This is a genomic window from Pyxidicoccus xibeiensis, assembly GCF_024198175.1.
Lineage (GTDB): Bacteria > Myxococcota > Myxococcia > Myxococcales > Myxococcaceae > Myxococcus > Myxococcus xibeiensis.
Window position 1 is genome coordinate 1 of record NZ_JAJVKV010000027.1, and the last position, 57,671, is coordinate 57,671.

The 57,671-nt window shown below is 71.0% G+C and carries 44 protein-coding genes (1 of these 44 running past the window's edge); 19 read left to right on the top strand and 25 right to left on the bottom strand.

From position 1 onward, the window contains the following. From agmC to mraZ, 17 genes are all read right to left on the bottom strand, one after another. A partial coding sequence (gene agmC, locus LXT23_RS47685; RefSeq protein WP_253987214.1) for an adventurous gliding motility protein AgmC occupies window positions 1–2,461 on the bottom strand: 2,461 nt, incomplete at its 3' end. Between the two features lie 353 nt (window positions 2,462–2,814). Continuing rightward, window positions 2,815–4,047, bottom strand: coding sequence for a cell division protein FtsA (ftsA, locus tag LXT23_RS47690; protein ID WP_163995185.1), 1,233 nt, complete (start codon window positions 4,045–4,047; stop codon window positions 2,815–2,817). Window positions 4,048–4,091: 44 nt separating this feature from the next. Then, the gene (locus LXT23_RS47695) at window positions 4,092–4,946 is read right to left on the bottom strand and encodes a cell division protein FtsQ/DivIB (RefSeq protein ID WP_253987215.1); all 855 of its coding nucleotides are present in this window, start codon (window positions 4,944–4,946) and stop codon (window positions 4,092–4,094) included. A gap of 161 nt (window positions 4,947–5,107) precedes the next feature. Then, entirely contained in the window at window positions 5,108–6,064 is a 957-nt protein-coding gene (locus tag LXT23_RS47700; protein WP_253987216.1) for a D-alanine--D-alanine ligase, read from the bottom strand. After that, the gene (gene murB / locus LXT23_RS47705) at window positions 6,061–6,996 is read right to left on the bottom strand and encodes a UDP-N-acetylmuramate dehydrogenase (RefSeq protein ID WP_253987217.1); all 936 of its coding nucleotides are present in this window, start codon (window positions 6,994–6,996) and stop codon (window positions 6,061–6,063) included. The genes LXT23_RS47700 and murB overlap by 4 nt, the downstream gene beginning before the upstream one ends. Window positions 6,997–7,002: 6 nt before the next feature. Continuing rightward, window positions 7,003–8,421 (bottom strand): UDP-N-acetylmuramate--L-alanine ligase, encoded by a 1,419-nt coding sequence (gene murC, locus LXT23_RS47710; RefSeq protein WP_323379173.1) that lies wholly within the window; start codon window positions 8,419–8,421, stop codon window positions 7,003–7,005. Next, a complete protein-coding gene (gene murG / locus LXT23_RS47715) occupies window positions 8,418–9,563 on the bottom strand; it encodes an undecaprenyldiphospho-muramoylpentapeptide beta-N-acetylglucosaminyltransferase (protein WP_253987218.1) in 1,146 nt (381 codons plus the stop codon). The genes murC and murG overlap by 4 nt, the downstream gene beginning before the upstream one ends. Further along, a complete protein-coding gene (gene ftsW, locus LXT23_RS47720; RefSeq protein ID WP_253987219.1) occupies window positions 9,560–10,723 on the bottom strand; it encodes a putative lipid II flippase FtsW in 1,164 nt (387 codons plus the stop codon). The genes murG and ftsW overlap by 4 nt, the downstream gene beginning before the upstream one ends. 5 nt (window positions 10,724–10,728) lie before the next feature. Beyond that, entirely contained in the window at window positions 10,729–12,129 is a 1,401-nt protein-coding gene (gene murD, locus LXT23_RS47725) for a UDP-N-acetylmuramoyl-L-alanine--D-glutamate ligase (protein ID WP_253987220.1), read from the bottom strand. Window positions 12,130–12,154: 25 nt separating this feature from the next. Next, a complete protein-coding gene (gene mraY, locus LXT23_RS47730; RefSeq protein WP_253987221.1) occupies window positions 12,155–13,333 on the bottom strand; it encodes a phospho-N-acetylmuramoyl-pentapeptide-transferase in 1,179 nt (392 codons plus the stop codon). Then, window positions 13,333–14,733, bottom strand: a complete 1,401-nt coding sequence (locus tag LXT23_RS47735; protein WP_253987222.1) for a UDP-N-acetylmuramoyl-tripeptide--D-alanyl-D-alanine ligase — start codon at window positions 14,731–14,733, stop codon at window positions 13,333–13,335. The genes mraY and LXT23_RS47735 overlap by 1 nt, the downstream gene beginning before the upstream one ends. 36 nt (window positions 14,734–14,769) lie before the next feature. After that, the gene (locus LXT23_RS47740; protein ID WP_253987223.1) at window positions 14,770–16,311 is read right to left on the bottom strand and encodes a UDP-N-acetylmuramoyl-L-alanyl-D-glutamate--2,6-diaminopimelate ligase; all 1,542 of its coding nucleotides are present in this window, start codon (window positions 16,309–16,311) and stop codon (window positions 14,770–14,772) included. A gap of 50 nt (window positions 16,312–16,361) precedes the next feature. Further along, window positions 16,362–18,383 carry a penicillin-binding protein gene (locus LXT23_RS47745; RefSeq protein ID WP_253987224.1) on the bottom strand — a complete coding sequence of 674 codons (2,022 nt, stop codon included), beginning with the start codon at window positions 18,381–18,383 and terminating at the stop codon, window positions 16,362–16,364. Then, on the bottom strand, window positions 18,380–18,799 hold the full coding sequence (gene ftsL / locus LXT23_RS47750; protein WP_253987225.1) for a cell division protein FtsL: 420 nt from the start codon (window positions 18,797–18,799) through the stop codon (window positions 18,380–18,382). Before ftsL ends, LXT23_RS47745 begins: the two co-directional genes overlap by 4 nt. Next, entirely contained in the window at window positions 18,796–19,710 is a 915-nt protein-coding gene (gene rsmH, locus LXT23_RS47755) for a 16S rRNA (cytosine(1402)-N(4))-methyltransferase RsmH (RefSeq protein ID WP_253987226.1), read from the bottom strand. The genes ftsL and rsmH overlap by 4 nt, the downstream gene beginning before the upstream one ends. A gap of 5 nt (window positions 19,711–19,715) precedes the next feature. Then, window positions 19,716–20,102: an STAS domain-containing protein gene (locus tag LXT23_RS47760; RefSeq protein ID WP_253987227.1), complete on the bottom strand. Its 387-nt coding sequence runs from the start codon at window positions 20,100–20,102 to the stop codon at window positions 19,716–19,718. A 45-nt stretch (window positions 20,103–20,147) separates the two neighbouring features. Next, entirely contained in the window at window positions 20,148–20,600 is a 453-nt protein-coding gene (mraZ, locus tag LXT23_RS47765; RefSeq protein ID WP_253987228.1) for a division/cell wall cluster transcriptional repressor MraZ, read from the bottom strand. Window positions 20,601–20,872: 272 nt separating this feature from the next. Between mraZ and LXT23_RS47770 the strand changes: the two genes are divergently transcribed. Further along, window positions 20,873–21,580 carry a PilZ domain-containing protein gene (locus tag LXT23_RS47770; RefSeq protein ID WP_253987229.1) on the top strand — a complete coding sequence of 236 codons (708 nt, stop codon included), beginning with the start codon at window positions 20,873–20,875 and terminating at the stop codon, window positions 21,578–21,580. A 12-nt stretch (window positions 21,581–21,592) separates the two neighbouring features. Here the strand turns inward: LXT23_RS47770 and LXT23_RS47775 are convergent, their stop codons facing one another. The 3 genes from LXT23_RS47775 to LXT23_RS47785 all read right to left on the bottom strand — a co-directional run bounded on the left by LXT23_RS47775 (window position 21,593) and on the right by LXT23_RS47785 (window position 25,594). Further along, a complete protein-coding gene (locus LXT23_RS47775; protein ID WP_253987230.1) occupies window positions 21,593–23,398 on the bottom strand; it encodes an acyl-CoA dehydrogenase family protein in 1,806 nt (601 codons plus the stop codon). A gap of 235 nt (window positions 23,399–23,633) precedes the next feature. Then, the gene (locus LXT23_RS47780) at window positions 23,634–24,590 is read right to left on the bottom strand and encodes a hypothetical protein (RefSeq protein WP_323379174.1); all 957 of its coding nucleotides are present in this window, start codon (window positions 24,588–24,590) and stop codon (window positions 23,634–23,636) included. Beyond that, the gene (locus LXT23_RS47785) at window positions 24,587–25,594 is read right to left on the bottom strand and encodes a phosphatase domain-containing protein (RefSeq protein ID WP_253987231.1); all 1,008 of its coding nucleotides are present in this window, start codon (window positions 25,592–25,594) and stop codon (window positions 24,587–24,589) included. The genes LXT23_RS47780 and LXT23_RS47785 overlap by 4 nt, the downstream gene beginning before the upstream one ends. A 123-nt stretch (window positions 25,595–25,717) precedes the next feature. On the opposite strand from LXT23_RS47785, the gene LXT23_RS47790 reads away from it, so the two are divergent. The 6 genes from LXT23_RS47790 to LXT23_RS47815 all read left to right on the top strand — a co-directional run bounded on the left by LXT23_RS47790 (window position 25,718) and on the right by LXT23_RS47815 (window position 32,817). Beyond that, window positions 25,718–28,120 (top strand): protein kinase domain-containing protein, encoded by a 2,403-nt coding sequence (locus tag LXT23_RS47790; protein WP_253987232.1) that lies wholly within the window; start codon window positions 25,718–25,720, stop codon window positions 28,118–28,120. A 91-nt stretch (window positions 28,121–28,211) separates the two neighbouring features. Then, window positions 28,212–28,424 carry a hypothetical protein gene (locus LXT23_RS47795; protein WP_253987233.1) on the top strand — a complete coding sequence of 71 codons (213 nt, stop codon included), beginning with the start codon at window positions 28,212–28,214 and terminating at the stop codon, window positions 28,422–28,424. 73 nt (window positions 28,425–28,497) lie between these two features. Further along, window positions 28,498–29,460, top strand: a complete 963-nt coding sequence (locus LXT23_RS47800) for a CarD family transcriptional regulator (RefSeq protein ID WP_253987234.1) — start codon at window positions 28,498–28,500, stop codon at window positions 29,458–29,460. Window positions 29,461–29,523: 63 nt separating this feature from the next. Beyond that, on the top strand, window positions 29,524–30,036 hold the full coding sequence (locus tag LXT23_RS47805) for a hypothetical protein (protein ID WP_253987235.1): 513 nt from the start codon (window positions 29,524–29,526) through the stop codon (window positions 30,034–30,036). Then, complete coding sequence (locus tag LXT23_RS47810) at window positions 30,023–30,973, top strand: hypothetical protein (RefSeq protein ID WP_253987236.1); 951 nt, start codon at window positions 30,023–30,025, stop codon at window positions 30,971–30,973. The genes LXT23_RS47805 and LXT23_RS47810 overlap by 14 nt, the downstream gene beginning before the upstream one ends. Next, window positions 30,970–32,817, top strand: a complete 1,848-nt coding sequence (locus LXT23_RS47815; RefSeq protein WP_253987237.1) for an ArnT family glycosyltransferase — start codon at window positions 30,970–30,972, stop codon at window positions 32,815–32,817. The genes LXT23_RS47810 and LXT23_RS47815 overlap by 4 nt, the downstream gene beginning before the upstream one ends. A 372-nt stretch (window positions 32,818–33,189) precedes the next feature. Here the strand turns inward: LXT23_RS47815 and LXT23_RS47820 are convergent, their stop codons facing one another. Beyond that, window positions 33,190–33,837 carry a DUF2239 family protein gene (locus tag LXT23_RS47820; RefSeq protein ID WP_253987238.1) on the bottom strand — a complete coding sequence of 216 codons (648 nt, stop codon included), beginning with the start codon at window positions 33,835–33,837 and terminating at the stop codon, window positions 33,190–33,192. 228 nt (window positions 33,838–34,065) lie between these two features. Between LXT23_RS47820 and LXT23_RS47825 the strand changes: the two genes are divergently transcribed. The 6 genes from LXT23_RS47825 (at window position 34,066) to LXT23_RS47850 (ending at window position 47,818) form a co-directional block, all read left to right on the top strand. After that, a complete protein-coding gene (locus LXT23_RS47825) occupies window positions 34,066–35,367 on the top strand; it encodes a winged helix DNA-binding domain-containing protein (RefSeq protein WP_253987239.1) in 1,302 nt (433 codons plus the stop codon). Between the two features lie 260 nt (window positions 35,368–35,627). Then, window positions 35,628–44,720 (top strand): Ig-like domain-containing protein, encoded by a 9,093-nt coding sequence (locus tag LXT23_RS47830; RefSeq protein WP_253987240.1) that lies wholly within the window; start codon window positions 35,628–35,630, stop codon window positions 44,718–44,720. Between the two features lie 61 nt (window positions 44,721–44,781). Next, entirely contained in the window at window positions 44,782–45,693 is a 912-nt protein-coding gene (locus tag LXT23_RS47835; protein ID WP_253987241.1) for a glutaminase, read from the top strand. Window positions 45,694–45,747: 54 nt separating this feature from the next. Beyond that, complete coding sequence (locus tag LXT23_RS47840; RefSeq protein ID WP_253987242.1) at window positions 45,748–46,626, top strand: hypothetical protein; 879 nt, start codon at window positions 45,748–45,750, stop codon at window positions 46,624–46,626. A 117-nt stretch (window positions 46,627–46,743) separates the two neighbouring features. Continuing rightward, the gene (locus LXT23_RS47845) at window positions 46,744–47,151 is read left to right on the top strand and encodes a hypothetical protein (protein WP_253987243.1); all 408 of its coding nucleotides are present in this window, start codon (window positions 46,744–46,746) and stop codon (window positions 47,149–47,151) included. Between the two features lie 76 nt (window positions 47,152–47,227). Further along, window positions 47,228–47,818: a hypothetical protein gene (locus tag LXT23_RS47850; RefSeq protein WP_253987244.1), complete on the top strand. Its 591-nt coding sequence runs from the start codon at window positions 47,228–47,230 to the stop codon at window positions 47,816–47,818. Between the two features lie 55 nt (window positions 47,819–47,873). On the opposite strand, the gene LXT23_RS47855 is transcribed toward LXT23_RS47850, so the two are convergent. Then, on the bottom strand, window positions 47,874–49,058 hold the full coding sequence (locus LXT23_RS47855; protein ID WP_253987272.1) for an iron-containing alcohol dehydrogenase: 1,185 nt from the start codon (window positions 49,056–49,058) through the stop codon (window positions 47,874–47,876). 26 nt (window positions 49,059–49,084) lie between these two features. Continuing rightward, entirely contained in the window at window positions 49,085–50,542 is a 1,458-nt protein-coding gene (locus LXT23_RS47860) for a glutamine synthetase family protein (protein ID WP_253987245.1), read from the bottom strand. Window positions 50,543–50,719: 177 nt separating this feature from the next. On the opposite strand from LXT23_RS47860, the gene LXT23_RS47865 reads away from it, so the two are divergent. The 5 genes from LXT23_RS47865 (at window position 50,720) to LXT23_RS47885 (ending at window position 54,749) form a co-directional block, all read left to right on the top strand. Next, window positions 50,720–51,475, top strand: a complete 756-nt coding sequence (locus LXT23_RS47865; protein ID WP_253987246.1) for a glutamine amidotransferase-related protein — start codon at window positions 50,720–50,722, stop codon at window positions 51,473–51,475. 21 nt (window positions 51,476–51,496) lie between these two features. Next, a complete protein-coding gene (locus LXT23_RS47870; protein WP_253987247.1) occupies window positions 51,497–52,027 on the top strand; it encodes a hypothetical protein in 531 nt (176 codons plus the stop codon). Between the two features lie 109 nt (window positions 52,028–52,136). Beyond that, complete coding sequence (locus LXT23_RS47875) at window positions 52,137–52,934, top strand: alpha/beta fold hydrolase (RefSeq protein ID WP_253987248.1); 798 nt, start codon at window positions 52,137–52,139, stop codon at window positions 52,932–52,934. A gap of 15 nt (window positions 52,935–52,949) precedes the next feature. Next, the gene (locus tag LXT23_RS47880; RefSeq protein ID WP_253987249.1) at window positions 52,950–53,408 is read left to right on the top strand and encodes a hypothetical protein; all 459 of its coding nucleotides are present in this window, start codon (window positions 52,950–52,952) and stop codon (window positions 53,406–53,408) included. Window positions 53,409–53,531: 123 nt separating this feature from the next. Then, the gene (locus tag LXT23_RS47885) at window positions 53,532–54,749 is read left to right on the top strand and encodes an AI-2E family transporter (RefSeq protein ID WP_253987250.1); all 1,218 of its coding nucleotides are present in this window, start codon (window positions 53,532–53,534) and stop codon (window positions 54,747–54,749) included. Window position 54,750: 1 nt separating this feature from the next. Here LXT23_RS47885 and LXT23_RS47890 read toward each other — a convergent pair whose 3' ends face one another. Continuing rightward, window positions 54,751–55,068, bottom strand: coding sequence for a hypothetical protein (locus LXT23_RS47890; RefSeq protein ID WP_253987251.1), 318 nt, complete (start codon window positions 55,066–55,068; stop codon window positions 54,751–54,753). Between the two features lie 22 nt (window positions 55,069–55,090). Then, a complete protein-coding gene (rho, locus tag LXT23_RS47895; RefSeq protein WP_253987252.1) occupies window positions 55,091–56,725 on the bottom strand; it encodes a transcription termination factor Rho in 1,635 nt (544 codons plus the stop codon). Between the two features lie 680 nt (window positions 56,726–57,405). Here rho and ligA point away from each other — a divergent pair. Then, window positions 57,406–57,671 carry the beginning of an NAD-dependent DNA ligase LigA gene (gene ligA, locus LXT23_RS47900; RefSeq protein WP_253987253.1) on the top strand. Its footprint extends 1,759 nt past the window's final position, so only the first 266 of its 2,025 coding nucleotides appear in the window; its start codon is at window positions 57,406–57,408; its stop codon lies off the right edge, out of view.

Here is a 57,671-nt window from a genome sequence, read left to right on the forward strand (position 1 = left end):
CCGTCCAGGCGTAGGTCGCAGGGGTCGGGTCGACGTTGCCCGCGGTGTCCACCGCGCGCACGGCCAGGGTGTGGTTGCCGTTCGCCAGGCCGGTGAAGGTGCGCGGGTCGGTGCAGGCCACGAAGGCCGCGCCATCCAGCGAGCACTGGTAGGTGACGGGGCTCTCGTTGGAGCTGAAGTCGAAGGTCGCCGACGTGGACGCCGTCACGGCCGTCGGGCCGCTGACAATCGTCGTATCCGGAGGAGCGGTGTCCACCGTCCAGGCGTAGGTCGCAGGGGTCGGGTCGACGTTGCCCGCGGTGTCCACCGCGCGCACGGCCAGGGTGTGGTTGCCGTTCGCCAGGCCGGTGAAGGTGCGCGGGTCGGTGCAGGCCACGAAGGCAGCGCCGTCCAGGCTGCACTGGTAGGTGACGGGGCTCTCGTTGGAGCTGAAGTCGAACGTCGCGCTGGTGGAGTTCGTCACGGCAGCGGGGCCACTCACGATGGTGGTATCCGGCACGGTGGCGTCCACCGTCCAGGCGTAGGTCGCGGGCGTCGAGTCGACGTTGCCCGCGGTGTCCACCGCGCGCACGGCCAGGGTGTGGTTGCCGTTCGCCAGGCCGGTGAAGGTGCGCGGGTCGGTGCAGGCCACGAAGGCCGCGCCGTCCAGCGAGCACTGGTAGGTGACGGGACTCTCGTTGGAGCTGAAGTCGAACGTCGCGCTGGTGGAGTTCGTCACTGCGGCGGGGCCGCTGACAATCGTCGTGTCCGGCGGCGTGCTGTCCGTGACCACGGTGAAGGTGTTGGTGTTGCTGCGGGGACTGGCCACACCCTGCACCTCGGCCACCGCGCTCACGTTGTGCGCACCGACCGCCAGGTCCGTCGTCGGCGTGAAGGTAAAGTTGCCCGCCGCGTCGGCCGTCACACGGCCAATCTCGATGTTGTCGACGGTGATGACCACCGTCGAGCCCGCCGGCGCCGTACCGGTGATGGGAGGACGCACACCCGTCGTAGAGCCGTTGGCCGGCGTCACCACCACCGGAGCGGCGGGGGCCGCGGGGAACGCGCCCGCAAGCACGCTGACCACACCCGGGCTTCCGGCCACGGCGCCGTAGTTCACACCATCCTGAGCGCCAGCCGTCGGCTGGGTGCCCGCCGCGCCGCCCGTGACGACGGGCGAGCAGCCGACCGTCGCTCCCTGCACCAGGACATGCCCGCCGCCACCACCACCACCCGTTCCGTGAGGCGTCGCGAAGACGGAACTACCGCCGCTGCCACCACGAGCAGTGACGGTGTTCGCGCTGCAGGTCAGGTTGCCCGTGAAGCGCATGTAGATGGTGCCGCCCGCGCCACCACCACCCGCCGCGTCGTTGCCCCCGCCTTGCGCGTTCTGTCCCGCCACGCCATCCGCGCTCACCGCGCCAGCGCCCGCCAGCGATGCGGCGCGCATGAACACGACGCCACCACCGGCGTTGCCCATACCGCCGAGGTCGTCATTGCTGTGGCCAGCGCCGCCACCACCGCCGAAGAGCCCGCGGCTCACGGCGTCATAGTTCATCCGCACACCACCACGCCCGCCCACGTCCCGCGCAGGCGCTTCTTCGCCGTTCCAGGTGCGGCCACCCTTGCCACCCGCGCCCGCGCCACCGCCACCGCCACCGCCCGAGTTGTGGCAGATGCCGCCACCACCACCATTGGCGATGTTGCCGTAGCCCGTCGTGCCAGCCGGCGGAGGGAACGTGTCGAGCGTGGGGGCATAGGCGCCTGGAAACACGCCCTCGCCCTTCATGGCACCGTCCGGCCACACAGCGTCAAAACCGGTACACGCGTCCCCAGCGCCGTTCATGAAGATGCCACCACGGAACCCCGCGCCCGTGGCAGAGATGGAGCCTGCGTTGTTCACCGCTCCCGTCGCCAGGAAGGCCAGCACGCCGCCCGTGGTCCCATCCCAGGTCCGGGCGACGAGGCTGCCTCCAGCGTTGATGTTCACGGTGCTGTACTCGCGCACCAGCACCGCCTGGGTCCCGGTCGCCCCGAAGGCCACCGTGAGCGGCTGGGTGAAGCTGAGCCGGGTCGCGGTGAGGGACTGGACGCGCGCCAGCTGCCAGCGGCCCATCGTATTGCCGGACATGTCGAGGGGCGTCTGACTGCCCGACGTGGGCCTCGGGGAGAGGCCCGTGCTCTGGAGCACCATCACCAGGTCGCCGACAGCGAAGCCTGTCGTGGTGGCCACGGTGACGAAGCTCTGGCCCGCCGGAACGGCCGCCGTCACCCGCGTATAGACGTTGACGACGGTGTTGGCGGCGTTGACGGTCAGCGCGCCGTCCTGGGCATTGCCCAGCTGGAAGATGTCGGGCTCGGCGTGCGCGGCGGGAGCCACCAGCGCGACGCACAGGAGCGCCAGCAGGCCAGCAGCAGGCAGGCGAGCACGTACGCGCTTCGCCGATGCCAGCGGAAGAGGGGTGTGGGTGTTGTCGTTCATAGAGGCAGCGCCGCGCGAGGTGGGATGGGGTCCCGGCGGCAACGGCCGCACATAGCAATCCCGGAGCCATCCTCCGTCCACTTCCCAACCCTCACAGTTCCAGGGGGTTCCAAGACCCACCCCTCCCCTCTTCCGAGGGGAGATCCGAATCACGGATCCGGATTCTGGAAACCGGATTGCTTGGCCCCCCAACAGCGCCCCCCTCGTTGACGCGTCAAACCCGGACGCGGCACCGGCCTGACGCGTCCACGACCGACGCAGGGCCGCGGTGACGCACCAGGCCAGAACGCAAAAGGGGCCCTCCTTCCGGAGAGCCCCTTCGCACGGCGGCGGGCACTGAAGCCCGGCGCGGCCTAGAAGATTTCCTCGAGCCACTCGCGCATGCGGCCCTTCACCTTCTTGTACACGTTCTCCTCGCGGATGCGGAACATGCGCCGGTCCAGGTGCTTGGCACCGTAGACGACCAGGCCCACGCCCGTGGCGTACATGGGGCTCTTCACCACGTCCACCAGCCCGCCGATGCCGCGCGGCATGCCCCGGCGCACCGGCAGCCCGAGCACTTCCTCCGCCAGCTCCGGCATGCCCGCCAGCAGCGTGGAGCCACCCGTAATCACCACGCCCGAGGCCAGCAGGTCCTCGTAGCCGCACTTCTGGATTTCACGGTGCACGAGCTGGAAGATCTCCTCCACGCGCGGCTCCAGAATCTCGCAGAGAATCTGCCGCCCGAGCACGCGCGGCTGCCGGCCGCCCACGCTGGGCACCTCAATCGTGTCGTCCTTGTTGATGAGCGACGCGAGCGCGCAGCCGTACTTCTGCTTGATGCGCTCGGCCTCGTGCGCGGGCGTGCGCAGGCCGATGGCGATGTCGCTCGTCAGGTTGTTGCCACCCAGCGCAATCACCGCCGTGTGGACGATGGAGCCGCCGGAGAAGATGGCGATGTCCGTGGTGCCGCCGCCGATGTCGACGAGGCACACGCCCAGCTCCTTCTCGTCCTCGCCCAGCACCGCCTCCGCGCTGGCCAGCGGCTGCAGGACGATGTCGGAGACGTTGAGCCCCGTGCGGTTGGCGCACTTGACGATGTTCTGCGCGCTGGAGACGGCCCCGGTGACGATGTGCACCTTGGCCTCCAGGCGCACGCCCGCCATGCCCAGCGGCTCCTTGATGCCGCCCTGGTCGTCGATGATGAACTCTTGCGGCAGGACGTGGATGACCTCCCGGTCCAGGGGAATGGCCACCGCCTTCGCCGCGTCGATGACGCGCGCGATGTCCGCCTCGCGGACCTCCTTGTCCTTCACCGCGACGATGCCCTGGGAGTTGAAGCCCTTGATGTGGCCACCGGCGATGCCCGTGTAGACGTGGGAGATCTCCGCCCCCGCCATCAGCTCCGCCTCTTCGACGGCGCGGCGGATGGAGGAGACCGTGGCCTCGATGTTGACCACCACGCCCTTGCGCAGCCCCTTCGACGGGTGCGTACCGATGCCGATGATGTCGATGCCGCTGTCGGTCAGCTCCCCGACGATGGCGCAGATCTTCGTCGTGCCGATGTCGAGGCCGACGATGATCTCCCCCGACTTCTGCTTCGCCATGACAACCCTCCCAGGCCCCCCACTCTCGTGAAAGGGGCATCCGCTTACCGCGTCGAGACCCCGTTCCTCTCGGAGACAGGGCTCGAAAGCTTCACCGCCACCCAACCGGGTCGGGCACGGTTATCCAGGTGAATGATCTCCGCTGCAAGCCCCCTCGCACCCAGCTCTCGCCGGACACGGGCCAGCCGTTGCAGCTTGACCTCGGAATCTCCTTGTCCCAGGCGCACTTCCTGGCCGGACGCCGTCACCAGCGCCAGACCCTGCGCCTCCATGCGGACCTCGGACAGCCGCTCGTCCTTGCCGGGGGACAGTCGCGTGTACGCGCCCGCCACCTCCAGCGCCGCGCGCAGGCGCTCGCGCGCCACCGCCGGGTCCGTCACGTAGCCTTCCCTGTCCAACCCCGTGACGAGCGGCAAATCCAGCCCGTCCCCGGGCGTCACCCGCTTGAAGGGCTCACCGGCCTCGTCCAGGACGTACAGCTCGCTGAGCACCGCCAGGGCCACCGGCACGTGCTCGGACACCTCCACCGACACGCGGTTGGGGAAGCGCCGCGTCACCTCCACCGTCTTCACCCACGGGTGCTGGAGCATGGCGCGCTCCAGCGCGCCCACGTCCAGCGTCCACAGGTTCTGCCCCTTCGTCAGCGCGGCCAGCCGCAGCAGCTCCACCCGCGAGGCGCGCTGCAGTCCGGAGAAGGACACCGCCGCCAGGTCGAAGCGCGGCGACGTCAGCGCCCACCGGCGCAGTTCCACCCCGCCCCACACCAGCAGCGCGGTGGCCAGCGTCAGCCCCACCACCTTCAGCACGCCAGGGCCGTGCGAGCGCACGGCGCCCTTGACCGCCTCCTTCTGCTGGGCGGTGTCTTGACGGCGGCGATTTCGCGTTCTGCCAAAGGCCATGGGTCGGGACGGTCGCACGCATGCTGCGTGCGGATGGATCTCCACGCCAGTTTTTGGCTACAGGTACGTCGCTGTAGCGACCGGCGGCGGGGGTCGGGCCAGGAACTTCCGGAGGTTTTCGACGGGAGCGGACGCGAAGTTGCGTCGGCGCCCCCGCCGGCTCAGGCCTTGAGGGAGGCGCCCAAGAGGAGGCGCTCGCACAGGACCGGGAAGTCGATGCCGCGTCCGGCGGCAATCTTGGGCAGGAGGCTGGTGGCCGTCATGCCAGGCAGGGTGTTGATCTCCAGAAGAAACACTTCGCCTCCGTCGGTGACGATGACGTCCGAGCGCGAGCCCCCGCTACACCCCAGGGACTTGTGCGCGGCCAGGCTCACCTCGTTCACCCGGGCATACTGCTCAGGAGGCAGGGGCGCGGGGAAGAGGTACTGCGTCCCGGAGCCCGCCTTGTACTTGGCGTCGTAGTCGTAGAACTCGCGCGCGGCGCGAACCTCGATGACGCCGAGGGCCTCATCGTCCAGGACTCCCCCCTGCACTTCGCGGCCCTTGATGAACTGCTCCACCATGAGGGTGCCGGCGTACTTCGCGGCGTCCGTCACCGCGGCGTCGTAGTCCGCGCGCGTCTTGACGATGTGCACGCCCACGCTGCTGCCCTCGCGGCTGGGCTTCACCACCACGGGGAACGGGAAGGGCAGCGAGTCCGCCGCCGCCAGCGCGGACTGCGCATCCGTGAAGGCCCGGTACGGCGGCGTGGGGATGCCGTGCGCGAGGAAGATCTGCTTGGCGTACACCTTGTCCATGCCCACGGCGGAGGCCATCACCCCGCTGCCGGTGTAGGGGATGAACATGGACTCCAGCAGGCCCTGGAGGCACCCGTCCTCGCCGTAGCGGCCGTGTACCGCGAGCCACGCCACGTCCACCTTCTCCGCCAGCAGGCGCGCGGGCAGGTCCTTGCCCACGTCGATGTCCACCACGTCGTAGCCCAGCGAGCGCAGCGCCCCGGCCACCGCCGCGCCGGTGCGCAGGGACACCTCGCGCTCCGCGGACAGGCCGCCAAACAGCACGCCCACGCGCTTCGTCTTGAGCTCGTCCTTCGTGAAGGCACCGCGATTCGGGGTCATGGCAGGAACGCTCCCACGCGCTTGACTTCGGGTTTCATGTCGACGCCGGTCTCCTCGCGCACCCGCTGCTGCATGAGGGTGACGAGGCCCAGCACGTCGCGGGCGGACGCTCCGCCCAGGTTGACGATCCAGTTGGCGTGCAGGGTGGACACCTGCGCGCGGCCCAACGTATGGCCCTTGAGGCCCACGAGCTCAATCAGCCGCCCGGCATGGTCGCCCGGCGGGTTGGTGAAGACGCTGCCGAAGTTGGGCTGGCTCAAGGGCTGCGTGCGCTTGCGGTAGCCCAGGTCCGCGTCCATGGCCGCCTTGGACGCCGCCACGTCCCCCTTGCGCAAGAGGAAGCGCACCCGCGTGACGACGCCGCCCGCCGGCAGCTCCGAGTGGCGGTAGGCATGCGGCACCTGCGCCTTCGTCAGCCACCCCACCCCATCGGCCGTGGCCACCTCCACCGCCTCAATCGCGCGGAAGGCCTCCCCGTTCTTCGTGCCGGCGTTCATCGCCACCGCGCCGCCCAGCGTGCCGGGGATGCCGGCGAGGAACTCGGCGCCCACCAGCGCCTGCGCGCGCATGAGGTTGATGAGGCGGACGATGGCCGCGCCCGCGCCCAGCGTGAGGCGGCCCTCCTCGGGGCCCACGTCGGCGACCTCGGGGAAGAGGTCCCCGGGCAGCTTCACGGTGAAGCCCGCCACGCCGCCGTCGCCCACCAGGGTGTTGGCACCACCGCCGAGGATGCAGACGGGCACGCCCTCGTCCCGCGCCAGCTTCAGCAGGGCCACCAGCGCGTCCGGCGTGCGCGGGCGCACCAGGGCCTCGGCGGCGCCGCCCACCCGGACGCTGGTGAGCGGGGCCAGGGGCTCGCCCGCCTTCACCTCGCAGCCGGGCAGCCGCTCCACGCGGGCCGCCAGCGCCGTCTTCACGCCCGCTTCCACCATGGCGCCCTAGCCCTTCGACAGGCCGGAGGTGCCCAGCAGGCCGAGCAGGTCCGGCCCCACCTGGGTGATGTCGCCCGCGCCCAGCGTCAGCACCAGGTCGCCCTCGCGCAGCCGGGGCAGCAGCGCCGCCGGCAGGTCCGTGCGCTTCTCCACGAAGGTGACGTCGCGGTGGCCGTGCGCGCGGATGGCGTCCGCCAGCGCGTCGCCGGTGGCGCCCGGAATCTTCTCCTCGCCCGCCGCGTAGACGCTGGTGACGAAGAGGACGTCCGAGTCGTTGAACGCGGTGGTGAACTCCTTCATCAGGTCGTGCGTGCGCGTGTAGCGGTGCGGCTGGAAGGCCACCACCAGGCGCCGGCCGAAGGCGCGCCGCGCGCCCGCCAGCGTCGCGACGACTTCCGTGGGGTGGTGCCCGTAGTCGTCCACCACGGTGACGCCCTGCGACTCGCCCCGCACGGTGAAGCGCCGCTGCACGCCGCCGAACTCGGCCAGCGCGCCGCGCACCGTCTCCAGGGGGATGTCCATCTCCTCGGCCACGGCGATGACGGCCAGCGCGTTGAAGGCGTTGTGCGCGCCCACCATGCGCACGCGGAACTCGCCCAGCGGCTCGTCCCGGCGGAAGGCCTGGAACGTCGTGGTGAAGCCGTCCAGCTGGATGTTCTCCAGCCGGTAGTCCGCCATGTGCGAGCTGCCGTAGGTGACGAAGCGCTTTTCAATCCGCGGCAGGAGCGCCTGGACGTTGGGGTTGTCCAGGCAGAGGACGTTGAGGCCGTAGAAGGGCACCCGGTTGCAGAACTCCACGAAGGCCGTCTGGAGGTTGTCCAGCGTGCCGTAGTGGTCCATGTGCTCCGGGTCGATGTTGGTGACGATGGAGATGGACGGGTGCAGCTTGAGGAAGCTGCCGTCGCTCTCGTCCGCCTCCACCACCATCAGCTCGCTCTTGCCCAGCTTGGCGTTGGAGTCGAGCACGTTCACCTTGCCGCCCACCACCGCCGTGGGGTCCAGCCCCGCGGCGCTCAGCACGGTGGCCACCATGGACGTCGTCGTCGTCTTGCCGTGGCTGCCCGCCACCGCGACGGCGTACTTCAGGCGCATCAGCTCCGCGAGCATCTCCGCGCGGGGGATGACGGGAATCTTCCGCTGGCGCGCGGTGACGACCTCCGGGTTGTCCTTGCGCACCGCGGAGGAGATGACCACCACGTCCGCCTGCACCAGGTTCTGCGCGCGGTGGCCCTCGAAGAAGGTGGCGCCCATGCGCGTCAGCCGCCGGGTGATGTCGCTCTCCTTCAAGTCGGAGCCGGACACGCGGTAGCCCAGGTTGAGCAGCACCTCGGCGATGCCGCTCATGCCGATGCCGCCGATGCCCACGAAGTGCACCTGCGCGGCATGGCGCGTCTTGAAGAGGCTGGCCGGCTTGTTCTTCGTCACGAGTGGCTCCTGGGCGCCTTCTTCGGCTCGCTGGGGGCGCGCTCCCTACCATTGGGGCCCCACGTCTGCACCATCAGGTCGACGCAAACGTCCGCCAGCTCCTTCGCGGCCTCCGGACGGCCCAGCAGGCCCGCCTTCTTCTCCATGTTCTTGAGCTTCGCGGGGTCGCTCTTCAGGGTGCGGAGGGTCTCCGCCAGCTTCGCCCCGGTGAGCTCCGCCTCGCGGAACATCAGCGCCGCGCCCGCGTCCACCAGCGCCTTCGCATTCACGGCCTGGTGGTCATCCGTGGCGTGCGGAAAGGGGATGAGGATGCTGGCCTTCTTGCAGACCGTCAGCTCCGCGAGCGTGGTGGCGCCGGCGCGACAGACGACGAGGTCCGCCTTCGCGTACGCGCTCGACATGTCGTCGATGAACTCCACCACGTCCGCCTGGAAGCCCTTGTCGGCGTAGCCCTTGCGCACCTGCTCCAGGTCGTTCTTCCCCGTCTGGTGGACGAAGTGCAGCCCGTCCTTCAGGTCGCCCAGGGAGTCCAGCGCCTCGAGCATCCGCTGGTTGATGCCGCGCGCGCCCAGGCTGCCGCCGAAGACGAGCAGCGAGAAGCGCTCGTGCGCCACGTGGCTGCGCAGGTAGTTGTCCATCAGCTTGCGGCGGATGGGGTTGCCGATGAGCTGCACCTTCTTCTCGGGGAAGAACTGGCGCGCGCCCTCGAAGGCCGTGAAGACCACGCGCACCACCTTGCCCAGCAGCTTGTTGGTGAGGCCGGGCAGCGCGTTCTGCTCCTGGATGGCGGTGGGGATGCCCATCAGCCACGCCGCCAGCACCACCGGCCCGCTGGCATAGCCGCCCACGCCCACCACCACGTCCGGCTTCTGGCGGGCGAGGATGCGGAAGGACTCGATGAAGGCCAGCGGCAGCGCGATGAGCGCCTTGAGGAAGGCGAGGAGGCTCTTGCCCTTGAGGCCCTGCACCTTCACCAGCTCCAGCGGGTAGCCCTCCTTGGGCACCACGCGGGCTTCCAGGCCGCGCTCGGTGCCCACGAAGACCACCTCGTTGCCGTGGTGGCGCGTCGTCACCTCCTCCGCCAGGGCGATGCCCGGGAAGAGGTGGCCGCCGGTGCCGCCGCCCGCGATGAGGACCTTCACGCCGTCACCTCCCGCATGTCCGTGCCCGCCCGGGCGGTGCGCGGCGCCCCCTGGGTATTCGCGCTCAGGGACAGCAGCACCCCGGCCGCCCCCATCAGCACCACCAGCGACGTGCCGCCGTAGGAGACGAACGGCAGCGTCAGCCCCTTCGTCGGCAGCAGGCCCATGGCCACGCACATGTTCACCGTGGCCTGGAAGGCGATGATGGAGGTGATGCCCAGCCCCAGGTAGGTGCCGAACGTCTCCCCCGCCGCCAGGCTGGCCTTCACGCCGCGCCAGAGGACGATTCCGTACAGCGTCACCAGCAGCCCCACGCCCACCAGGCCCGTCTCCTCTCCGAGGATGGAGAAGATGAAGTCGGTGTGGGCCTCCGGCAGGAAGAAGAGCTTCTGCCGCCCGTCTCCCAGCCCGAGCCCCGACACGCCGCCCGAGCCGATGGACATCAGGGACTCCGCCACCTGGTAGCCCACGTCGTGCCGGTGCGCCCACGGGTCCAGGAAGGCGAGGATGCGCTTCATGCGGTACGGGCTGGAGGCGATGGCCACGTACGCCAGCGGCAGCGCCAGCAGCACCATGCCCACCAGGTAGCTCAGCTTCGCGCCAGCCGCGAAGAGCAGCACGAAGAGCATGAACACCAGCAGCACGCTGCTGCCGAAGTCCGGCTGCAGCATGCACAGCATCACCAGCAGGCCGCACAGGGCCAGGTGGGGCAGGAAGCCCACGGAGAACGTCGCCACCTTCTCGCGCTTCTTCGCCAGCGAGTAGGACAGGTAGACGACCCACGCGAACTTGGCGATTTCGGCGGGCTGCAGGCCGAAGCCCGGCAGGCGAATCCACCGGCGCGCGCCGCCCGCCGTGGAGCCGATGCCGGGAATGGCCACCAGCACCAGCAGGACGATGGCCACCAGCAGCAGCGGGTACGCCCAGCGCGCCAGCTTCCGCCAGCCCACCTTCATGGCCACGGCCATGGCGACGAGCCCCATGCCGGCCGCGGTGAGCTGCCGCTTGAGGAAGTACAGGCTGTCGCCCTGCTTGTCCTGCGCCAGCACCGCGCTGGCGGAGTACACCATCACCAGTCCGAGCGTGACGAGGGCCAGCACCGCGCCCAGCAGCAACGGGTCGAACCGCACGGGGGCCGCCGTGGGAGGAGAGGTCTTCATGGCTGTCAGAGCGCCTTGACCAGGCGCTTGAACGTATCGCCCCGGTCCTCGAAGTTCTTGAACTGGTCGTACGACGCACACGCGGGAGACAGCAGCACCGTGTCCCCCGCCCTCGCCAGTTCGCGCGCCTTCGCCACCGCGGCGTCCAGCGTGCCGCACGCGTGCACCGGCGCCTGGCCCGCATACGCCCTGGCGAGCGCGTCCGCGTCATTGCCGATGGTGAGCACGCCCTTCACCTTGCCCCGCCCCTCGTCGACCATGGGCGCGTAGGGCGCGCCTTTGCCCTTGCCTCCGGCAATCAGCCAGAGGTCGCCCTTGAAGGCGCGCAGCGCCACCAGCACGGAGTCCACGTTGGTGGCCTTGGAGTCGTTCACCCACTCCACCCCGTCCAGCACCCGCACGCTCTCCAGCCGGTGCGGCAGGCCCGGGTAGCTGTCCAGGCCCGCCTGCACGCCGTCGGAGGCCACGCCGCCCAGCCGCGCCAGCAGCGCCGCCGCCATCGCGTTCTGCGCGTTGTGCGCCCCGCGCAGCGCGCGGTTGGCCAGCCGGTAGCGCTCGCCCAGGAAGTCCAGCCGGAAGCCGCCCTCCTCCGCCACCGCGAGCCCCGCCAGCCCCGGCGCGTCCACCACCGGCCTGCCCGCGACGGTGAAGCCGTACACCGGCACCTTCGCCGCGCGCGCCAGGCCCATGACGTCCGCGTCGTCCGCGTTCACCACCGCGAAGTCGGTGCCCCGCGGGTTCTGCCCCAGCGGGTTCTGGCCCGCCAGCTGGTTCTGGAATATCCGCGCCTTGGCCGCGCCGTAGTCCGCGTGGGTTGCGTAGCGGTCCAGGTGGTCCGGCGTGAGGTTGAGGATGGCCGCGCCGCGCGGGCGCAGGGTGCGGATGCCCTCGAGCTGGAAGCTGGACAGCTCCACCACCAGCGCGTCCCAGTCGCCGGGCGCCATGGCGGCCTCGGAGAAGGGCCGCCCCAGGTTGCCGCCCACGAAGGTGCGCTTGCCGCCGCGCAGAAACAGCTCGCCGGTGAGCGCCGTGGTGGTGCTCTTCCCGTTGGTGCCGGTGATGCCGAACAGCGGCACGTCGGTGAGGAAGCGCGAGGCCAGCTCCACCTCGCCCCACACCGCCACGCCCGCCGCGCGCGCGGCCTCGATTTCCGGCAGCGCCAGCGGCACGCCGGGGCTCACCACCACCAGGTCCTGCGAGGCCAGCAGCCCCGGAGGCGTGGGCCCGGTGACGAGCGTTGCGCCCAGGGCCTTCACCTCGCGGCCCACCTCGCCCAGCGCGTCGTCGGCGCGCGCGTCCAGCGCCGTCACCTGCGCGCCGTGCTGGCGGAGGAGGCGCAGCGCCGCCACACCGCTCTTCGCGAGCCCGTACACCAGCACCTTCTGCCCGGACAGCGACAACGTCATGGCCGTGCGCCCCCTTCCTGCGGCTTCAGCGGAGCTTGAGCGACAGGAGCGCCACGCCACCACAGAGGATGGAGACGATCCAGAAACGGACGATGATCTTCGGCTCGGCCAGTCCCTTGAGCTCGAAGTGGTGGTGGACCGGCGCCATCTTGAAGACGCGCTTGCCCGTCATCTTGAAGGAGGCCACCTGAATCATCACGCTCAGCGCCTCCGCGAAGAAGATGCCGTGGATGATGGCGGACACCACCTCGTTCTTGGACAGCACCGACAGCCCGCCCAGCGCGCCACCCAGCGCCAGCGAGCCGATGTCGCCCATGAAGACGGAGGCCGGATACGTGTTGAACCAGAGGAACGAGATGCCCGCGCCCACAATCGCCGCGCAGAACACGGCCAGCTCCGCGCCGCCCGGCACCTGGAGGATGCCCAGGTACTGGTAGACGGGCGTGGCCACCAGCTTGGACACGCCGCCCACCGTCTCCGCCTCCGCGATGCTCAGCGTGGTGCCCGCCACGTAGCAGAGCACGGCGAACGTAATCGCGGAGACGATGGTGGGAACGATGGCCAGGCCGTCCAGGCCGTCCGTGAGATTCACCGCGTTGGACGTGCCGACGATGACGATCCACGCGAAGAAGACGTAGAACCAGCCCAGGTCCGGGTTGAACCAGCGCGTGGGGATGAAGGGCAGCGTCAGCTTCGTGTTGATGAGCAGCGTGGGCCCGAAGGAGCCGTCCGGCTGCGTCCAGGTCGTCAGCAGGCCGAACACGGCCACCAGGTAGAAGACGGTCTGCAGCACCATCTTGTACCGGCCGGGCAGGCCCTTCGAGTTGCGCTTGGACAGCTTGAGCCAGTCGTCCAGGAAGCCGATGAAGCCGTAGCCGAACGTCAAGAGCAGCATCACCCACACCACGCGGTGCTTCAGGTCCGCGAACAGCAGGGTGCCGGCGGCGATGCAGATGAGGATGAGCGCGCCACCCATGGTGGGCGTGCCCTTCTTCTTCTGGTGCGTGTCCGGCGTGTCCTCGCGCACGTTGCTCTGCCCGTGCTGCTTCAGCCGCAGGCGGGCGATGAGCCGGGGGCCGATGAGCATGCCGAGCACGAGCGCGAAGACGCCCGCGGCGATGATGCGGAAGGTCGGGTAGCGCAGGAAGTTGAGGACGCGCCCGGCCTCCGAGTTCTGGATGAGCTCGTAGAGGAGGTACAGCACTAGTGGTTTCCTCCGGGGACCGGGGCGCCCGTCAGGGCCGCCACCACCCGTTCCAGCCGCATGCCGCGGCTGGCCTTCACCAGCACCACGTCACCCGGGCGCAGCCGCGACGACAGCCACGCCACCAGCGGCTCCACCTCGGTGAAGTGGGCGGCGGAATCACCCATGGATGCGGTCTCCCACCCCTTGACGGAGCGGGGACCGAAGAAGGCCGCCAGCCGCGCGTGGCCGGGGACGCGCCCGCCCAGGCGCGCGTGCTCCTCCAGCTCGCCGGGGCCCAATTCCAGCATGTCTCCCAGCACCACCACGGCCCGGCCGCCGACGGGCACCAGCGTGCCCAGCGTCTCCAGCGCCGCGTCCATGGAGGCGGGGTTGGCGTTGTAGCAGTCGTCGATGACCGTCACGCCGTTCTTCCCGTCCACCACGTTGAGGCGCCGCGCGTACGGCCGCGCCGCCTCCAGGCCCTTCACGCACTCGTCCGGCGTGTAGCCCAGCGCCAGCGCCAGCGCGAAGGCCGCCGTGGCGTTCTGCGCGTTGTGCGGCCCGATGAAGTGCAGCCGCACCGGCCAGTCACGGCCCGAGTAGCGCACCGTGGCCACCATGCCCTCGCGGCCCCGCGTCTCCACGCTCGCGAGCCGCACGTCCGCGCCCTCGGCCCGGCCGAAGGTCAGCCGCTTCGCCTTGCTGCGCGCGGCCTGCGCCGGGATGAGCGCGTCGTCCACGTTGACGACCACCGTGGCCTCGGGGCCCAGCTCGCGGAACAACTCCCCTTCCGCCTCGGCCACGCCCTCGAGGCTGCCCAGCCCCTCCAGGTGCTCGGGCTGGACGACGGTGATGACACCGGCGTCCGGCCGCACCACGCGGGTGAGCCGCTCGATTTCGCCCGGGCGGTTCATCCCCACTTCGATGACGGCCGCCACGTGCTGGGGCTCCAGCCGGAACAGCGTCAGCGGGACGCCCACCTCGTTGTTGAGGTTGCCCTCCGTCTTCAGCGCGGGGCCGCGCGTGGCGAGGATGGCGCCCACCATCTCCTTGGTGGTCGTCTTCCCGTTGGAGCCACCCACGGCGCACAGCGGAATCTTGAAGCGCTGCCGGTGGTGGCGGCCCAGGGCCCCCAGCCCCATCAGCGTGTCCTCCACCTCGTAGAGGGCAAAGCCCTCCGGAAGTGGAGGCAGCGGCCGGCCGCGCGCCACCACCGCGCCCGCCGCCCCACCCTTCGCCGCGGCGTCCACGAAGGCGTGGGCGTCGAAGCGCTCCCCGACCAGCGCCACGAAGAGGCACCCCGGGGTGAGTGCCCGCGTGTCGGTGCAGACCGCCGTGAAGGCGGCCGGGGCCGGGCCGCCGCGCCGGGTCGCCCCGGTCGCCTGCACCACCTCTTCGTCGTTGAATCGGGCTGGCATAGGGTGTGGGGCGCCGGTGCGGCCGGGCTGTTGCGGCTAGGCCGGAGTGCCCGGAGTGGCCGGAGTGCGGTTGGCCAGCGCCTTCGCGGCCACCTGGCGGTCGTCGAAGGTGTGCTTCTCCGCGCCCACCTGCTGGTACGTCTCGTGGCCCTTGCCGGCGATGAGGACGACGTCGTCCGCGCTCGCCAGGTTGATGGCCTGCTCAATCGCCGCGCGGCGGTCCGGGTCCACCAGGTAGCCCTTCTCACCGCTCTTGGCCTTGCCCGCGGAGATGCGGCGCAGGCCGCCCTTCTCCAGGCCCGGCGTCACCTGGGAGATGATCTCCTCCGGGTCCTCGGTGCGCGGGTTGTCGCTGGTGACGATGGCCAGGTCCGCGGCCTCCGCCGCCACCGCGCCCATCAGCGGACGCTTGCCCTTGTCCCGGTCTCCACCGCAGCCGAAGACCGTGATGACACGGCCCTTGGCCAGCGAGCGCGAGGCCTCCAGCGCGCGCTTGAGCGCGTCGTCGGTGTGCGCGTAGTCCACCAGCACCGCGGGCGCCCCGCCCGGGCCGTAGTTCTCCACGCGCTCCATGCGGCCGGCCACCGGCGTCATGCGCTCGATGCCCTCCTGCACGTCGCGCCGGGCGAAGCCCGCGCCCAGGCCGATGCCCGCCGCCAGGAGGATGTTCTCCAGGTTGTGGGGCCCCAAGAGCTTGCTCTTGATGGGGATGTCGCCCGCGGGCGTCTTCAGCGTGCCCTTGATGCCCTGGAGCGTGAAGCTCACGTCCGAGGCGGAAATCTCCCCGTTGCCCAGGCGGCTGAACTTCCACGCCATGCGCTTCTGGCCGCGCAGCTCGTTGTAGATGCGGCTGGCGTAGGTGTCGTCACCGTTGACCACGGCCACGCCGGTGGCGGACAGGTTCTCCGCGAAGAGCTTCCGCTTCGCCTGGAAGTAGTCCTCCATGTCCTTGTGGTAGTCGAGGTGGTCCCGGCTCAGGTTGGAGAAGCCGGCCGCCTTGAAGGTGAGCCCGTGCACGCGCTCCTGCGCGAGCGCGTGGCTGGACACCTCCATGATGACCGTCTCCACGCCCGCGTCGACCATCTCCCGGAAGATGCGGTGCAGTTCCAGCGGGTCCGGCGTCGTGTTCGCGCTCTCCACCGTCTTGCCGGAGAACTTGTAGCCCAGCGTTCCAATGACTCCCGTCGAGGCGTAGGCGGCCGTGCTCATGGCCTCCAGCAGGTACGTCGTCGTCGTCTTCCCGTTCGTCCCGGTGACGCCCAGCAGCGTCAGCTGCTCGGCGGGACGGCCGTAGAAGTTGGCGGCGATGAGCGCCAGCGCCTTTCGCGCGTTGCTCACCTTGAAGAACGGCACCTGCGACGAGGGCACCGGCTTCTCGGAAACCACCGCCACGGCGCCACGGGACACGGCTTCACCGATGAACTGGGCTCCATCCTCCTTCGTGCCAGGAATGGCGACGAAGAGGTCCCCCGTCTTCACGCGCCGCGAGTCCTGCGTCACACCCGTGACGTCAACCGCGGAACGGCCGCCCGAGGTCTGCTCGGCTCCACATCCTGCGAGGACATCCGTCAGCTTCATCTCTTCCCCTTCACACGCATTGCAAGCGCGGGGCCTGGAGCGGCGCGGCCTTATTGCCGCGTGGCGAGCTCCAGCGTCACCCGGGCCCCCTTCTCCACCAGTGCGCCGGCGGCGGGGGTTTGAGACACCACACGTCCACTGCCTGTTACCTGTGGCTCCAGGGCCGCGGCGAGCAGCTTCACCACGGCCTCTCGTCCTACCTGTCCCTGGACATCCGGCACACGTACCGTGCCGGGCTCCGGGGTCTCCGTCACCGCCTCCGCCAGCGCCGGCCGGGCGGGCACGGCGGCCTTGGGGGCCACCGGCTTCGCCGCGCCTGACGCGGGGGACACGGCGGCCACGGCCACCTCGGGCGCCACCGTCCGGGACGGTGGCACGGCCAGGTGGGCCATGGCGGCGGTCGCAATTTCCTTGAAAGCAGGGGCAGCCACGAGCCCCCCGTATACGTCCGTCTTGGGTTCGTCCACTACGACAAGAATCACGGCGCGCGGTGACTCGGCCGGCACCACGCCAGCAAAGGAAGCGATTCGCTTGTCCGAGTACCCCCGTGCCACCGGGTCCGCCTTCTGGGCCGTGCCCGTCTTGCCCGCCACCCTGTACTCCTCCATGGCGGCCCTGGGGGCGGTCCCTTCCTTGGTCACTACACTCTCGAGCATGCCCACCACCTGCCGGGCCACCTTCGCGGATACCACCCGGCGCACCTCCGTGGGGCGGTTTTCCAGCAGGACTACCCCGTCCGGGTCGACCACTTTCGACACGAGGTAGGGCCGCATCAGCACGCCATCGTTCGCCAGCGCACCATAGGCGGCCGCAATCTGCACCACCGTGGCCGTCAGGCCCTGGCCGAAGGACTGGGTGGCCAGCGCCACCTCCGCCTTCGGGAAGGGGATGACGCCGCGCCCTTCACCGGGAAGGGACAGGCCGCTGCGCTCGGCGAAGCCGAAGGCGTGGTAGCCGGATACCAGCTTCTCGCGCCCCATGGCCTGGGCAATCTTCGCCATGCAGATGTTGGAGGACACCTGGAGGATGCCGCGGGGGGCCAGCCAGCCGTACGAGTGGGTGTCGTTGATGGTGTGGCGGCCCACCGGCCAGGCGCCGTTCTCACAGAAGAAGACGCTGTCGGGGGTAATCGCCTTCTGCTCCAGCGCGGCGGCCACCACGAAGGGCTTCATCGTGGAGCCGGGCTCGATGGTGTCCAGGGCGGCGCGGTTGCGCATGTTGGTGCGCGAGCTGGACTCGGGGGTGTTGGGGTTGAAGCGCGGGTGGTTGGCGATGGCCAGCAGCTCGCCCGTCTTCGGGTCCAGCACCACGGCCATGCCGGCCACGGCCTTCGCGTCCTCCACGGCCTTCGCCAGCGCCCGCTCCGTCACGTACTGGAGGTGGCGGTCCACCGTCAGGGTGACGGCGGCGCCCTGGCGCTCCAGCGGGTCCAGGGCGCCCTGCACCAGCAGCTTGCGGCCCTTGGCGTCGCGGAAGCCGGAGGTGCGCGCGCTCTGCCCGGACAGCTCGTCCTCGAAGGCCAGCTCCAGGCCCTCCAGGCCCCGGCCGTCCAGGCCCACCGTGCCCACCACGTGCGCGCCCAGCTCGCGCTGCGGGTAGAAGCGCTTGGGCTCCTTGGTGAAGCCGAAGCCGGGCAGGCCCAGCGCCTTCACCGCGGCCACCTCCTGGGGCTTCGCCTGGCGCTTCACCCACGCGAAGCGCCTGGCCCGCCCCAGGCGCGCGGCCATCTCGTCCGCGTCCATCTTCAGCGCCTTGGCCAGCGCGCGCGACGCGGCCCGCACGTCCGGCAGCATGGAGGGGTCCACCCAGATGGAGTCCACCTCCACGCTCTGGGCCAGCGGGGTGCCACGCCGGTCGAAGATGTCGCCCCGGCGCGCGGGGATTTCAATCTGGCGGACGTACTGGTCCTGCGCCAGCCCGCGCAGCTTCTCCTGCTCGAAGACCTGGAGCTGTACCGCGCGACCGAAGGCGACGCCCAGCAGCGTCAGGAAGAGGCCGAACAGGAGCTTGACCCGCAGCGCCAGCCACTTCGCGTTGGGCTCGGGAGCCCGCGTCGCCTTGAAGTCCCTCACCGCGTGGCCCCTCCGGCCCGCCCGGCCACGCGCACGCCGGGCGCCTCCCCATCACGCGCCGCCGCCTGGGGGCTGCCCCGGGCCGGCTTCTCGGCGGACAGCGACACCACCGCGCCGCCCTTGGGCATGGCCATGCCCAGCTGCTCGCGGGCCACGCGCTCCAGCCGCGTCGGGGCCTTGAGGGTGGCCAATTCCAGCTTCAGCCGGTCGTTCTCCCGCGTGAGGGTGCGGCTCTCCGCCTCCGCGCGCGACAGGCGGTAGCCCATGTCCACCACCAGCACGCGGCTGGTGACGTGGAGGAAGCCCACCGCGGCGAACAGGGAGAAGAAGAGGACGGCGGGCAGCAGGTGCAGCAGCACGCCCGCGACGGAGACGGAGCCCCGCGTGGAAGAGGGTCGGGATGTCACCAGGCTCATCGGAGTTTCTCCACCACGCGCAGGTGCGCGCTGCGAGAGCGGGGGTTGGCCTCCACCTCTTCCTCCGAGGCGGCCACGGCCTTCTTCGTCACCAGGGCGAACGCGCCCGAGTAGCCACAGGCGCACACCGGCAGCCCGGGCGGGCAGGTGCACCGGCCCACCAGGTCGCGGAACGCCTCCTTCACCTTCCGGTCCTCCAGCGAGTGGAAGGCGATGATGCCGGCGCGGCCGCCCACCTTGAGGAGCCGGGGGATGGCGGCCAGCAGCGCGTCCAGCGCCTCCAGCTCTCCGTTGACGGCCATGCGCAGCGCCTGGAACGTCCGGGTTGCGACGTTGATGCGCGTGGGCCACGCCTTGCGCGGCACCGCCCGCTTCACCACCTCGACGGCCTCCAGGGTGCGCGTGGGCAGCGCCTTCTTCAGCTCGCGGGCGATGGGGCGCGCGAAGGGCTCCTCACCGTACTCCTTGAGCAGGTGCGCCAGGTCGCGCTCGTCCGTGGAGGCGATCAGCTCGGCGGCGGTGGGGCCCTCGTCGCCCATGCGCATGTCCAGCGGGCCGTCCTTGGCGAAGGAGAAGCCGCGCTCGGCCACGTCCAGCTGCGGGGACGACACGCCCAGGTCCACCAGCACGCCGTCCACCGGGAGCACGTCCCCGGCCACCCGGAGCAGCTCCGCGAAGTTGCCCTGCCGGGCCTGGAAGCGCGGGTTGACGCCCAGCCGGGCGGTGGCGGCGGCGAGCGCCACCGGGTCGCGGTCCACGCCCACCACGGTGGCGCCCCGGGCCAGGAGCGCCTCCGTGTGGCCACCGCCGCCCAGTGTGCCGTCGATGATCACCTTCCCCACTCCCGGTTGGAGCAAGTCCACTGCTTCCCGCAGGAGGACGGTCTGGTGCTGGAAGTCCACGGCCCCCACAGGGCTCAGACGAACGGGGCCCGCGCGAGCGCGAAGGCCGCCCGGGCGTCGTTCATATGAGGGTAGATTTCGAAGGTGTCGTGGGCGCCGGCCGCGCGGAAGATGGCGGCCAGGTACGGCGACAGGCCGGACAGCTTCAAGTCGCCGCCGGTGCGGCGGAACGCCTCGGCCCGGGCCATCAGCGGCTTGACGCCCCGGTAGTTCAGGTGGCCCACGTCGCCGAAGTCCAGCACCACCTGGCGCACGCCCCGGTGCAGCTTGCGGGTCAGCTCGTCGCACAGCTGGAGCAGGTCCTGCTCGCCCAGCTCGCCCTCGAGCATGAGCGTCTCCACGCGGTCGGTTCCCACCGTCGCGTCCGCCGCCCGTCGCCGCACCTCCAGAACCTGGTTCATACGCTTCCACCCTCCCGGGACTCGTGAGTCCTGTCGACTTTCCGGCTAACTCTGGCGCAGCTCTGAGAGCACCTTCATCACGTCCGCGGAGGTCGCCTCCTGGCGGGCCTCCTCCTGCGCCTTCGCCCAGCCCTCGAGACTCCACAGCTCGATGACCTTCACCATCCCCGCCCACACCACGTCCTTCTCCAGCCCCGCGTAGGAGCGGAGCGACGGCGGGATGAGCAGGCGCCCCAGCTTGTCCAGCGGGCACTCCTGCGCGCTGGCCACGTACAGGCGCATCAGCGTCTTCACCCCGGGCTCCATCGGGTTGCGCTTGGCGAGCGACGCCTCCAGCGCCTCCCACTCCCGGACCGGGTAGGCGTGGAGGCACCTGTCCAGCGCCGTCGTGAGGATGAGGCGCTCGTCGTAGGCGCCCACCAGCGTCTCCCGGAGCTTCGCCGGGAGGCTCGTCCGCCCCTTTGCGTCGATCTGGTGCTCATAGACGCCTCGGAACACGCGGGACGATCCACCTTTTCAACCCGATGCGGGAATGCCCTCCACTCCTTCCCACTCCTTGCCACTACGGGCGGCATACATACGCGGCCCCCCAGGGGGGGTCAAGAAACCGCAACAGGTTGAAACACCGGTTTCGTCGGCGCCCGACATCCGGCCCGCCCCCGCAACCCCTCCACACCTGGAAGGTCCGGTACTTGCCGCGCCGCGGCGCCCTACCTGGGAAGATGGGGTGAACTTGAGTCCGCCCCGGGACAGGCGCAGAGTGAGGGGGCGTGAATACGAACGTGCGACTGAAGGTGGCCTACAAGACGCCGCAGTCCCTGGTGGGGGAGTACACACGCAGCGTCGGGCAGGGGGGCGTCACGCTGGAGACGCGCCGCAGCCTTCCGCTGGGGACCCGCTTCACCTTCGAGCTGCACGCCGGAGGTGTGCCCAGGCCCGTGGAGGTGCTGGGCGAGGTCGTCCAGGTGGTGCCCCGCGAGTCCCAGCGCTACCTGCTCACCGTGCGCTACGGCGTGGGCAAGGACCGCACGGCGCTGGATGCCATCCTCCAGCGCATCTTCTCCGAGCAGGAGCAGACGGGGCTGCGCCGCTTCCCGCGCCTGCCGCTGCACCTGCGCGCGCTGGAGGCGGAGCCCTTCTCGCCCGTCTTCGTGGTGCGGGACATCTCGCGCGGCGGCGTGGGCCTGGAGGTGGAGGCCCCGGCGCTGCCTCGCAAGGTGAAGGTGGGCACGCCCTTCCTCCTGGAGATGGACCTCCAGGGCGGGCCGCTGATGCTCCACGGCGAGGTGGTGTGGACGTCCACGGTGCCCAAGAAGCATTCGCAGACGGTGACGCCGGGCTTCGGCGCCACCTTCGGGCGGCTGCGGCCGGAGATGCAGAAGCGCCTGGACGCGCTGATGGCCCTGGAGTCGCTGCCCCCCGCGCCCTGGAAGGCGCGGGTGAGCTTTGGCATGGATGCCGTGACGCGGATGCCCTGAGGGCGCCGCGCGCTACACGTCTCCGAAGGGGTAGCCGCCGGCCGACTCCAGCGCGGCCACCACCGTCTCGCGCAGCTCCGCCGGGTCATACGGCGTGAAGACGTCCAGGGTGCCCAGGCGCTCGAGCTCCTTGTCGAGCGCGTCCCCCTTCAGCGTGGCGCACAGCGCGCGGCGCGTGCGCTCGTAGGCGCGGGGGATGGAATCCAGCGCGTACAGCCGCGTGAGGGCCACGCGCACCGCGTCCAGCTTCCCGCCGCTGGCGGCCTGGCGGGTGCGCGTCACCATGGAGTCCAGGGCGAACGCGTCCATCACCACGTCCGACAGCGCGGCGAGCACCTCCTGGTGCTTCTCCAGGTCCGTGCCGAACGTCTCGGCGGCCAGGCGCAGGCCGTGGAGCGCCAGGCGCTTGGCGGACTCGGCGGCCACCTCCTGCGGGGCGAGCGCGTCGTCGGTGCGGGCGCGGGGGCGCTCGCCGCGGGACAGCTCCTCGGCCACGTTGCCGGCCACGGCGAACAGCGGCAGGTCGCCCTTCACGGCGCGCTTGAGGAGCATGCCGACGATGAGCATGCGGTTGATTTCGTTGGTGCCCTCGAAGATGCGGTTGATGCGCGCGTCGCGGTACGCGCGCTCCACCGGGTACTCCTCGATGTAGCCGGCGCCGCCGTGCAGTTGCACGGCGTCATCCACCAGGTGCCCGAGCGACTCGGAGCCGTGCACCTTCATGATGGACGACTCGATGGCGTACTCCTCGACGGCGGCGAGCAGGCGCGCCTCGTAGTCCGGGGCGGTCTTGTCGCGGCCCGCAAGGCGCGCGTCCACGAGGCCCGCGGTGCGGTACGTCATGCTCTCCACTGCGTGGATGAGCGCCGTCATGCGGGCCAGCTTCTCGCGCGACAGGGGGAACTGGACGATGGGGGTGTTGAACTGCTTGCGCTCCTGCGCGAAGCGCAGCGCGTTCTGCAGTTGGAGCTTCATGCCGCCCAGCACGCCCGCGCCCAGCTTGAGGCGGCCGTAGTTGAGGATGTTGAAGGCAATCTTGTGGCCCTTGCCCACCTCGCCGAGCAGGTTCTCCGCCGGCACGCGCGCGTCCTCGAAGTAGAGGGGGCACGTGGACGAGCCGCGGATGCCCATCTTGTGCTCCTCCGGGCCCACGGTGAGGCCGGGGGTGTCCTTCTCCACGATGAAGCCGGTGAACTTGTCGCCGTCCACCTTGGCGAAGACGACGAACACGTCCGCGAAGGCGGCGTTGGTGATGTAGAGCTTGGAGCCGTTGAGAATCCAGTGCTTGCCGTCCGGGGAGCGCACGGCCTTCGTCTTGGCGCCGAGCGCGTCGCTGCCACTGCCCTGCTCCGTGAGGGCGTAGGCGGCCACCCACTCGCCGGTGGCGAGCTTGGGCAGGTACTTCGCCTTCTGGGCGGCGTTGCCGAACCAGACGATGGGCAGCGTGCCGATGCCGGTGTGCGCGCCGAACGTCACGGACCAGGAGCCGTTGAGGCTCATCGCCTCGGCGAGCAGCAGGGACGTGGTCTTGTCGAGGCCGGTGCCGCCGTAGGCCTCGGGGATGTCCACGCTGAGCAGGCCCAGCTCACCGGCCTGGTGCAGCAGCCGGCGCAGCAGGGCATTGTCCTTGGCCTCGATGCGCTCGGCCTGGGGGAGCACCTGCTCGCGGGAGAACTGGAGCGCCGTCTTGAAGAAGAGGCGCTGGTCCTCCGCGAGGGCCTCCGGCGTGACGATGGGGGTGGCGCCAACCTCCTGGAAGAGGAATGCGCCGCCAGCGGGAATCTCCTTCGACTGAGCGGGCTCGGATACGGCGACCATCGACGACCTCCAGGTGCGGGGAGGGAGCGACCCTCCCCCAGCGGGCATGCCCCCGCCGATGCAATGTAGGGAGCCGGGCATCATAGAGGGAGTCGCGGGAGGGCCAGCCCTTTTCTCCGGGGAGCAAGAGAGGCGCCGGCCCCATGTCGGGAATACGTTTCGCGAGGCGGAAACGCGAGGCGCTCGAGTCGAGGAAACGACGCTCCCAGCGGGCGGCTCCGAGCGTGCCGCTCCCCTACCCGCCGTCCTTCACCCCGCGGGGCGTGGGGTAGACGAGGCACAGCGTCTCGAACAGCGGCTCACCGGGCGCGGTGTACACCCCGCCGAGCGCCCGCGACACCTGTGCCACCTCGGTGCCGAAGGACGGCACGAGGCAGAGGTCCTCCGACGTCTTGAAGCGCCCCTTGAGCAGCCCCAGCGCCCGGCGCAGCGTGGCGAGGTCCTGCCGCCCGCCCCGCACCGGAACGGAGGGTCCATTCGGGTCCGGCCCCGGCAGCTTGCCCACGCTCGTGGTCAGCTCGAAGCCATCCGCGCGCATGATGATGCGAAGCTTTCCGGGCGCCACCTCCGCCAGCCACTCGCGGAAGCCCTCCTCGTCACGCAGCACCACCGGGTAGGCCACCTGCCCATCCGGGTGCCTCAGCCACACCGCCTTCGCCGAGGCGCGCAGCACCGCCAGCAGCTCGGACGTCTGCACGAGGAACGTGTCCGCGTCCGGCACCAGCAGCACGTCGCGCCCCTTCACCCGCTCCATCAGGCGCGCGGCCTCGGCGGGGCGCACCGACTCGAAGGACTCCTGCCCCAGCCGCACCTTCTCGCCGGACAGCTCCAGCCGGAGCGCCGCTTCCGGCAGCGCCTCGCCGTACACCGGCACCGGGGCCGGCTCGACGTCGGGCGCGGCCTCGCTCCCCGCATCCGTGGGCACCCCACTCCCGGATGCGAGCGAAGGCAGGGGCTCCGGCTTCAGCGACTGGAGCGGCTCGGCCGGCTTCTCGTCGCGGCACCCCCCGCCCACCGAGACGACCAGCACGGCCACGAGGACCCGCGCGACCGACGCGGCCGCGCCGCACGCACGGAGCGCGGACCACCGGAGGCCCCGCCGATGCACCTGCCTGGGAGGTGGCGTCCCCCTGGCGGCGAGCCACGTCGTGGCCAGGGCCTCGGACACCGTCATCACCGCGCGCATCCTCACGGAGGCGTCTGCTTCACCGTGGCTGCCGGAATGACGACAGGCGTCGGCGTGTGCTTGGGGAAGGCAGCGGTGACACACGCGGCGTCGGCCAGGCCGGCGGTGCTGGCGTGCACGGCCGCCTCACCCGCGTCCTTGAAGAGCACCATGTCCTGGAACCGCGCCTTGTCGGAGGTGCGCCCCGCGTCGCGGATGTAGATGGCCTTCACCCGCCCGGGAAACTCCTCGCGAAGCTGCGCGTACACCTCCGGGTCCTTCTCTCCAGAGTCCCCCACCAGCACCACCGGCTGGGGGAACTGCTGGAGCAGGCGCCGGATGATGGGCTGCTTGTAGCCGGACAGCGTCCCCGGCCCGATGTCCCGCAGGTACACGCCGAAGCCCGCCGGGAAGCCGTGGCGCTCCAGGAACGTCCGGATGCGCGGCAGGTACTGCACCGGAGAGCCGCTCACCAACGCGAAGGCCGGCGTCGACCGGACCCGCAGGCACCCGTAGAACGCCGCCATGCCCTCCACCACCGCCTGCGTGTCCGAGTCCTTCAGCAGCGCCGACTCCACCAGCTTCACCGGGCTCGTCACGTTCGTCACCGCCACGGTGTCGTCGAAGTCCGACACCACCAGCAGCGGCGAGCCCTCCGCGATGACCTCCACCGGGGCCTGCGTCCGAGCCCCCTCCACCCGCGCCTCCGCCTGGGAGGTGCCCACGGGGAACGCCTTCCCCTCGGGCGGCCGCAGGTTCACCTCGAAACCGCCGTCATGCCCGCTCTTCACCGTGGCCACCACGCCCTGGAAGGAGACCTCCACCCGGGCCCCCTCCCAGTTGGCTGCCGTCAGCCTTCTTACGTTGCGAGAAAGCGCGGTGCTGCCCTCGGAAGGCGCTTCCTTTAGAACGCGCCCCTGAAGCAGAACCCCCTCCGGCCGCCCCAGCACGGGCGCCAGCAGCACCGCGGGCTCCGCCAGCGCGGCGGATGTAGTGAAGAGTAGGGACACAACCAGAAGGCGAAAGCTCATTTTCAACGGAATTTTCCCACGGCAGTGTGACACATGCCCCATGATAGCTTCTCGCGGCCTCGCGGCGACAGCGGGGTATGGCAGGTGCAGCGGCCCGGTGCGCTCGAAGGAGCCGGAACGAACGTGCAGCAGCCTTCCGAAGGGCTCCATTTCGGGAAGTACAAGCTGCTCGAGCGCATCGCGACGGGCGGGATGGCGGAGATCTACCGCGCCCGGATGACAGCGGCCGCGGGGGTGACCAAGCCCGTCGTCATCAAGAAGATATTGCCCCGGTATGCGGGCAACGGCGCCTTCGTCTCCATGTTCGTCAACGAGGCGCGCATCGCCGCGGGGCTGAGCCACGGCAACATCGCCCAGGTCTTCGACTTCGGCGAGGTGGACGGGCAGTACTTCATCGCCATGGAGTTCGTGGACGGCCATCCCCTGTCGCGCGTGCTGCGGCGCGCGCGGGAGAAGGGGCTGTACACGGTGCCGCAGCCGCTGGCCGTGCTGATTGCCGTCGAGGTGCTGGAGGGGCTGGCCTACGCGCACACCCGCCTGGACGAGCGCGGGCGGCCGCTGCACATCGTCCACCGCGACGTCAGCCCGCAGAACGTGCTCCTCGGCTACGAGGGGCAGGTGAAGCTGGTGGACTTCGGCATCGCCAAGGCCCGGCTGGCCGGCCGGGACGAGACGGACGACGGCGAGATGAGGGGCAAGTTCTCCTACTTCGCGCCGGAGCAGGCCCGCGGGCGGGAGCTGGACGCGCGCACGGACGTCTTCGCCGCCGGCGTCATCCTCTACGAGATGCTGTGCGGGCGGCTGCCCTTCGAGGGGAAGCTGGAGGACGTGCTGCGCAAGCTCGCCCAGGGCGACTTCCCGCGCCCCAGGGACCTCAACCCGGACCTCCCCGCCGCGCTGGAGCGCATCCTCCTCACCGCCCTCGCCGTGGAGCGGGACCAGCGCTACACCACCGCGGAGGCCTTCGCCGAGGCCCTCACCCGCCACCTGCACACGGCCGCGCCGGACGTGTCGCCCCGCGCCCGCGCCCACTTCATGGGCTACCTCTTCGAGGCGGAGCTGGTGGGGGACGGGCGGCCCGTGCTGCTGCCCCGCGAGTTCCTGACGCAGCTGGCCCGGTGGACGCACCGCCCGGCCGAGCGTCGCAGCAACCGCGACCTCACGCCGCCCCACCCCGTGCTCGCGCCGGGCGAGGGCCGCCGCGAGACGCCCCCCACGGCCCCGGCCGAAAGACGGCGCGAGCGCACCACCCAGCCCATCCCCGCGGTGCCGGGCGCCCCCGAGCCGGAGCCCGGCGTCACCCAGCCCGTCGTCCAGGTGCCGGCTGCCGCGCCGGAGCCCGTCACCCTTCCGACCGCCTTCCCTCCGCCCGCCCCCGCCCGCGCGCGCGCGCCGTCCTCCCGCCAGGGCTTCCACGTGCCTCGCCGGGTGATGCTGGGCGCCCCGGCGGCGGTGGTCCTGCTCGCCACGGTGATGATGCTGGCCACGGGACGCACGGGCACCTTCTCCGTGGAGCTGAGCTCCACGCCCCCGGGCGCCACCATCCGCGTGGACGGCCGGCCCCTGCCCTCGCGCACGCCGGCCCTCATCACCCACCTGCCCGCGGACGCCGAGCACCTGCTGGAGGTGCACGTGACGGGCATGGTGCCGTGGAGCCAGACGGTGCGCGCCGAGCGCGGCACCACCCTGGCCGTCCACGCCCGGCTGCGCCCGAGGATGGCACCTGGAACCTCGCCCCCGGGCGTGCTCGCGTCCAAGCCGCCCCGGGCCCCACCGCCCCAGGAGGCCACGCTGTCGGGAGGGCGGCTCACGCTGTCCGCCGTCGGACATGCCTTCCGCGTGCCCTTCCTCTCCGCGGCGGAGGTGTCGCTGGACCCGAAGCGGACCTACGCGGTGCGCGTGGAGGGACGCCTGTCGACGGGCGGCCCCGCGACGGTGGAGCAGGCCGGCTACTACCTGGACGGCAACGAGCGGCTGCCGGCGCACGAGTCCTTCGGCCTGCTGGGGCCCGAGGAGCAGCTGGTCCGCAACGCCTCCACCCTCTACGTCTTCCTGCTGGACGCGCGGAAGGAGGACAACCATGGCTCCCTCATGGTGCGGGTGCGCGAGCGCAACAGCGGCATCGTCACCTCCGTGCGGCTGGTCGCGCGCGAGCACGCCCTGAAGCTGCCGCGCTCGGACCGCTTCCTGCTGCGCCAGCTGGACCCGGGCACCACGTACGAGGTGGTGGTGCGCGACTCCGCCGAGCCCGCGCGCACGCGGGGCGAGGCGGGCGGGCCCGTGGGCCGGGTGCTCGGCCTGCACGGCACGGGCGAGGGCCCCGAGGCGTCCGCGGGCGTCATGGAGCTGCTGGAGGTGGGGCAGCCCGTGCGCCTGCGGGGAGCGTCCTGGCTGCAGCTCGCCTTCCCGGACGACCACCTGGCGGACAACACCGGCACCCTCATCCTGGAGGTCTCCCCCGTGGCCCCGCCCGGAGGAGGCCCCGCTCCCAGCCCGGGCAGGCTGTTCGACGCCCCCCCGCCCTAGCGCCCTGCTGCTACAGCAGTGCAGCGACCTGTTGCTGAAAAATTGATCATCCGGGCGAGCCCCCTACCCTGGGCGACCTGGAGGCATCACCATGAAGAAGCTGGTGGCAGTGCTGGTGCTCGGGGTGGCGCTGATGGGGACGGTGGGACTGTCCGGGCGCGTGGATGCGCGGCCGGGAGTGGAAGACAGGGAGCCGACGGACGCCCAGGTGGAGGCGGCCCTGGACGCGCGGCAGAAGGAGTTGTTGGGCGTCCTGCTGCGGGCCCGCACCTCGGACGCACGCACGGCGGCATTCCACCGGTAATCTCATGGCGTCCGGCGCGGCTCGGTGCTAAGCCCGGGTTTCTCCTGACGTTTACCTCGCCCGTGAGGGGGACATGCCTGAAGGGTCCGCGTCACTCCAGCTCGCGGTTGGCGACCGGGTCGTCTATCCGAACCAGGGGGTCTGCCGCGTCTCCGCCATCGACGTGAAAGAGGTGGCGGGCCAGAAGCTCACCTTCGTCACCATGCGCCGCGAGGAAGACGGCGCAGTCGTCATGGTTCCAGAAGGGAAGATAGTCCCCATCGGCGTGCGCAAGGTCGCGACCGCCGAGGACGTGGAAAGCATCTTCGAGTTCCTGCGCTCGGACAGCGACAAGGCCGACCTGGACTGGAAGCAGCGCGCTCGCACCAACCTGGACCGGATGACCCAGGGTGGCATCCTCGGCCTCGCCGAGGTGGTGAAGGGCCTCCAGGTCCTCAGCGAGCTGCGCCCGCTGCCCACCAAGGAGCGTGAGCTGTACGACAACGCCCGGCACCTGCTGGTGTCGGAGGTCGCCGCTGCGCTGGGCACCACCGAGGTCAACGCCGAGGACGCCATCGACATCGTCCTCTTCCCGCCCGGCCGCGAGCGCCCCAAGCGCACCGCCGCCGAGTTCGCTCGCGACGACGAGGACCTGGGGCTGGACGGCGACCTGCTGGGGCTGGACAGCGACCTGGACCTGCCGCCGGACGAGGAGGCCCCCGCCGAGCCCGCCGAGGAGGAGAGCTCCGAGGAAGGCGAGGAGGCGGAGGCCGGCGCCTCCGACGAGGAGGCCGCCCCCAAGAAGCGCGGCCGTCCGCCCAAGGCGAAGGCCGAAGCCCCGGCGGGTGGAGAAGCCGCCGCTCCCAAGAAGCGCGGCCGTCCGCCCAAGCCCAAGCCGGAGGCCGTGGCCGCTCCCGAGGGGGCGGAGCCGCCCGCGCCCAAGAAGCGGGGCCGCCCGCCCAAGGCCAAGCCGCCCGAGTCCGAGGCGGCCGCGCCCGCCGCGCCCAAGAAGCGGGGCCGCCCGCCCAAGGCGAAGCCGCCCGAGGGCGAGGACTGACAGACGCAGTGGACCGACGGGCCTTCGCTCACCCAGAAGGCCCCTCCGCCGAGGTGACGCCCCGTGATTCGCGTCGTGACGCTGGATTCCTTCGACGACAAGCAGCTCGCGAAGTTCAACCGCACGCTCTACACGGCGTTCGGCGTGGGCAGCGAGCACTCCGGCAGCGCCGAGGTGCCCCCGGGCATGTCCGAGCCGCTGGAGGCGGAGAAGCTGCTCGAGCAGGTGAAGGGCATCCGCTCCTACAAGGACGACAAGGTGCTGCTGCTGACGACGCGCCGGCTGAAGGAGCGCGAGCTCCCCAGCGGCGTGGCGCCGACGCCGGGCTTCGCGTGGCACGGCAAGGACCGCGCGGTGCTCAGCATCCACCCCCACAAAGACTTGGAGAGCGCCTACAAGGCCGTGGCCCGCCACGCGCTCCACCAGCTGGGACACCTCTGGGAGCTGCACCACTGCCTGGACCCGCGGTGCTCGATGTATCCGCCCTGGACGCCGTCGTTCGCCCAGGGGGATGCCATCTTCTGCACCTTCTGCCGGGAAAAGAGCGAGCAGAAGATCCGCCTTGCGAAGTCCTAGCATCCTGCGCGCCCTGCCCCTCGTGGAGCTGGGGGGCCTGGTCCTCGTCGCGCTCCTGTGCCTGCTGTTCTACGCGCGCCTTCCGGGGCGCCTCCCCACGGACGCCCACTACCGCGCCGTGGCGGAGCGGCTGAAGGCCGAGGCCCGCCCCGGCGACGCGGTGCTCCTGTTCCCCTGGTGGGCGGAGCGCGCCCGCATCTACGTCCCGCCCGAAGTGCCGGTGTACGGCTACCTCGGCTCGGACCGGGATGACCTGGCCGCGCACCCGCGCGTCTGGGTGCTGGGACAGCCGGAGCTGCCGCGCTCGGAGGAAGAGGGCTTCCTCGCGGCCTTCCTCCCCGAGCGCCGCGCGGTGGGCTCGCCGGGGCGCGAGGGCCCGCTGTCGCTGGCGCTCTACGAGAACGGGCGCCACCGGCCCCGCCGCTTCACCGCCACGGAGGCGTACGCGCGCGCCCGCGTCTACCTGGAGGGGCCGGACGGCGCGCGCCGCGACTGTCCCTTCGACGGCCGGGCGCACCGCTGCCCGGGCCCGCCGCACCTGTACGTGGCGCCGGAGTGGCACGAAATCCTCTACGAGCCGCGCCGCTGCCTGTGGATGCACGCGCCGGGTGGCAAGCAGCGCCTGGTGGCGGAGTTCGACGGAGTGCCCGGGGGCCTGGGGCTGCGGCTGGAGGGCGGCATCATCTGGGAGCACGCGCACCCGAAGGACGCGCGGCTGACGCCCACCTACCTCGGCGTGGACGACGCGAAGAGCGGCACGCGGCTGCTGGAGGTGGTGGTGCCGCCGGGCCTGGAGGGCGTGCAGAAGGCGGAGGTGCGGCTGCCCGAGGGTGAGCCGCGCGCGGTGAAGGTCTGGGTGCAGTCTGACAACGCGGACCGGCGGCAGGTGTGCCTCGACGTGCTGGCGGTGGAGCCCGCGGTGGGGGTGCGGGGATGACGGGCCGGGCTCCCACGCGGGACGAGAAGTGGCTGGCCTGGGCGCTGGGGCTGCTGGGCTTCGCGGTGCTGTGGCTGACGGAGTCCGCGGTGGGCTACACGCGCGACGAGAGCGTCTACTTCATGGCCGCGGAGGGCTACTCGAGCTGGTTCCGCCAGCTTGTCCAGTCGCCCGCGAAGGCCTTCACGGACGCGGCCATCGTCCGCGCGTGGGACTACAACCACGAGCACCCGGTGCTGATGAAGACGCTGTTCGGGCTGAGCCACCTGCTCTTCCACGAAGGCCTCGGGTGGATGCGCTCGGCCACGGCCTTCCGGCTGCCGGCCTTCGCCCTCGCCGCGCTGGTGCCGGCGCTGAGCTTCCTCCTGGGCAGCGCGCTGTACGGGCGCGCCGCGGGGCTGTTCGCCGCGCTCGCCTTCATGCTGGTGCCCCGGCAGTACTTCAACGCGGAGCTGGCGTGCTTCGACGTGCCGGTGGCGGCGCTGTGGCTGCTCGTCGTGTACTGCTTCTGGCGCGCGCTGGAGGACGCGAAGTGGGGCCTGTGGTGCGGCGTGGCCTTCGGGCTGGCGCTGGCCACCAAGCACAACGCCCTCTTCCTGCCCTTCGTGCTGACGCCCTTCGCCCTGTGGCGCGCGTGGACGGCGAGCGGGGGCCAGGCGGAGGCGCGCACGTGGCTGTTGCGCTTCGTGGGCCTGTTCGCGGCGGTGGCCGTGTTCTATGGCCTGCTGGTGCTGTCGCTGGGCGGCGGTGAGGGCTTCCAGAAGAAGTTCCTGCTGCTCAGCCCGCACACGCTGCTCTTCGTCGGCCTCGCGGTGGGCGGCACCTGGATGCTGCGCAGGCTGGCGCGGGTGAGCGCGCCGGTGACGCGGGCGCTGGTGCCGGTGGCGGCCATGGCGGTGCTGGGGCCGGTCATCTTCTACCTCCACTGGCCGTACCTCTGGCACGAGCCGGTGGAGCGCACGGCGTGGTACCTGGCCTTCCACGCGAAGCACAACCACTACGCCTGGTTCTACCTGGGCACGCTGCTGCGCGAGCCGCCCTTCCCCCTGGCCTACGTCGTCGTGAAGACGGCGCTGACGGTGCCCACCAGCCTCTTCGTGCCCATGGTGACGGGCTTCCTGGCGCTGGCGGCACGCGCGGTGCTGGGCCTCTTCGAGCGCACGCGCGCGTGGGTGGAGCGGCCGGTGACGCTGGCCGAGGCGCTGGTGGGGGTGAACGCGGTGACGTCCATCCTCATCATCAGCCACCCGCAGGTGCCGCACTTCGGCGGGGTGAAGCACTGGTTCCCGTCCATGGTGTTCCTGGGCATCCTCGCGGGCGCGGCGGTGGCGCGGGGGTGCTCGGCGCTGTGGGAGCGACTGAAGGCGAAGCGCCCTTCCCTCCCCTTCGCGGCGGTGGCGGCGCTGGTGTTCGCGGTGCTGCTGGCGCCGGCGGTGGTGTACTCGGCGCGGGTGTTTCCGTACGGGACGGCGGCGTACTCGGAGCTCGCGGGCGGCCTGCCCGGTGCGGCCACGCTGGGCATGCAGCGGCAGTTCTGGTCCAGCCACGTGACGGGCGTGCTGCCGTGGATCAACGAGCACGCGAAGCCGGGCGCGCGGCTGTTCCTGCACGAGGTGCACGGCGGCTCGTTCCGCGACTACCAGCGCAACGGCATGCTGCGGAAGGACCTGCGCGCGGTGGGCAGCCCGCAGGACGCGGACATCGTCGCGTACCAGTACCACCAGGAGTTCCGTGAGCATGAGTTCCTCACGTGGCAGGCCTTCGGCACGCGCACGCCGGTGACGGGCCTGTACCTGGACGAGACGCCCCAGGTGGTCGTCTACGTCCGGCCGGAGGCGCGGTAGCCGTCAGGGCCCCAGGGGCTTTGCCGTTCGGGCATCGACGGCAGTCACCCGCGCCCTTCTCCCGGCTTCGTCCGGGAGCGTCGGGCGCCACAGGGGAGTCGCGGCGCCGCCGGTGCACTCCCGGCGGCACCAGGCTCAGCGGGCCTCTGGTCCTGAGCCGGGGCGCCTGCCCTGACGACGCACCCGGCGCCGCTCGGGAGGACGCGCGCCCTTTCCGTCCGGACGCGGCGGAGTGGGAGCCGGGCTACCCACCCGGCGGGCCCCGCCAGCGCGGCGCCTGGGCGTGACGGGACGCCTTCCCCACGCCAGCGGCACGGGGAGGAAGAACAGCATGAAGAAGTCCACGGCGGATTCCTCGGAGCCGGCGGACGCTCAACCCCGCTCGGTGGGACTGCGTGTCGCCTCGGCCTCATCGCGCAGGGCGACAGACACCAGCCGGTGGACATGGTTCCGGATGTCGTCAGGCCACTGCTCGATGAGCTGGGCGAAGCGCTCGGGGTTCTTCGCGTAGAAGGCCCGCGAGGCCTCCTCGAGGCCGGGCAGGTCCCCCGCCACGGCATGCATGAACGTGCTGGCCGCTTCCTGCGAACGACGCGCCCGCTCGCGGCCCTTGTCGTTGCGCTGTGCCTCCTCGACGAGCCGGCGCAGCGCCGCGGACGCGCCGCTCGGCTGCGCGTTGAGCCACTCCCAGTGACGGGGCAGCAGGGAGACCTCGCGAGACACCACGCCGAGCTTCGGCCGTCCCGGGCCACTCCTCCGTGGCTCCTCTCCGGCGGTGGCGGTCCGCGCGCGCCGCTCGGCGAGCCCCCGCAGGACGTCCTCACGGGAGCCCCGCAGGTCCGGGTGCACCGAGTAGCCCGTCGCGTCCTCATAGATGACGACCGGCACCGTCTCGCCCCCGTCCACCCACGCCTTCGCCTTCAGCGCGACGTCCTCCAGCCCTCCCGAGGCGATGCAGCGCGGCCCCGCGAACGCCGTGTATCCCGCCTGCCCGTCTCCCCACCGCGTGTCGTCACCCATGTGGCCTCCCGTGCCTCGGTGCGAGGGTTATTACCCGGGTAATATCCATTTGGCAATATCACCCGGGTAAAATCCCTGACGGGCCAGACGGGGGCCGCGCACAGTCCGAGAAGCCCGTCGTACAAAGCTGACACAAGGCTGTCATCGCCGGGGCCCAGGGTAGCGCCATCACAGCCGCTGGCGCCCGACCCTGCCGTGGGCGCACACCCGAGCCCGGAGACAGGCCTCATGCTTCCCTTCTTCCTCTTCCCGATGCTGCCGCTTGCCTTCCAGCCCGCCGACACCTCTGCTCCCGCGAGCGCCCGGGTGGCTCGGGCGAGGACGGAGGCGCGGGCGGCGCCCTCCCGGCGGCGTGCGAGGACGATGATGCCCACCCGGAAGCCAGCGGCCGGAGTGACGACACGCCGAGGCGCGAGCCGGCCCACCCAGGTGCTCAGCCAGCGCGCCCTCAACCGCGCCCTGCTGGAGCGGCAGCTGCTGCTCCGCCGCTCGAAGCGCTCCATCCCCGAGGTCGTCGAGCACCTCATCGGCCTGCAGGCCCAGGCTCCGAATCCGCCCTACTACGGCCTGTGGACGCGGCTGGAGGACTTCCACCAGGACGCGCTGGCCTCGCGGCTCCTCGACCGGAGCCTGGTGCGCATCGTGCTGATGCGGGGGACCATCCACCTGGTCACCGCTCGCGACGCGCTGCTGCTGCGCCCCCTCGTCAACCCGTTCCTGGAGCGCGCCCTGTTCACGGGGAGTGGCTACGGCCGGAACCTCGACGGTGTGGACCTGAAGGCGCTCGTCGCGGCGGGCCGGGCCCTGGTCGAGGCGCGGCCGCTCACCCTGACGGAGCTCGGAGCCGCGCTGGGCGAGCGCTGGCCGGACACGGACACCGCGTCGCTCGCCCAGGCCATCCGCCTGCTGGTGCCGCTGGTCCAGGTGCCCCCGCGCGGCATCTGGGGCGTGGGCGGCAACCCCGCCTGCACCACGCTCGAGTCGTGGGTGGGGAAGCCGCTCGATGCCGCTCCTTCGGTGGATGACGTGGTGCTGCGCTACCTCGCCGCCTTCGGTCCGGCCTCCACCCAGGACATCCAGGCCTGGTCGGGCCTCACGCGCCTGGGCGAGGTGACGGAGCGGCTCCGCCCGCGCCTGCGCACCTTCGTCGACGAGCAGGGCCGGGAGCTGTTCGACCTGCCCGACGCTCCACGGCCCGACCCGGAAACGCCGGCCCCGGTGCGCTTCCTGCCGGAGTTCGACAACGTGCTCCTGTCGCACGCGGACCGCACGCGCATCATCTCCGAGGAGGACCGCAAGCGCATCGCCACCCGCAACGGCATGGTGCCCGGCGCCATCCTCGTGGATGGCTTCTTCCACGGCACCTGGAAGCTCCAACAGCACCGTGGCACCACCATCCTCCACATCGAGCCCCATCGCCGGCTGTCCGCCCAGGACCGCGCCGCCCTCTCCGCCGAGGGAGCCCGGCTGCTCTCCTTCGCCGCTCCGGAGGCAAAGACTCACGACGTCCAGTTCAGCCGCCCGGCCTGAGCGGCAGCGACGATGTCTGGGATTGGGGTGGACCTGACCCGCCCCGGGTGTCTGTCTTTCCGGCCATCCGGGGAAGGCGAGTTCCGAGGCGGCCCGCCAGAGGGTGGCCCCCTTCCCTCGCCCCCTCCGGACATGCGATGTGCAAGCACGAGCCTCGCGACAGGTGAGGCTCAGGGCCGTGTCTGTCTGGGCCCCCCGGCTCCGTCATTGCCGGGCACCCGCCCGGCCGCCTCTTGCATCGGCCATCCGAGAAAAGCCTCGTGCGCGCTTCCGCCTCGTCCCTGTTCGCTCCGCCGTTCCGAATCAGCTGTCTGCTCGCGCTGACCCTGGCCGTCGCCTGCACCCGCGACGCGCCGGCCCCCGCCGCGAGCGAGCCCCCGGCACCCGCCGTTCCAGAAGCCCAGACACCCCGTCCGGAGAGCGCCCCCTTCGACGTGGGCGCCGTCATCCGCCAGGTGCACTTCGCCTTCCGTCCCGACAAGGAGGCCTGGAGCGGCGGCCACGCCACGTACACGGTCCGCTCCGGCGCGCAGGGCCTCACCCTCACGCCCTACCACCACCTCCGCGATGCGAAGGCCGCGCCCCGGCCGGGCGTCTCCGGCAAGGCCGGCGCTCCCGCCTCGACGCTCGAAGGCGCCCCCCTCACGCTGGGGACGCCCCGCCTGACGCGCGGCGCGCGGCGCCTGGGCGCCGACGCGGCGAAGGGCCAGGTCGAGCAGGATGGCCACCTGACCCTCGCGCGAGGTGACGTCACCGAGCACCTGCGCAACGGCGACGACGGCGTCGAGCAGTCCTGGGCCTTCGAGCGCGCGCCCGCCGGCGCCGGGGACCTGCTGGTGGAGATTCCGGTGGAGGGCCTCACCTACCGGGGCGTCACCGGGACGGGCCTGCACTTCTCCGACGCGAAGACGGGCCTGGGCTTCCGCTACGGCCACGCCACCTGGGTGGACGGCCGGGGCCAGCGCACCTCGCTGAGCGCGAGCTTCTCCGAGGGCCGCATCCAGCTTCGCGTCCCCGCCGGTGTGCTGGACGGCTCCGCGTACCCCGCGGTGCTCGACCCGTTCATCACCCCCGAGTTCGGCATGGACTCGCCGGTGCTGGGCCCACAGCTCGATGACCAGATGGCCCCGGTGGTGTCTGCCCTCGGCTCCACGTGGCTCGTCGCCTGGCTCGACTTCCACGGGAGCGGCCCCGCGCACCTCACCGGCTCGCGGGTCTCCAGCTCGGGCCAGGTGCTGGACCCCATCGGCATCACCCTCTCCCCCGGGGCCCGGTCACAGGGTGGCGCGGCAATCGCCGCATCGTCGAGCGAGTGGCTCGTGGTGTGGGAGGACACCACGAGCAGCGCCAGCGACATCTACGGCATGCGGGTGAGCGTCTCGGGCCAGGTGCTGGACCCCGCGGGCATCGCCATCGCCGCGACCACCGGGTCCCAGATTTCTCCGGCCGTCACCTCCTCGGGCTCGGGGTGGTACGTGGTCTGGAGCGAGGCCAACAGCAGCAGCTCCATCTCCCTCATCAACGGCGTCCGGCTGTCGAGCACGGGGCAGCCGGTGGGCAGCCCCGTGAGGCTCAGCACCGCGACGGGCTGGGCGCTGTCGCCGGACGTCGCCTTCAACGGCACGAACTACTTCGTCGTCTGGCAGGACTACACCAGCGCCCGGGGCTTCGACATCCGCGGCGCGCGCGTCTCCTCGACGGGCACGCTGGTGGATGCCACGCCCCGGACCCTCGTCGCGATGGGCGGAGACCAACGCAGAGCCGCGGTCGCCAACAACTCAACCTCCTGGTTCGTCGCCTGGGAGGACCTCCGCGCCGACTCCAACGGCGGTGACATCTTCGGCACCGTCGTGTGGTCCGACGGAACGGTGGCGACTCCGAACGGACAGCGCATCACGGTGGGCAGCGGCGCCCAGACCTACCCGGACGTCGCGGCCCTGGGCTCGGGCTGGTTCCTGGTCTGGGAGGATCCCGAGAACGGCTTCCCGGACATCCAGGGCGTGAGCCTGGACTCCAGCGGGTCGCCGTCGAGATACGTCACGGTGTCGGCCGATGGACGGGCGGAGTACCTGCCCTCGGTGTCCTCGGCGGGCGGGGACGTGCTCGTCGTCTGGTACGAGGCGCACGGCAACTATGACGTCCATGCCGCGCGCGTGACGACCAGCAACGTGGTCCGTGACACCCCCGGCCTCCTGCTGAGCACCGCGTACAACGAGCAGTTCTCCCCGTCGGTGGCCCGGAACGGCACCGACTACCTCGTCGTCTGGCGGGACAACCGCGCGGGCCAGTCGGACATCTACGGCGCCCGGGTGACGAGCCAGGGCACGGTGCTGGACCCCTCCGGCATGGCGCTGTGCACCGTGAGCGGTGAGCAGGACAACCCGGTGGTCGCCTCCAACGGCACGGACTGGATGGTGGCCTGGGACGACAACCGGTTCGATGCGACCTACGAGGACCTCTACGGCGTGCGCCTGTCGCGGACGGGGGTGTTCCTCTCGGGCTGGTCCATCACGCAGCTGTCCAGCGCCATGCGCCGGCCGGCCCTGGCCTCGGACGGCACGGACTGGTACGTCGTCTGGGAGGACGGCCGCAGCTCCCTGTCCCTGGCCTCGTGGGACATCTTCGGCGCGCGCATCAGCCCGGCGGGCGTCGTTACTCCCAGCGCCGGGACGAACCTCACCACCGGAAACAACTTCCGGCAGGGGAGCCCCTCCATCGCCTTCAATGGCACGGACTACCTGGTCGCGTGGACGGACTACCGGAGCGGCGAGGACATCTATGGCACGCGCGTGTCCCGCACGGGCACGGTGATGCCCGAGGGGGGCTTCATGCTCAGCGGCGCGCCGGGGGACCAGCTCGCGCCGGTAGTGGCCTCCGCGGGGTCGGAGTGGTTCGTCGTCTGGCAGGATGCGCGAACCGGACTGGACATCTACGGCACGCGCGTGTCCTCCTCGGGCGTGGTGATGGACGCCCCGGGCCTGGCCATCGCCACCACCGCCATCGCCCAGCGCAACCCCACCGTGGCCTCGGACGGCACGAACTACTTCGTTGCCTGGGAGGAGCAGACCACCTCCACCAACCGGGACATCCACGGCGCGCGCCTGTCGGGCGCTGGGAGCGTCCTGGACGCGCCCTTCGCCATCGCCGCGGCGGCGGAGAACGAGACGCTGCCCTCCGCCGCCACGCATGCGCCCTCCGAGTTCATGCTGGTGTACCAGCGGACCAGCTCGGCGACGGCCACGCCGAACGAGCGCATCCGGGCGCGGCGCGTCACCTTCAACCGCGCGCCCGTGGTCTCCGCGCGGACGCTGACCACCGCCGAGGACACTCCGGCCGCCATCACCCTCACGGGCACGGACGCGGACAGCAACTCAATCACCTTCACCCTCGTCACGCCGCCGGGACAGGGCACGCTGAGCGGCACGCCACCGGACGTCACGTACACGCCCTCGGCGAACTACCACGGCCCCGACAGCTTCACCTACCGCGCGACGGATGCCTGGGGCGAGAGCTCGGCGCCAGCCACCGTGTCGGTGACGGTGACGCCGGTGAACGACCCGCCCACGGGGGTGCCGGTACCCGTCCAGCTGAACGAGGACTCGGCCGTGGACCTGCCGCCGCTGCAGGGCACGGACCCCGACAACGACGCCCTCACCTTCGCCGTGCAGGAGCTGCCCACGCACGGCACGTTGACGGGGACGCCCGCGAGCCTGCGGTACGTGCCCGACGCCGACCACCACGGCACTGACAGCTTCACGTTCATCGTGACGGACGCCTCGGGGGCCGCGTCCGCGCCGGTCCGGGTGCCCATCACCATCCACCCCATGAACGACGTCCCCGTGGCGTTTCCGCAGAGCGCCCAGCTGGACCAGGACTCGGGCGTGGACCTCGTGCTCCAGGGCATGGACGTGGACGGGGACGCGCTGACCTTCCACATCGATAGGGTTCCCGCGCACGGCACGCTGAGCGGTACGGCGCCGAGCGTGCGGTACACGCCGGCCACCGGCTACTCGGGCCCGGATGACTTCGTCTTCCGGGTGCGGGACGGGCAGGCATCCTCCGCCAGCGTCACGGTGAGCCTCACCGTGCGGTACGTCAACGGAGCGCCGACGGCGATCGCCCGGTGGGTGACGACGCCGGAGGACACGGCCCTGGCGCTCACGCTTTCGGGCGTCGATCCGGACGGCGGAGCGCTGACATACGCGGTCGCGACCTGGCCCACCCATGGCAGCCTGAGCGGCACGCCCCCGAGCCTCACGTACACGCCCGGCCCGGACTTCCACGGCTCGGACCGCTTCACGTTCGTCGTGAGGGACTCGTCGGGTCTCAGTTCCGCGCCCGCCACGGTGACCGTCACCGTGGCGCCGGTGAATGACGCGCCTGTGGGGCTCGCGCAGAGCGGCGAGCTGGACGAGGACACCCGGCTGGACCTGGTGCTGCGAGCCTCGGACGTGGATGGAGACATCCTCACCTTCAACACCACCGTGCCGCCCTCGCGCGGCAGCCTGACGGGCACTCCGCCCAACGTGAGGTACGTCCCCTTCCCGAACCTGCATGGCACCGACAGCTTCAGCTTCCAGGTGTCGGACGGCCGCGCGCTCTCCGCCCCCGTGACGGTGAGCCTCACCATCCGTCCCGTCAACGACGCGCCCAGGGCGAATCCCATCAGCATCCTCATGAATGAGGACGCGCCCGTGAACATCACGCTGTCGGGCACGGACCCGGAGGGCGAGGCCCTGACCTTCGCGGTCGCGACTCCGCCTGCGCATGGCACGCTGAGCGGCACGCCGCCGAACGTCACGTACACGCCCACGGCGGACTTCAACGGTGACGACCTCATCACCTATACGGCCACGGACACGGCGGGAGCCACGTCGCCGCCCGGCAGCATTCGCATCACCGTGAGGCCCAACAATGACCATCCCGTGGCCCACTCCCAGGCGGTGGAGCTGGACGAGGACACCCCGGCAGCCATCACCCTGACGGGCTCCGATGTGGAAGGGAGCGCACTGACGTTTGTCATCGGCCGGCCTCCCGCGCATGGCTCGTTGAGCGGCACGCCGCCCGACGTGACGTACACGCCTGCCTCCGGCTTCCATGGCACCGACAGCTTCACCTTCACCGTCAGGGACGACCAGGTTTTCCCCTCGGCGTCGGCAACGGTGTCGCTGTCGGTGCGCCCGGTGAACGATGCCCCGGTGGCCCTGGGTCAGAGCCGGGTGGCGGACGAGGACACGCAGCTCACGCTCACGCTCACGGGTCGTGACGTGGACGGTGACGAGCTGACCTTCAACCTTGCGTCGGCTCCCACGCATGGCGCGCTCAGCGGCTCGGCGCCGGACGTCACGTACACGCCCGCCTCCGACTTCCATGGCGAGGACAGCTTCACCTTCACCGTGACGGACGCGCATGGGGCAACGTCCGAGGCCGCCACCGTCCGTCTCACCGTGCGTCCCGTGAACGACAGCCCGGAGGCCCAGGCGCAGGCCGTGGAGACGGACGAGGACACGGCTCGCGCCATCACCCTCGCAGGCTCGGATGTCGAGGGCGGAAGCCTCACCTTCGCGATTGCAGCCCCGCCCGCGCACGGCACGCTGAGCGGCACGCCGCCGGACGTCACGTACACCCCGACCGCCGACTTCCACGGCACCGACGGCTTCACCTTCACGGCCACCGATTCGTCGGGCGCCACCTCGGCGCCCGCCACGGTGATGGTGACGGTGCAGCCGATGAACGACACGCCCGTGGCCACCGCCCAGTCGCGTGAAACGGATGAGGACACGGCCGTGTCACTCAGGCTGGCCGGCACGGACGTGGATGGGGAGGACCTCACCTTTGCTCTCGGCTCCACGCCCACGCGGGGCACGCTGAGTGGTACGCCACCGGACGTCACGTACACGCCGGACGCCAACTTCCATGGCACCGACAGCTTCACCTTCACCGTGACGGACGCGACGGGAGTCACCTCGGCGCCCGCCACCGTCACCCTGACGGTGCGGCCTACGAACGATGCGCCTGTGGCGGTTGCCCAGTCGCAAGAGACGAACGAGGACTTGCCGGTGCTCCTCGCGCTGACGGGCACGGACCTGGATGACCAGTACCTCACCTTCGCGGTGGCGACGCAGCCCGCGCACGGCACGGTGACCGGCACGCCGCCCGACGTGACGTACACGCCGGCCGCCGACTTCCACGGCACCGACCGCTTCACCTTCACCGTGACGGATGCCTCGGGGGCGACCTCCGCGCCGGCAACGGTGTCGCTGACGGTGCGTCCGGTGAACGACGCGCCGGTGGCCCTCGCTCAGAGCGGCTCGCTGGACGAGGACACGGGGCTGGACCTGGTGCTCCGGGGGTCGGACGTGGACGGCGACGCACTCACCTTCATCATCGCCGTGCCGCCCTCGCGCGGGAGCCTGACGGGCACTCCGCCCGACGTGAGGTACACCCCGCCCCCGAACTTCCACGGCACCGACAGCTTCAGCTTCCAGGTGTCGGACGGGCGCGAGCGGTCGGCCTTGGTGTCGGTGAGCCTCACCATGCGCCCCGTCAATGACGCGCCCGTGGCGCTGCCTTTCGGCATCGGCCTGGACGAGGACGCGTCCATGAACTTCACGCTGTCGGGTACGGACCCGGAGGGCGAGGCGCTGACCTACGCGGTCGCGACTCCGCCGGCCCACGGCATGCTGATCGGCAGTGCGCCGGACCTCACGTACCAGCCCGCCGCGGACTTCCATGGCACCGACAGCTTCACCTTCACCGCGACGGACGCGACGGGAGCCACATCGCCGGCGGCCACCGTGCACATCACCGTGAACCCCATCAACGATGCCCCGGTCGCGCAGGCCGTGTCGGCCGAGCTGGACGAGGACACTCCGGCAATCATCACCCTGGCGGGCTCCGACGTGGAGGGCAACGCGCTCACCTTCATCATCGGCCAGCCTCCCGCGCACGGCATGCTGAGCGGCACTCCGCCCGCCGTGAGGTACCTGCCGGCCCGCGACTTCCATGGTGCCGACAGCTTCACCTTCACCGTTCGCGACAGCCGGGGCGCCACCTCCACGCCGGCAACGGTGTCGCTGACGGTGCGGCCGAGGAACGACGCGCCAGTGGCCCTCGCGCAGACGGCGGAGACGAACGAGGACACTTCCGTGTCCCTCTCGCTGACCGGCACCGACGTGGACGGTCAGGGCCTCACCTTCGCCCTTGGCTCCATGCCTGAGCGCGGCACGCTGACCGGTACGCCACCGGACGTGACGTACACGCCGGCCGCGAACTTCCACGGCACCGACCGCTTCACCTTCACCGTGACGGATGCCTCGGGAGCCACCTCGGCACCTGCGACTGTGACGGTGACGGTGCTGTCCGTGAACGACGCGCCGGTGGCCCTCGCGCAGAGCCGGGAGACGGAAGAGGACAGGCAGCTCGCGCTCACTCTCTCGGGGACGGACACGGACGGTGACGACCTCACCTTCACGCTCGGCTCGCCTCCCACGCATGGCGTGCTCACCGGCTCGGCGCCGGACCTCACGTACACGCCCGCCGCCGACTTCCACGGCGAGGACAGCTTCACCTTCACCGTCACGGACACTCGGGGCGCGACGTCCGCGTCCGCCACCGTCCGCCTCACGGTGCGCCCCGTGAATGACACCCCCGTCGCCCACGCACAGGCCGTGGAGACGGACGAGGACACGACTCGCGCCATCACCCTCACCGGCGCGGATGTCGAGGGCGGGAGCCTGACCTTCGCCTTCGCCACCCCGCCCGCCCGCGGCACGCTGAGCGGCACCCCACCCCACGTGACGTACACGCCGGCCGCCGACTTCCACGGCACCGACAGCTTCACCTTCACGGCCATGGACCCGTCGGGCGCCACGTCGGCGCCCGAGACTGTGACGGTGACGGTGCGGCCCTCGAACGACGCGCCCGTGGCCACCGCGCAGTCGCGCGAGACGGACGAGGACACCGCCGTGTCCCTCACGCTGAGCGGCACGGACGTGGATGGGCAGGACCTCACTTTCACGGTGGCGACGCAGCCCGAGCACGGCGCGCTCACGGGCACTCCGCCCGACGTGACGTACACGCCGGCCGCCGACTTCCACGGCACCGACAGCTTCACCTTCACCGTCTCCGACGGCGTGGCCACGTCCACGGCCACCGTGTCCCTCACGGTGCGACCGGTGAATGACGTGCCCCTCGCGCTGGACCAGACGCTCCAGGTGGAGCCGGAGCCCACCGCGCTGACGCTGGCGGGCACCGACGCGGACGGAGACTCACTGACCTTCGCCATCCACACGCAGCCCGAGCAGGGCACTCTCACGGGCACTCCGCCCGAGGTGACGTTCACCCCGTCCGAGGGCTTCCGGGGCACCGCTACCTTCACGTTCACCGTGTCGGACGGCATGGCCACCTCGGCACCGGCCACGGTGACGCTGCGGGTGGGCAACAGCGCGCCCGTGGTGGCCTTCACCACGCAGACGCAGCGTCCCGATGAGGGCGAGGCGCTCCGCTTCCAGACGACTGCGGCGGACGCGAACGGCGATGCTCTCACCTTCGCCTGGGACTTCGGCGACGGCGCCACCTCCGAGGAGACCAGCCCCACCCACGCCTACGCCAACGAGGGCACCTACGAAACGGTGCTGACGGTGACGGACGGCATCGACACCGTTCGGCAGTCCGTGGTGCTGGAGGTCCAGAACGCCGCCCCGGTGCTGGTGCCGGTGGAGGCCCCCGCCCGGGCCGAGGAGGGCCAGGCGCTCACCTTCCACGCGCAGGCCAGCGACAGCGGCGAGCGCGATGCCCTCGCCTTCACCTGGGACTTCGGCGACGGGAGCGCGCCGGCCTCCGGGCCGGAGACGACCCACACGTACGCGGACAGCGGCACGTACACGGTGAAGGTCACCGTGACGGACGACGTTGGCGCCTTCACTCAGTCCGTGCGCGAGGTCCAGGTGGCCAACCTGCCCCCGGTACCCGAGCCCGTGCCCGCGCAGACGGCGCGGGGCGGCGACGCGCTGTCGCTCCAGCTGGCGGCCACGGACGTGGCGGGCGAGAGGGACCCGCTCACCTGGAGCCTCGTGGAGGGCCCCGGCGCCGTCACACCTGAGGGCCTCTACACCTGGCAGACCGAGGCGAGCACGGATGGCCACTTCCCCGTCCGCGTCCGGGTGACGGATGACGACGGCGGCAGCGCGGACCTCGTCCTCGACGTCACCGTCACCGCCCGGCAGCAGCGGCCGGTCATCCTGCCGCCGGACAGTGGCTGTGGCTGCGCGTCCAGCCAGGGCGGCGCGGCCTCGTCCGCGACGCTGCTGTTCCTGGTGGCCGTGCTCGTCTCCCGCCGCAAGCGGGCCTGAGCGCGCGGCCCCACGCCCGTCCACCCCGGCTAACATGGGCCGCCGAGGTGGATGGGCGCGCATGGACTATCAGGCGATTCTCACCGAGGTGATGGCCGCGGTCCGGCCCTCCATCGGACAGGGGCGGGTGGCCAACTACATTCCGGCCCTGGCGGCGGTGGACCCGGGCCGCTTCGGCATGGCGCTGGCCACCGTGGACGGCCAGCTGTTCGGCGTGGGCGACTGGCGGGTGCCCTTCTCCATCCAGAGCATCTCCAAGGTCTTCACCCTGGCCCTCACGCTCGCCAGGGACGGGGACACCCTCTGGCGCCGGGTGGGCAAGGAGCCCTCGGGCAATCCCTTCAACTCCCTGGTCCAGCTCGAGTACGAGCAGGGCATCCCCCGCAACCCCTTCATCAACGCGGGTGCGCTCGTCATCACCGACCGGCTGCTCGGCCTCACCGGTGACGCCCGCGGCGTGCTGCGCGACTTCCTCCGCGCGGAGAGCGGCAACCCGGACGTGGACTTCGACCCCGTCGTCGCCGCGTCCGAGGCCGAGCACGGCCACCGCAACTCCGCCCTCGCCCACTTCATGGCGAGCTACGGCAACATCGAGAACCCTGTCCCGCGCGTGCTGGAGCACTACTTCTGGCAGTGCTCGCTGGCCATGAGCTGCGCGGACCTCGCCCGCGCCTGCGGCTTCCTCGCCCGCCACGGCGAGCGCGCCGGAGGCGACAGGCTCCTCACCCGGAGCCAGGCCAAGCAGGTCAACGCGGTGATGCTCACCTGTGGCACCTACGACGCCGCGGGAGAGTTCGCCTACCGCGTCGGCCTGCCCGGCAAGAGCGGCGTGGGCGGAGGCATCATCGCCATCATCCCCAACCGCTGCGGCCTGTGCGTCTGGAGCCCCGGGCTCGACGCACGCGGCAACTCCGTGGCGGGCGTGGACGCCCTGGACCAGTTCACCACGCTGACAGGCCTCTCCGTGTTCTGAACACCCCTCCCAGAGTCCGTTGACAGCACGCTTTCCTCATCATCCAATAAAGTGATGAGAAACCTTATTTCCGCGATTTGCACCACTACCTTGCTCTCTGCCGCGTGCGGGGGCGAGGGCGCCCTGGACGAAGGCACGGCCCCTGGCGAGGCACTCACGCACCAGGAGCAGGCCGCCTACTCGGGCGTGAATGGCACGTACTGTCTGGAGAGCCCGTACAACTGCAAGCTGCAGGACCCGGGCGGCAACCGCGTCCCCACGAACGACCCGGCCGACGACAACTGGGGCCTGGTGACGGGCGTTCCCATCCGGGACGGCAACGGCACGGTGGTGGGCACCAACACGCGGACGAGCGCCGCCTTCAACTACGGCCAGACGCGCACCTTCGCGGGGGAGCTGCATGCCTTCGCGGTGTCGACCTCCAACTCGAGCGCCGGGTGGCTGCCCATGTCCGCCATCCTCGGGCGGACGTCCTTCGAGCAGAAGGTCGGCCACGTCTCGGCGCTGGGCGCGGGCCTGGCGAAGCTGGGCTGCTACGCCGTGCGCAACTCGCACGACCCCGTGCTCGAGCTCAAGAAGGTGGTCTACGACAGCACGGCGACCCACGAGCGCGCGGGCGACTACCTGCCGCTGGTGCGCGCCAATGGCCTGCGCTCGGTCAACCTCATCTTCAACGTACCGGGCTTCGCCCTGGGAGGCCCCGCGGTGGACCACTTCCCGGCGGGCACGAAGTTCCAGCGCCTGGACGTGCCCACCGATGACGGCCCGCCGTCCATCGACATCCCGCTCTGGGTCCAGGACAGCACGGGCCGCTACCGCCAGCAGTCGGGGACGATGAAGTTCATCTACGGCTACGTCATCGCCGCCACGGGCACCAAGCGCAACGGGTGGATGGCGTACGACGCGCTCCTGGTCAGCTCCGGCTGCCCGTGAGCCCCTGAAGGCCCTCGCCCTGCCCGGCGCACGGAAGTGTCCAGGCAGGGTGCAGCGGCGGCCCGCTCCGGAGGTCTCACGAGGACAGCGGAGGCAAGACAGGCCACGATGCGCCCCATGCGCCCTTCCCTCCTGCTCTGTTCCTTGCTGCTGTGCCTCGGCTGTGCGCGCTCGGTGGAGCCCACCCAGCGGCCCACGGATGCGGCTTCTCCCGAGGCCGGCGGCGAGCTGGCGCCCCCCGCTCCGGCCGTCACGGATGCCGGCCCCGTCGCCGAGGCGGAGTGCCGGAGCGACGCCGACTGCGCCGTCACCAACATGCCCGAGGGCGAGTGCTGCCCCACGCTGTGCACCGGCCGCGTGGTGACGGCAAGGGAGGCCCAGGGGCTGCTCGCGAGTGAGCGCGCCTGCGTGGAGCGCGGTGAGCCCTGCGCCCTTCCCCCCTGCGCGCCCCCCAGGAGCCGCATCGTCCCGGTGTGCACTGGCGGTCGTTGCACCGCGAGAATGGTGCCGATGGAGTCGCCGTAACTTCCCCCAGGTCCAAGGCTCCGAAGTAGGCTGAACACGCAGACGGTCGTTCTTCCACGCCCCTCGGGAGGGACACATGAAGCGCTGGTGTGGGTTTCTGGCAATGGTAGCGGTAGCGCTGTGGACGAGCTGCGACGGGAAGAAGTCGGACAGGCCCACGCGCGCCCAGCTGCGGAAGACAGGTGCCGCGACGGTGGAGGTGGTCCCCTCGGACGGCCAGCTCCCCTACTGCATGCTCTACACGGTGTCCGAGAAGGGGGTCATCCGGCAGCTCACGCTCACGCGGGAGAACCGCTCCATCCGGTGTGACGCGAACAGGCCTGTGGCCAACACGAGCTTCCGCATCCCCGTCCAGGAGGGGAAGGTGCGGATGTACATCTTCTTCTCCGACGAGCGCATCCCCGCGGGCCCGGTGGCGCAGCAGCTCTATGACTTGCGAGGCCAGGAGCGCATCAACGCCATGGACCTGCGCCTGCCCGGCCGCGTGTTCGTGGAGACGCTGGAGTTCAGTCCCGAGGAGGCCGCGCCGACCGTGACGGGCGCGGTGGTGGGTGCGCAGGGCGAGGTGGATGCCGGCACCAACGGGAACGGCAACGGCGCGGGCGCCCCGGTGCTCCCGGACGGCGGCACCCTGGGAGCGCCGCCGGGCTCGGAAGAGACGCCCTGAGCAGCACCGGGGGAGGCAGGGACAGGGCCTCCCCCGGAGCACGCGGGGCCCGCGGCTAGAAGGCCTCGCGGGCCATGGCCAGCAGGTCGGCCTCGGTCACCTTGCGCGGGTTGCTCAGGTGCGAGGCGTCCTGGAAGGCCTTGTCGGCAATCTTCGGCAGGTCCTTCTCCTGGACGCCCGCGTCGCGCAGCCGCGCGGGGATGCCGACGGCCGCGTTGAGCCGGCGCACCCGGTCGATGGCGTTGCTGGCGAGCACCTCCTCGCGCGCGTTGGACGTGTCACCCATGGCCACTGCCACGCGGGCCAGCCGCGCCGTGCAGACCGCGCGGTTGAACTCCATCACCACCGGCAGGACGATGGCGTTGGACAGGCCGTGGTGCACGCCGGAGATGGGCGTGAGCGCGTGTGCCAGTGCGTGGCAGGCGCCCAGGCCCTTCTGGAAGGCCATGGCGCCCTCCATGGCCGCCACCATCATGTCCGTGCGCGCGGCCAGGTTGCTGCCCTCGCGCACCGCCGTCACCAGCGAGCGCCCCACGCGGTGGATGCCGTCGATGGCCACCGCGTCCGCCAGTGGGTGGAAGCCGTTGGCCAGGTACGCCTCCAGGCAGTGGGTGAAGGCATCCATGCCCGTGGCCGCGGTAACGCCGGGAGGCAGCCCCAGCGTCAGCTCCGGGTCGCAGATGGCCGCGCGAGGCAGCAGGTGCGGGCTGAAGATGACCGTCTTGCGGCCCGTGTCCTCCAGCGTCACCACGCCCGAGCGCCCCACCTCCGAGCCGGTGCCCGCGGTGGTGGGAATCGCGATGAGCGGCGGCAGGTCGTCGTTCACGAACTGGTCCCCACCCTTGGCGTCGTCGTAGCGGCTGAGCGGCGGCTCGTGCGTGGTCATCAACTGCACCAGCTTGCCCGCGTCCAGGGCGCTGCCACCGCCCAGGGCGACGATGCCGTCACAGCCGCCCTTGCGGTAGGCCTCCAGGCCGGCGAAGACGTCGCGCTCGGTGGGGTTGGGCTCCACGCGGTCGAAGACGGCGCACTCCAGGCCGGCGCCCTTGAGCACCTCCTGCACGCGCGCGGCCAGCCCCGCCTTCACCACGCCGGCGTCCGTCACGAGCAGCGGGCGCTTCATCTTCAGGCGCTGCGCCTGTGCGGGCAGCCGCTGGAGTGCGCCCGCGCCGAAGACGATGCGCGTGGGCCAGGCCATCTCCGTGACACGCGGCTCGGTGGGGATGTCGAACGGCTTCATGACTGCTTCCTCCATCGTCGTGCTCATCAGATGAGCTCCAGGTAGCGCTCCAGCTCCCAATTGGTGACGGCGCGCTCGTACTGGCGCACCTCCCACTCGCGCGTGCGCACGAAGTGGTCCACGAATCCTTCCCCCAGCAGCTCCCGCGCGCGCTCGCTGTTCTTGAGCAGCGCCACCGCTTCCTTCAGGTTGCGAGGCAGCGGCCGGGAGTCGGCGACCGCGTACGCGTTGCTGTTGCAGGCGGCGGGCGGCTCCACCTCGTTTTCGATGCCCCACAGGCCCGCGGCCAGGCTGACCGCCATGCCGATGTACGCGTTCATGTCCGCGCCGAGCTGCCGGTACTCAATCCGCATCGCCTTGGCGTTCTCGCCGATGACGCGGATGGCGGTGGTGCGGTTCTCCAGGCCCCACGTCGCGGTGGTGGGCGCCCAGGTGTTCTCCACGCTGCGCTTGTAGCTGTTGATGGTGGGCCAGTAGAGCGCCGTCAGCTCCGGCATCAGCTCGAGCTGCCCGCCGATGTAGTGACGCATCATCCGGCTCATGCCGTGGGGCGCGCCCTCGTCGTGGAAGAGGTTGCGGTCGCCCTTGAGGTCCCACAGCGACTGGTGCACGTGCCCCGAGCACCCCGGCAGCTTCGCGTTCACCTTGGCCATGAAGCACGCGCTCAGGCCATGGCGGGAGCAGATCTCCTTCACCACCGTCTTGAAGAGCACCGCCTTGTCGGCGGACTTCTCGATGTCGTCGTAGCGGATGGCGGCCTCGAACACGCCGGGCCCCGTCTCCGTGTGGAAGCCCTCGATGTTCAGCCCGAAGGCGTTGCACCCGTCGATGAGCGCGTGCACCAGCGGCGCGTTCTGCGAGGTGCGCAGCCACGAGTAGCCGAACATGCCCGGCGTCAGCGGCGTCAGCCCCTGGAAGCCCTTCTCCTTCAGGGTGTGGGGCTGCTCCTTGAAGATGAAGAACTCGTACTCCGCGCCGAAGCGGGGCAGGTAGCCCAGCCCGCGCGCACGGGCCGCAATCTTCTGGAGCAGCTGCCGCGGGCTCGCCTCCAGCGGCGAGCCGTCCGCGTTGACGAAGTCCAGCAGGAAGGCCGCGGTGTCCGGCTCCCACGGAATGATGCGCCCGGTGGTGGTGTCCACCTTCGCGTGCGCGTCCGGGTAGCCCGTGTGCCAGCCCGTCACCTGGGTGTTGTCGAGCAGCTCGTCGTGCAAATCCCACCCGAAGACGACGTCGCAGAAGCCCAGGCCGCCCTTGGCGGCGCTGAGGAACTTCTCCAGGGAGATGTACTTGCCGCGCCAGACGCCATCGACGTCCACCGCGCCCACCTTCACCTTCTTGATGCCCTTCTCGTCCAGCCACCGGCGCAGCGTGTCGGTGTCCGTGGAGTCGCGAGGCGTGCCGCGCGCGGGCTCTCGCTCCTTGGTGCGGGCTCTTCGGGCCATGGCTGGATGCGTGAGGACCTTCGCCTTGGAACGCGTCGGCATGGGTTTCTTCCTTACTGGCCGCCAAGGGTGGCGGGCGGGCCGTCGATGAGCAGCTTGAGCGCGTGGAGCCGAGGAGTGAGCGAGCGAGCGTCGGTCATCGAGGTGCCTCGGGGGTTCCGCCGCCGGGTGGTTCAGGAGCGGACACGCGTGGCACGAGACGTTAGGAACGAGGCAAGGATGCGGCAACCTGCGGCGGTGAAGAACGTCCTCTTGCTGAAAGCAGGCGACGCGGCCCTGCCCGTGCGCCTCTCGGTGGGCGACTACGAGCGGTGGTTTCTGCAAACCATCGGACTGTCGGATTACCGCTTCGACATCCTCCCCGTGCACCGCAACGCACCACTGCCCACAAGCTTGAAGGGCTACGACGCGGTGATGATGACGGGCTCGCCGCTGTCGGTGACACAGCTGGAGCCGTGGATGGCGCGCGCCGGGGAGTTCATGGTGGAGGCGGGCGAGCGCGGCACGCCCGTGCTGGGGGTGTGCTTCGGCCAGCAGCTGCTGGCGCATGCGTACGGCGGCCGGGTGGGGCGCAACCCGCAGGGCCGGGAGACGGGCACCGTGGAGGTGGCGCTCACGGAGGAGGGCCGCAAGGACGCCCTCTTCGACGGGCTGCCCGAGCGCTTCGCCGTGCAGGCCACCCACGAGGACATCGTCTCCCAGCTCCCCGAGGGGACGCGGGTGCTGGCGGGCAACGCCAACACGGCCACGCAGGCGCTGGCCTTCCGGAAGAACGTGCGCGGCGTGCAGTTCCACCCGGAGGCGCCCACGGACGCCATGCGCGCCATCATCCTGGCCCGCCAGGAGGGCCTGGAGCGGGACGCCGTCGCGCGCGGCGCCGCCCCGGGAGAGCGGGTGCCCCGGCTGCTCGCGGGAATCCTGCCCACTCCCTCCGGGAGGCGAATCCTGGTGAACTTCCTCGAGCGCTTCACCTGACCCGTCGTCCCGAGGCTCCACTTGCCGCGTCTCGCTCTGTCGTCCCTCCTCCTCGTCCTCCTCACCTCCGCCTGCTCGGACGACCTCTGCGCCTCGGCCCCGCGCTGTGACGACACGGAGGCCATCAACTGCGAGCCCACGTGCGCCGTGGGCCCCTGCTCCACCGGGCCCACCGTGCAGGACTGCGGAGAGGCCACCACGTGCACCGTCGTCCCTGGAGACCGGGACGACTCGCGCTTCTACCGCTCGCGCGCGGTGTGTGCCCGGGCGCTGGCGGCCTGCAATCCGGCGGAGGCGCCCGCGCCCACCTGCGAGGACGGGCGCTTCGTCGTCGGCTGCAGCGCCTACCGGCGCGACATCCGCGTCCCCTGCTCGCAGGCGGGCCTGTACTTCGACCGTGCGCCGGCGTGCTGCCAGGGCACGCCGGGAGATGGCGGCACGGACGCGGGACTTCCGGATGCGGGGCTTCTGGACGGAGGCGCCCCGGACGCCGGGACAGGTGACGGTGGGATTCCCGACGCTGGTGCCCCGGGGGGCGACGCCGGACGTTGAGCACCCCGCGTTGGGCCTGCCCGACGTGAGGGGCAGGCCAGCGGACGAGCGGCGCGTTCCCTATCCTGGCCGTGTCTGCGGCGCGTGGGGGCGCCGAGGGGGGACGCCAATGAATCCGCTCGTCCTGGGGTACCGCCGGTGGAAGCGCCAGTTCCGGAGCCTGGCGGCCTACGTCCACCTGGGCCCGAACGCCAACCGCATCGTCCGCAAGACGGACTTCAGCAACTGCCAGAAGCCGGTGCTGCTGCTGTACGGCTTCTTCAGCACCCGGCGCGTCTTCGAGGTGCTGGAGCACCGGCTGCGGCGCGACGGCTACTGTGTCTGGTCCATCCACCTGGGTGGGGCGATGGACCGCTTCAACACCTACGGCATCGACGTGCTGGCCGAGAAGGTGCGCGAGAAGGTGGAGCGGATGTACGCGCGCTTCCCGGGCATGGGGCCGCTCACCATCATCGGCCACTCCAAGGGCGGCCTCATCGGCGCCTATTACGTGAAGCGCCTGGGCGGAGACCAGCGGGTGCGCAGCGTCATCACCCTGGGCACCCCGCACCAGGGCTCGCGGATGGCCTACCTGGGCTGCGCGACACTGGGCTGGTTCAGCCGCAGCATGTGGCAACTCACGCCCGTGTCGCCCTTCATCAAGCAGCTCCGGGTGGGCGCCTTCCCGCGAAACGTGCGCCTGGTGTCCCTCTACTCGCGGGATGATGGAATCACCCCCTGGCGCTCCTCCCGGCTGGACGTGGACGAGCAGCCCAACGTCTCCAACGTCGAGCTGACGGGCGTCGGGCACGGGGAGCTGCTCACCCGGCGGTCGGTCTACGACGTCATCCGCCGCGAGCTGGCCGTGGGCTATGGCGCCCCCGCGCCCCCGCCCATGCTGCGCGCGCTGCCGATGCCGGCGTCCTGAGGTAGAGAGGAAGACATGCCCTCGCGCTGGGACCACCTCTTCGACCTCAAGCCCGTCACCCTGCTGGACCACCTGCTGGAGGAGGTGGCGAAGCTGCTGGCGAAGGACCTCCAGCAGTGGCCCCCGCCGGTGCAGGAGGTGGACATGGAGACCGGCGGCAGCTTCGCGCCCCTCTTCACCGAGGCCCGCCCCCGCCCCGCTCCCGCCGTGTACACGGAGGCGCTGCGGCTGACGCGGTGGGAGCTGGAGCACGAGGCCGAGGCGTACGACGAGTACATGCGCAACAAGCGCTACCTGGAGCGCGGCCTGGGCCCGGACGACCGGCTGGCGCTGCTGTTCCTCAGCCGCTGGCTCACCGAGCAGATGACGGGCCTGGGCGAGGCCACCGGGGGCCGCGTCAAGCGCAGGCACATGCTCCAGTGCCTGGACGGACTGGAGGCGAAGCTCCGGCTCGCCCAGGGGCCCCAGGCCTGACGCCGGCCCTGCCTGCAATCTTGCACGGACATCACCCCTGAGCTGCTCACCTGCCTGCACGGCGGCCCGGACCCGCGGTGCTGGTGCTTGTCAGAGGGGTGGCACTGCTCTAAGCCGGATGCCATGTCGTCGCATCCCCTGGACACCGCATCCTCTGAACGACGCAAGCGCCTGCTCCTGCTGGGGGCCCTGTGGCTGCTGGTGGCGGCGGCGCTGTTCGCCTTCCGCTCGGTGGTGATGCCCTTCGCGGGCGCGGCGCTCCTCGCGTACCTGGTGCAGCCGCTGGTGGCGCGCATCACCCGCCTGAGGGTGGCCGGCCGTGCCATTCCACGCGGGGCGGCCATCCTCCTCATCTACGCCGGCTTCTTCGTGGGCGTGTACCTGTTCTTCGTCGCGCTGGTGCCGCAGCTCTACCGGGAGATGGCGCGCGTCAGCCGCGACACGGTGGCCCTGGCCAACAAGCTCACCCCGGAGCACGTGCAGGAGCTCGCGCAGCGCGCCGAGACGTGGCTCAGCACCCGGGGCATCCCCGTGGCCCTCTCCAACCGCGCGCTGGAGGGCGCCGACGCCGCGGCGGGCACGGGCCAGTTCAGCCTGGCGTTGGATTTGGAGCAGCTGCTGGGGGACGCGGCGAAGCGGGCCTCGTCGCTGGTGCAGGAGAACCTGGGCGACATCGTCAACGTGTCGCGCACCATCGTCGCCGGGGTGGCCGCCGGCGTCTTCATGATGTTCTTCGTGATGATGGTGGCCGCGTTCTTCTCCATCGACGCGCAGGCCATCCGCCGCTACTTCGGCACGCTGGTTCCGCCCGAGTACCTCCAGGACGCGCGCCAGCTGATGGAGCGCGTGGACCGCTCGCTGGCCGGCGTGGTGCGCGGCCAGGTCACCATCTGCATCGTCAACGGCCTGCTGACCTTCATCGGGCTGCTGCTGTTCGGCGTGAAGTTCGCCTTCCTGCTGGCGACCATCGCCACCTTCTTCAGCCTCATCCCCATCTTCGGCACCATCCTCAGCTCGGTGCCCATCGTCCTCATCGCGCTGGCGGACGGCTTCCAGAAGGGGCTGGCCATCCTCGCGTGGATTGTCGGCATCCACGCGCTGGAGGCGTACTTCCTCAACCCCAAGATCATGGGGCAGGCGGCGCACCTCCACCCCGTCATCGTCGCCTTCTCCCTCATCGCCGGGGAACGGCTCTACGGGCTGGTGGGGGCCCTCTTCGCGGTGCCCGTGGCCTCCATCCTCGTGGCGTGCTTCGACTATGCACGCCTCAAGGCGCAGCCCGGGCCCGTGGCGGCCGCCCCGGCGGTGGAGGCCGAGCGGCTGCAGCCGCCCGCGGCCTGAGTCACTGACAGGCGGCGGAGCAGCGCGAGTTGCGGCAGGTGGGGATGCAGCGGCCGCAGTCGATGGAGCCGGGCTGGCAGCTTCCCGTGCAGGTGACGCCGCCGCAGCTCGGGCCTTCTGTCACGTGCGTGACAGCGGTGCCCAGGCCGCAGCAGGCGTCGGCCACGCAGTCGTCTTCGTCGTAGCAGGTCTTGTTGGACAGCACGGGGGGAGGCTCTCCCCCCGGCAGGTCCTCGACGCCCAAGTCACATCCCGCGAGGGCTCCGAGTGTCATCCCCACGACAAGGGTGAGCAGGCGGGCGAGCACGGGTCGGCGCATGGGCGCTCCTTTTTCCGGTGGCTTACCGGTTCATCGAGCCGAGGAAGTCGGCGTTCGACGGCGTCGGACGCATGTGCTTGAGCACAAATTCCATCGCGTCGATGGGAGTGAACGGATGGAGCACCTGGCGCAGGGCGGTGATGCGCACCAGGTCACCCTGGGTGAGCAGCAGCTCCTCCTTGCGCGTGCCGGACTTGTTGATGTCCAGCGTCGGGAAGATGCGCTTCTCCATCAGCTTCCGGTCCAGGACGATTTCCGAGTTACCGGTGCCCTTGAACTCCTCGAAGATGACCTCGTCCATGCGGCTGCCGGTGTCGATGAGCGCGGTGCCGATGATGGTCAGCGAGCCGCCCTCCTCGATGTTGCGCGCGGCGCCGAAGAAGCGCTTCGGCTTGTGGAGCGCGTTGGCGTCCACGCCGCCGGAGAGAATCTTGCCGGACGCCGGCACCACGGTGTTGTAGGCGCGCGCCAGACGGGTAATCGAGTCCAGGAGGATGCAGACGTCGTACTTCTGCTCGACGAGGCGCTTGGCCTTGTCGATGACCATCTCCGCCACCTGCACGTGGCGCGTGGCGGGCTCGTCGAACGTCGTCGACACCACCTCGCCGCGCACGCTGCGCTCCATGTCCGTGACTTCCTCCGGGCGCTCGTCCACGAGCAGCACGATGAGGTAGACGTCCGGGTGGTTGCGGCTGATGGCGTGCGCGATGTTCTGCAGCAGCACCGTCTTGCCGGCCTTGGGCGGCGCGACGATGAGGCAGCGCTGGCCCAGGCCGATGGGGCAGAACATGTCGATGATGCGCGTGGTCATCTCCGACGACTCGTGCTCCAGCTTGAGCTTGCGCGTCGGATACAGCGGCGTGAGGTTGTCGAACAGGATGCGCTCGCGCGCCGCGTCCGACATGGGGTCCGCGAAGTTGACCTTGTCCACCTTCTGGAGCGCGAAGAAGCGCTCGCCCTCGCGGGGCTGGCGGATGGGGCCCGTCACCGTGTCGCCGGGCCGCAGGTTGAAGCGGCGCACCTGCGACGGGGACACGTAGAGGTCGTCCGGGCTGGGCTGGTAGTCGCTGTCCGCGCTGCGCAGGAAGCCGAAGCCGTCGCTCAACAGCTCCAGCACGCCCTCCGCGTGGACCTCGAAGCGCTTGTCGGCGATGCCGCCCAGCAGCGCGAAGATGAGGTCCTGCTTCTTCAGACCCTGGTAGCCCTCGATGCCCACGTCGTGGGCCATCTTCGCCAGGTCGGTAATCTTCATCCGCTTCAGGTCGTTCAGCTTGATGACCTGCATCGGCGCGCCGTCCCGGGTGACCTCCGTGAAGGCGGGGGCCTCGGGGGACTCGGGAGGCGGCGGCAGGGTGGCGGCGTTCTGCTCGTCCTCGCCACCGGAGATGCGGGCCTCCTGCAGGTCGTCGTCGCGCACCGGCCGGGAGATGGGGGTGAGCACCGGGCGGGGCGGCGGCTCGGCGACGGCCTCTTCCGCGGGCTCGGCCTCCACCTCGACGTCCTCGTCGCGGCGGGTGCGGCGGGCCCGGGCGGGCTTCTCCGGCTCCACCCTTTCGACGGCCTTCGCCGCGCGCTTGCGGCGGGGCTTCTCGTCCGCCTCCACGGCGACGACGTCGGGGGCAGCGGCCTTCTCTCTCGAAGTACGGACTTTACGCATGGCTGTAACGCTTGGGGGGAATGAAGCGGCCGAGGGCTCGGACGGTGGGGGTTGCCGGGATGGGTCCGCGGCCCTCGGAAGCACCTTCCAGAAGGACGGCTCCGCCGGAATCCCTGAACGGGACTGCTCGGGCGTGAGCCAGTGTGGTTGGGAAGAGACGGCGCCGTCGACACACCTGCGCCATGAACCGCGCGGGGACGTTATTGACCCCCTCCGGACCTGTCAAGGCATCCTTGCTGTCCGGGGTCCGATCACTTCCTGTTGCTCAACAGGAGAGCCGGGGCAGCACATTTCCACCCGGAGGTTCTGGCATTGCCCGGGTCCGGCCCCCGAATCCAGGACCCGGCGGGTTGCCGCGCGCCCCCGCGCTCCGGAAAGGCAACACCCCGCCCCCGCCTCCCCTTCCCCACCCCACCGGCCCCGGTGGCCCCCGGCCTTCCGCCCCACCCCACGGCCCGGGTCCGCGCCGGGCCGTGGCGGAGCGGCTTCGCGCGCCGTGAAGCGGCCTACCCCAGAGGTCGTCGGTGGAGGACCGCTCTGGAGCATCCCGCAAAGGGCGTCACGGGATGTCGGTCAGACGCTCTAGATTGCGCGTCATCGCATGCCCCTTTCCGCGACGCCGCGCCTGGCGTCAGCGGAGCGCGCCAGCCTGGCGTGATTTGGAGTAAGGACCGCGCACCGTGGACGACTTCAAGAAAGCCGAAGCCCGAGCCCGCGAGCTCCGCACCGAGCTGGCGCACCACAACTACCGCTACTACGTGCTCGACTCCCCGGAGATCAGCGACGCGCAGTACGACAAGCTGATGCGCGAGCTGCAGGCGCTGGAGGACCAGCACCCCAGCCTCCAGACGCCGGACTCGCCCACCCAGCGCGTGGGCGGCGCGGCCGTGGAGGAGTTCGGGGAGGTGGTCCACCGCGTCCCCATGCTGTCGCTGGCCAACATCTT

What these genes read in the sequence shown, in the direction of transcription:
- ftsA (WP_163995185.1), bottom strand. Translation starts at nt 4,047, where the DNA reads ATGGCGAAGCAGAAGTCGGGGGAGATCATCGTCGGCCTCGACATCGGC.
- LXT23_RS47695 (WP_253987215.1), bottom strand. Translation starts at nt 4,946, where the DNA reads ATGGCCTTTGGCAGAACGCGAAATCGCCGCCGTCAAGACACCGCCCAG.
- LXT23_RS47700 (WP_253987216.1), bottom strand. Translation starts at nt 6,064, where the DNA reads ATGACCCCGAATCGCGGTGCCTTCACGAAGGACGAGCTCAAGACGAAG.
- murB (WP_253987217.1), bottom strand. Translation starts at nt 6,996, where the DNA reads ATGGTGGAAGCGGGCGTGAAGACGGCGCTGGCGGCCCGCGTGGAGCGG.
- ftsW (WP_253987219.1), bottom strand. Translation starts at nt 10,723, where the DNA reads ATGAAGACCTCTCCTCCCACGGCGGCCCCCGTGCGGTTCGACCCGTTG.
- murD (WP_253987220.1), bottom strand. Translation starts at nt 12,129, where the DNA reads ATGACGTTGTCGCTGTCCGGGCAGAAGGTGCTGGTGTACGGGCTCGCG.
- LXT23_RS47735 (WP_253987222.1), bottom strand. Translation starts at nt 14,733, where the DNA reads ATGCCAGCCCGATTCAACGACGAAGAGGTGGTGCAGGCGACCGGGGCG.
- LXT23_RS47740 (WP_253987223.1), bottom strand. Translation starts at nt 16,311, where the DNA reads ATGAAGCTGACGGATGTCCTCGCAGGATGTGGAGCCGAGCAGACCTCG.
- ftsL (WP_253987225.1), bottom strand. Translation starts at nt 18,799, where the DNA reads ATGAGCCTGGTGACATCCCGACCCTCTTCCACGCGGGGCTCCGTCTCC.
- LXT23_RS47760 (WP_253987227.1), bottom strand. Translation starts at nt 20,102, where the DNA reads ATGAACCAGGTTCTGGAGGTGCGGCGACGGGCGGCGGACGCGACGGTG.
- LXT23_RS47775 (WP_253987230.1), bottom strand. Translation starts at nt 23,398, where the DNA reads ATGGTCGCCGTATCCGAGCCCGCTCAGTCGAAGGAGATTCCCGCTGGC.
- LXT23_RS47785 (WP_253987231.1), bottom strand. Translation starts at nt 25,594, where the DNA reads ATGAGCTTTCGCCTTCTGGTTGTGTCCCTACTCTTCACTACATCCGCC.
- LXT23_RS47795 (WP_253987233.1), top strand. Translation starts at nt 28,212, where the DNA reads ATGAAGAAGCTGGTGGCAGTGCTGGTGCTCGGGGTGGCGCTGATGGGG.
- LXT23_RS47800 (WP_253987234.1), top strand. Translation starts at nt 28,498, where the DNA reads ATGCCTGAAGGGTCCGCGTCACTCCAGCTCGCGGTTGGCGACCGGGTC.
- LXT23_RS47815 (WP_253987237.1), top strand. Translation starts at nt 30,970, where the DNA reads ATGACGGGCCGGGCTCCCACGCGGGACGAGAAGTGGCTGGCCTGGGCG.
- LXT23_RS47820 (WP_253987238.1), bottom strand. Translation starts at nt 33,837, where the DNA reads ATGGGTGACGACACGCGGTGGGGAGACGGGCAGGCGGGATACACGGCG.
- LXT23_RS47825 (WP_253987239.1), top strand. Translation starts at nt 34,066, where the DNA reads ATGCTTCCCTTCTTCCTCTTCCCGATGCTGCCGCTTGCCTTCCAGCCC.
- LXT23_RS47835 (WP_253987241.1), top strand. Translation starts at nt 44,782, where the DNA reads ATGGACTATCAGGCGATTCTCACCGAGGTGATGGCCGCGGTCCGGCCC.
- LXT23_RS47840 (WP_253987242.1), top strand. Translation starts at nt 45,748, where the DNA reads ATGAGAAACCTTATTTCCGCGATTTGCACCACTACCTTGCTCTCTGCC.
- LXT23_RS47845 (WP_253987243.1), top strand. Translation starts at nt 46,744, where the DNA reads ATGCGCCCTTCCCTCCTGCTCTGTTCCTTGCTGCTGTGCCTCGGCTGT.
- LXT23_RS47850 (WP_253987244.1), top strand. Translation starts at nt 47,228, where the DNA reads ATGAAGCGCTGGTGTGGGTTTCTGGCAATGGTAGCGGTAGCGCTGTGG.
- LXT23_RS47855 (WP_253987272.1), bottom strand. Translation starts at nt 49,058, where the DNA reads ATGAAGCCGTTCGACATCCCCACCGAGCCGCGTGTCACGGAGATGGCC.
- LXT23_RS47860 (WP_253987245.1), bottom strand. Translation starts at nt 50,542, where the DNA reads ATGCCGACGCGTTCCAAGGCGAAGGTCCTCACGCATCCAGCCATGGCC.
- LXT23_RS47865 (WP_253987246.1), top strand. Translation starts at nt 50,720, where the DNA reads ATGCGGCAACCTGCGGCGGTGAAGAACGTCCTCTTGCTGAAAGCAGGC.
- LXT23_RS47875 (WP_253987248.1), top strand. Translation starts at nt 52,137, where the DNA reads ATGAATCCGCTCGTCCTGGGGTACCGCCGGTGGAAGCGCCAGTTCCGG.
- LXT23_RS47880 (WP_253987249.1), top strand. Translation starts at nt 52,950, where the DNA reads ATGCCCTCGCGCTGGGACCACCTCTTCGACCTCAAGCCCGTCACCCTG.
- LXT23_RS47885 (WP_253987250.1), top strand. Translation starts at nt 53,532, where the DNA reads ATGTCGTCGCATCCCCTGGACACCGCATCCTCTGAACGACGCAAGCGC.
- LXT23_RS47890 (WP_253987251.1), bottom strand. Translation starts at nt 55,068, where the DNA reads ATGCGCCGACCCGTGCTCGCCCGCCTGCTCACCCTTGTCGTGGGGATG.
- rho (WP_253987252.1), bottom strand. Translation starts at nt 56,725, where the DNA reads ATGCGTAAAGTCCGTACTTCGAGAGAGAAGGCCGCTGCCCCCGACGTC.